Below are 57,671 nucleotides of genomic sequence, written 5' to 3'. Positions count from 1 at the left end.
TTTTTTATACCCTTTTTTAAGAACAGAGAAGGGCCAGTTTAGAATTCTGTTGGCTTATACATGAGCAGAGCAGCGGATACAGTTAAAAATAGAAATGGTTAATCTGAAATAAAAGGAACAGAAGCATAGAAACGGATGATCTGAAATAAAAGAAATAGAAGGACAAAATCATAATCTGAAATAGGAAATTAATTAGAAGTAAATACTAGGAAAGAAAAGGAGTAATATTTATGATGGAAAAGGAAAAAAGCAGGCCGGAATTTCCAAAAAGAGCGATCATAACGGCTGGAATGCCCTATGGTAATAAGGAACTGCATTTTGGACATATTGGAGGTGTATTCGTTCATGCGGACACCTTTGCAAGATTTTTACGGGATCGGATTGGAGAAGAAAATGTTATCTTTGTATCCGGCACAGACTGCTACGGTTCACCTATCTTAGAAAGCTACCGGAAACTAAAGGAAGAAAAGGGAGCCGGTTATGAGGAGACAATTAGGGATTATGTAAGGAAAAACCATAACCACCAGAAGGATACCCTGGCTGCTTATGAAATCAGCCTGAACCTTTATGCAGCTTCAGCCCTGGACAGAGCCGGAGAGATTCATAAAGAGGTATCAAGGGAAATCTTCGATACCCTCTATCAGAATGGTTTTTTGGAGAAATTGTCCACGCCTCAGTTTTTTGACCCGGACTTTGGTGTATTCTTAAACGGAAGACAGGTCGTGGGAAACTGTCCCATTGAAGGCTGTGCCTCGGAAAAGGCCTATGCAGATGAATGCTCTCTTGGACATCAGTATATGCCAAGTGAACTCCTGAACCCCAAGAGCACCTTGTCCGGCAAAACACCGGAAGTAAGAGAGGTCGCCAACTGGTATTTTAAGCTGGAGGAATGTACAGAGTGGCTGATTCACTATGTGGCAAAGGAAAGAACGGGAAATACGAGAAAATATATTCTAAAGACCATTGAAGAATTCCTAAAGTCCCCCTGCATTTATGTAAAGAAGAGCGAATTGGAGAGAACAGGAACCACAGAAGAGGAATTAAACAGGCTTTTTCCCGAACATGAGCTTTTAAAAGAGGAGAACAAGGCTTCTGTAACCTATGTGATGAAGGATTTAACGGACAGGGATAAGGCAAGAGAGGTTCTAAATGTAAAGGGAATACGCTTTCGTACCGGAAAAACCTTAGTACCATTCCGCCTGTCCGGCAATATTGAATGGGGCGTGCCGGTACCGGATAAGGAAGATATGAAGGATTTGACCTTCTGGGTATGGCCGGAATCCTTATGGGCACCTATTTCCTTTACAAGAACTTACCTTGAAATGCAGGGAAAGGATCAGGAGGAATGGAGGAACTGGTGGGAGAAGGAAGAGGCTAAGGTATATCAGTTTATCGGTGAGGACAATATCTATTTCTATGGAAATGCAGAAATGGCATTGTTTTCAGCTCTTAAGCTGCAATATGGGGAAAAAGCCGACATGGATAAATTCGTTGCTCCTCAGCTTATTGCTAACAGGCACATCCTGTTTATGGATAAAAAGGCCGGCAGCAGCAGTGCCATAAAGCCTCCTATGGCCAGGGAGCTTCTTGATTATTATACACCCGAGCAGCTTCGTATCCACTTCCTGAGCTTGGGCCTGGCATCCAAAAGTGTGAGCTTTAAGCCCCAGGTATATCTGCCCCAGGAGGAAAGGGAGGGAGTTGACCCGGTGTTAAAGGAAGGAAACCTCTTAACCAACGTATTTAACAGGCTGGTTCGCTCCTGCTTCTACACCGCCCAGAAATATTATGAATCCAAGCTTCCGGATAATGAAATCAGTGAAGAGGTGAGAAAGGAATCGGAGGAGGCAATCCTTACCTATGAAAGGCATATGTACAACCATGAATTCCACAGCCTTACCTATGTACTGGATTCCTATATCCGCTTTATGAATAAATACTGGGTAAACAACATGAGAACGGCGGAAACAACGGATAACGACACCCTGAGAAAGCAGGTACTTGCTGATTCCCTTCATGGGGTACGTACCGGAGTACTGCTGCTGCATCCCATTGCTCCAACTGGCTGCGAGAAAATCAGGGAATACCTTGCTGTTGGCAATAAGCTTTGGAATTGGGAATACGCCTTTCTTCCCCTGAATGAACTGGTTTCAGAAAAAGAAAGCCACAGGCTTAAATTCCTGGAGCCCAAGGAGGATTTCTTTGAAAAGCACAGCAGACAGCTGGAAGCTTTTACAGAAGGGGAATGATTCGCTATAGAAGTACGAATGAATAAATAATAAGACATTAAAACCGTAAGCCCCCTTGCCTTTTTCCCTGCTGAATGTCAGCTGGAAAGGCAAGGGGGCTTTTCATTATACCTTATAAATATTGATCAATGGCTGTGATATTTGTAATCTGTGCCTCACCATTAAGAGGTTTATAGATTTCTATCAGAGAAAAAAAGGGAGTACCGTTGGTATCCTTTGGCTCTGCGATTGCTAAAAAGCGGTAGTTCGTACCGTTTACAACCTGAGTGGCCACGGCCAGAGGAATGTAAAAATAATTGTCTTCACTATTCATTGCACGGTAAAAAATGTAGGCATCATAAGGTGTCAGATAGGCTTGGTAATTCCAACCGCCCGGCATAACATACCTCCTGGAAGTTTATTTTAATATATGTGGGAGAGGCTGGAATTGGGATGATTTTTTTGATATTAGTATTTAGTGCAATCAAACAAAAATAATTAACAAACAAAGATAACTTATGAATCAGAGATAACATGCCAATCAAAGTTAATGAATATTGCCATATACAATAAAATACTGTATAATTATGGAGTGTTACATAAGACATAAGATGAGCAAAATTGGAGAACATTTTTCGGTATTTATAAATGTTCCTTCCCATATAACAGGTGATAGGATGAGATGGAAAATTGCAACAGGGATAACCTTGACAGCAGCTATTATACTTACGGTATTATATTATAGAGAAATAAACTGCAGAAATAGCTTTATCTTCTATGGGGAAAATGAAAAATGGCGGGCGACCTATACGGAAGTGAAAAAGGGAAATATGTATTACGACTCCTTTTCTTTGGAATACAAAAATGCAAGAGATAAAAACGGGAACCTGACAGAAGAGGTAAAGAAGGTCAGACTTAAAAGCTATACTCTGGATGGACAAGTGCTTCTCGGAGGTGGTTATCCGAAAGACTTTACCGGAAATTATGACGTCCATCTCTTCCAGGAAGGTACAAAGGATTCACCCGGGAAGGATTTGAATAAGGTATATTCACTTGATTTACAAATAATAGCGGATTCCGGTTGGGATACTCTGACTCTTGAAAGAGCAGATATAAAGGTGTATAGCAGTGAATAGCGGAATTCTGAGGGCTCCTCTTATTAATAAAATACTAAGCTGCTGTAATTATTAAAAATAACTTGAAAATAGAATTAATTTATGATATATTTAAAATAATCAGTAACTTCCTATTATGAAAGTTTCAACAAATATTCTTTAAATATATGGGGGTATAGCTCAGCTGGGAGAGCGCTTGCATGGCATGCAAGAGGTCATGGGTTCGAATCCCACTATCTCCACTAAAACGGTAAGCCGCAGGCATGATTGCTTGTGGCTTAAATTATAACTTATAGGGACGGGACACTTGGTAAATCAAGGGCAAAAAAGGTACATTTTCATTTGTACCGACCCCCAAAAGTTAGACCAAAATCTAACGATTGGGAGATCGGTACAGATTGAGAATGTGCTTTTTTATAGTTACTTTACAGATCTAAATTAAGTTTCCATTCGCGTGGTCTAAACCCACCGTCTTTAGACGGTATACGCTTTTAGTCTTTTATTGTATGGGCATACTAAAGCCGAGAGGTGATAATTTTCCATCGTCTTTATGCAAAGGCTTGTGTCAAGTAAACGTGAGACTTCTTTTTGTTGCAATAGTATTTTTAATTCGTTATAATATAATTTAAAGATTTTTCTTGTTATTGATGCATTGATTCACTCATTATATCCTCAATGCAGACTTAATTCTACAGAGAGATATACTGAAGCGTCATAAAAGATCTGAATACTACAGGATACTAGTAAAAAATAAATAGGAGACAAACAGGAAAAATGAGAGGCTATTTTAAGAAAATAATATGTATAACTATTATTATAGGGTGTTATATTTTTTTTATTGGTTGTAGTGGTAACAAAAACACTGTTAACAAAGAAGTTATTACATCAACTTATATTGAAGATGCCATGAAGAACATTGAAGAAGGTGATGTAACTATTCCAATATCGTTTATAAAAGTTAATAACGATTCTAATTTATATCCAGAAAATAAAATAAAATTAGATCAAAAAAATATAACAAATATTTTTTATATGAAACAGTATGATGATTATAAATTTCTTGTTTGCTTGGATAAATATGATACATTGAATATTGCTTATGAATATAAGGGAACTATTACCTCATTGTCACAAATTGAAGATTGGTCTGATGTAGTAGATTCTAACTTATTTACATCGAAAAATTCTACCATTAATAAAATTGAAGCATTTAATAGTATTTGTGGACATAAAGGTGTACGAGTAGACGGAATTCTTGGCGCAACCAGTAAATTTGTATTTTATATTAGTATGGATGGGTTAGAACCAAGCATATTATTATCAACAGTTGTTTCTTCTGATTTAAACGAGTATGATATCAATAATGACGGTTATAATGAATTGATTTCACAGTTAGACAATTATATGTATATTTATGATGAAAATACTTTATATTATGCGACTATTGAAAAAGTAGATTCTATCAAACAAATTTATTTTAATGATAAATCACATTTATTTGAAGTAATAAAATCAAACGGTAAAGTAAAATATTATACCTATGATAGTAATTTAAAGTCTCTCATGTTAGATTATAATAAATAATATTTAATTGAGGAAGATAAATTTTGGAGTTGAACTATTATAATTTTGTTGCGACTATAATTATATGGTCAATGGTCTATGGCATTAAAAAACAATATCTTTATAAAAATGTTTTACTATTTTTGATTTTATATAGTATTCTTTTCATAAAAAAGAAAAAGCTTTTGCTTCAAAGCCAGTTCTGACTTGTTTAGCAAAAGCTTTTCTAGTTTAAGAATTATGAATTTTTTATAATTGTAAAATCAGTCGTAATTAGCTCATTAACTCAATTTTAACTGTACTCGGTTTCTCAAGTGCTTGATATGCCTGCCATGTTAATTCAATACCTTTATTAGCAGGTGCAGTATCGGTAATGCGAACAATAAGTGATTTTGTTCCATTTGTAACTTTAACGTATTTATTTTTGTATGTAGTATTCCAACTGTTAGTAGAGGTTAGTGCAGCTGTTATATCTGCAGGATGCAGAACATCGGCATTTCCTGTTACGGGAGAAGCAATGTTCTCTACATACATACCTAAACTGCTTGAATATGACTGTGTACCTGATTGAGTCCCCTGATCAGGGTGGCCATAAAACTGTACCGAGCAAGATGAACTTATTGTTTTTGTTACTGACGTTGATGTATTAGTGGGTACTGCTAATTTGGCAAGTGTACTTGGGCTAGTTTCTCTTAAGCAATTGTAATTTAAAGTTGCAGCATAGCGAATTGCATTGGCTAATTTTAAAGCTTCATGCCAAGGATTGGTTATTGTGCTATCAATAGTATACAATAAGGTAACAGACGTGCTTGATCCTGATGAAGTATTGTAATCAGCGTTATGGAGTTTTCTGCTAACTGCAGGATATGCATTTTTGTAGAAATATGTTACTTCACCTTGATTTGCCCTAACTTTTGGGCAACATACAGCATAGGAACTTGATAAGTATGTAGGTGTAATAAAATCAAGGTCTCTATCTGCATCATTAAATAATGCATTTAAATTGGTTTTGAAGCTAGTTGCTTTAGATGCGCTTGAACATGTATATACGGAAACATCTTTAGCTAGCTTTCAGTAGCTGGAATCCTTAAAAGTGCCGGCAATCTCAATATATTCGAGGAATTGGGTATGATCACCAGACCTAGGGCCAATTTTATGAATGTTATTTTCCTGAAGTAGTACGCTATATAGAAGTTATATATTTTAATGTAGAGAGCTCAACTGGGAGCGCGAGATGTCCAGTAAACGACCCCTCAAAGAAGAAGTGGATTTAAAAAAGTAAAATGCTGGAAACCCAGATAAATAAAGGGTTTTCGACCATATGGGGTATAGCTCAGCTGGGAGAGCGCTTGCATGGCATGCAAGAGGTCATGGGTTTGAATCCCACTATCTCCACTACAAAAGTCTTGTAAATACAAGGCTTTTTATTTTTTATGTTATATTTCATGTTGCATAGATTCAAAATGTTTAATGGTTACATCGAGGTATTTTTGCTCGTAATCATTTATGGTACCACGATAGACTTCTTTTAGAGTTTTGTCCGAAGACCATCCGCCACGCTGCATAATGTATTGGTCAGGCACATTTAATGCGTGCATGATTACCTCTCTTGTACTTGAAATAGTTTTGGTTGTTTTGATTATCCACTCTTTATTTGAAAATCGGGCCATTGCCTTACTTATCGATATGGTATTCCCGCGTACATCATCTGTGGTCAGCGCACATATTTCTGAGCGCCTTAGGGTACCGAATGCTGCAAGGCAGACAGCCCTTAACATATTTTCATCTTTAGAAAAGTGTTTCATCAAAACCTCAATATCTCCATCAGATGGCGTATTGAATGTAATCCTGAAAAACCAATCCTACTAAAACCCCTTATTAATGATTTTATAGATACTTTCCGAAGCGTCGAACTATATGTTGAATCAGAGAGTGTAAAAAAGTTTTGGGATTTAATTCAAAAATTAGAACAGGTTGATTATTACATTAGGAGGGGAGAACCAAAGAAAACGGATATAAGCTTAATAGAGGCTAAGAAAACCATTGAATTATATATATTACATATAAAAGAAGTAATCGGGGTTGAGAAATTAAGTATTAAATAAATACATCCAACTATCAATATTCGTATTGGTAGTTTTTTTGTACCCAAAACAGAGGAGAGGCCAGCAGGTTATCCTACTGGCCGATTTATGAAAAAAATTGTTAAGGTTGAGGTGTGATTTACCTTACAAACATAGTATACCGTTCATATGTGTACCTGGTATGACTTAGGATTTAACTATTTTGACAGAGAGGCATATATTGTTATAAAGATTTACTAATGGTGGATTATGGAAACAAAAAGTTATACAATTTCATTTTTTGGACTTGATCCTCAATATTATACAAATGCTAAAATTGGAGATATCTGGAACATAGAAGCAATTAAAGTTTATCAGGAAACTGGTATTAGCATACAGGGGAGGTACATGAAAGATATTTTGTTAGTCCAGATATTGGAGAACTTAACGGCAGCATTATTTTTTTGATTGAAAGTAAAAAAGTTCCTGATGAAGAAGCAACTGACCAGGATTACTGGAATGCATATAGGACGGTTGCTGAAAAAGTTAGAGTTAGCTTGGGAAATCCTAGCATGAATCTGACAGAAGAGACAATTAATATTACCTATTTCGAAAAAATCTGATGTAAGCGGCGAGTGGTAGAAATACCACTTGATTAAAAAATGTACAAGCAATATAAAAGCATCCGGCTACTGGCCGGAAAAGAGAAATATTATGCTGAATATAAATGAATTTGTAAAAGAAGTCGGTGAAAATGCAATAGACCACGGCTGGTGGGATGAAGAAAAAAGCTTCGGTGAATTGATTGCTTTGTGTCATTCTGAGCTGTCAGAAGCCCTGGAAGAGTACCGTGAGGGGAAAAAACCGGATGAAACAGGTAAGATTATTGGTCAAATATACATAAGGGTTAGGCAGTAAACAGGGCCCTATTAATTATTTATACTCCCCGAGAAAGGGCACGTCTGAAATATAGGGCGTGTCTTTTTATATTGAAAAATATGGTGAAATGGGTTATAATGGCAAAATAATATTCAGGGAGTAAATATATGAAAAAATGGGAATACAGTATATTAAAGATATCAATGGATTTAAATGACAATGATGAAATTGAAGTAAATAATTTTGGTAAAGAAGGATGGGAAATAGTAAGCGTGACACCTATAACAAATAGCATTGTAGGAGGAGGTTCCTATACTTCATCGGTCATATTTACATTTAAAAGAGAATTAGAATAGATATCAAGCATCCTCTGGGTGCTTTTTTCTATGCCTTGACAAAGTGGTAGTTAAATGAGAATATTGCAATACAAATAAATTTGTTGGAGAGTGCAATATGATCAAGTTAATATTAAGGCAAATTGCAGAGCTGTTATTTAAAATATCCCTATTTTTTGTATTGATATATTATTTTGTGGAAGATAGGAATCTTGCTGATTCAGCATATATAACCTTTCTATTTTTAATTATAAATGGCTTTTTTTCATTGATTAGCTATATGATAAAGAGGATAAGAAAGAAGAGACAATAAATGAAAGAAAGGTGATCATGGGATGGAAATAACATAAATTACCCAGGCTTACCCCTATAAAATAGCAAGAGAGTAGCAATAAAAAACCCGGTCATTACGACCGGGTAACCCCTCAGAGCAAGATAAGCTGTACTATTGGGACCTTGGCGGAAGAATATGCTTCTAAGATCCAGGTGTACTTTATCGTCTGGTATCAAAGCAGGAAGATGCTCATCCTGTCAATGGTATTCAACTGAAACATTGTCATATTTCTGCATTCCGTCGTCCAGAAGCGGTTCATTTGTACCTTTCAGATACTTGTTAAAGAAGGCGATGATGTAATCGTTCATTATTGCCTCCTGCCTGTAGCCACCAACATTTCCCAGCATCCCCACGAGTCTGAAGGTAGGTAAAAGAACAGTAAAATCCATAAAGTCTGAGTGCTTGGCACCATTAATCGTTACATCATAATAATTTGTCTGTTCTGAGGAATAGCCTGCCGGAATCAAACTCTTGTCATCATTGCCGTTCATAATCATAAATGGTCTCTCAATCACACGATTCATAGAGTCTCCGAATACAGTTCCGTCCATGTTGATAAAGGCTTTAAACCTGCTGTCATCAAGACAAACCTGACTTGCTGTCGCTCCGCCGAATGAGTGACCGAAAACTCCCATATTGGCAGTATCAAGCTTATTTTTAAATATGCTCTTAATTTCACCGCTGTTCAATTCCTCGATTATATCCGCAATAAAAATCGTGTCGTCACTCCATATATGGACACTCTCACTGGCAATTTGACACTCTTTGATCGAGTATTTTTCAAATTCAGCAGATGACTTATCTCCCGAATAGCTTTTGCTGACCGTAGCCAGTTCATTTTGAAAGCGATTGACCTGAGCGGTATTATAGCGCAATATCTTTCCAGACGGATATATCGTGGCAAAGTCTTCGTAGGGATGCGATATGCTGAATACAATGTATCCATTACTTGCAAGCGCCTCCATTTGGACTGTGTTTTGCCCCACAAAGCTCCCAAATCCGCCTGAGAATAATATCACGGGGTAACTGCGCTCATGGGTGGACAGGTCGGAGTTTTTATTACTATGCGTTTTAACAAGCGCAAGATAACCGAAAATATCCGGTAGACCCAATCGCTCAGCCATATATGTACTGGCAACACTGTTGGGGAAAAAGTTCGTTGCTTCTTTATTCGCTGTATCGTCTGTTGGATACCATATCTGAACAGCGATTTCCCTGCTGCTGTTTTTCTCGGTAAAAATCCCTTTCCTTGATTCGTCTGTGAAAGACATCGTCGCTGTCCCCACAGAATAGGGGCCCTCCGTCTTTGGTAGTTGTACAACAGGGAACAGTATAGGAAAAGCAATTGAAATGATTAATGACAATACAAGTATCAATACCGACAAAATTTTAAATGACTTTTTCATTTTAAACGATATTTTGAATTTTATAAATACGTCAATTACCAGAAAAATGAGTGCCAGTATATATGCCGGCACCATCTGAATTCGATATCCGATAAAAACCAGATTTGCGATACAGAGTATAACTGAGCATGCGGGTAGTACAATATCTAACATGTTTATTCTGAAAACAAGTCTGTTTAACGCTGAGACAACCAGAAAAATAAGAATGAATACTTCAAATATGTTCATAAAATCTCCTTTGTAGTAGTTCGAAATAATAATAGGCGTCAATTTATTTATGAGCTATTTCCAACAAACTGGATATGTATCGGCTATAATTTTGGAAGAGGTAAAATTATGCAGCATTGAACGAAAATTATTAAATGTCTGCTAGGGCTTTTGATAGAGCTTTTGAATATTGTTTACTCTCCGCAGTAATTCACGCCGGATTGTTTCAGGTTCTAAACATTCACATTTATCACCAAATTTCAGTAAAAGGCCATATACATAATCACTTTCCATAAATGGAAAGTGAACAATTACCCTGGTATCATCATAGATATCAATGTTTTCTTTTCCACAAAAATCTGCCATCCAGCCTCGGAGTGAATTATCAACCAAAAGCTTAATGGTAATCTTTTGAATTGCTGGCAAAACCGATGGTTTTATTTCGAATTCTCTAGGTATAAAAGTCTCATCTAACACTTGAAGAGATGACATTCGGGATAAGCGAAAGGTACGAAAATCCTGCCTTGATAAGCAGTAAGCGTGTATATACCAGTTAGAGTCCTTAAAAATTAATCGGTAAGGCTCGATTTTTCTTGCTGTTTCTCTCCCTCCACGATCATAATATTGGAAGTACAAAAAGTGGTTTTTGTCAAGAGCTGCTCTGATTTCTTTAATATTAACTGGAAGGGATTTAATCCCTTTCCATGAAGTATAATCTGTAGTAATTTTATTGGATTTTAATTCAATCTCATGAATATGCTCTTTAGGCAGTAAACCTTTAATTTTTGCCATTGTAGTAAATATTTCTTCACTGGACAAGGGAATACTGCCAAGCCCACTTAGTAAAGAGATAATGTCAGGGACGGTAAAAAGTCCTTTTTCAATCTTATATTCTTCCATTATACCTATCCCGCCTTTTACACCCGGATAAGCAATAATGGGTATTCCAGCTTCGTTGATTGTGTCTATATCACGAAAGATTGTACGAGGGGATACTTCAAACATCATTGCTAATTTAGTTGCACTTATTATTCTATGCTCAAGGAGTAACATAATGATAGATATCATTCTTGCTAGTTTCATTTTAATCACCTCGTAGATAATTTTACAACCATGACATACTGCTGTCAAGGTTTTACATGTATAATATAACTATGATCATCAAAGATGATTAATTAAGACTCGAAAGGAGAAAAAACAAATGAAATTTTTAAATTACTATATAATTGCATTATTTAGTAAAAAGTAATGGATTTATTTATGCGCTCAAATTCATACAGAGTTGTACAGATATTCATTTTAAAAAATATTAACAAAACAAGAAAAGGGAGAGTAAATAATGAAAAAATTTATTTTTAACGCAATGATTCCGTTTATTTTTGTAGTAGTAATTACTTGCGCTATTTTGGGGAATCCTGTCTTAACTAGAGCAGAAAGCCAAGTCTCAGATGTTGTATTGATACCAGATGCAAATTTGGAAAAAGCCATCAGAGCAATGATTTCAAAGCCAGTTGGGGATATATTGAAATCGGATTTATTGAGTATAAAAGACTGTAATTTAAAAACATTAGATATAAAATCACTTGAAGGCCTCCAATATGCCAGGAACATTAAAAGTCTTACTCTTACCGAAAATAAAATTGAAGATATATCACAGATTAGCGAGCTGAAAAATCTGACTTCATTAAGTTTGAATAGTAATTTTATTAAGGATATATCTCCTCTTGCAGAGCTATTAAACCTTAATTCTATTAATTTATGTGATAATAAGGTATCTGACTTAAAGTCTCTTAGAAATCTTAACAAATTAGAAGCATTAGACATAACAAGAAATCCAATTTCAGATTTAAGCCAAATATCAGCTTTAAAGAATAGTCTGAAATCTTTAACTGCAAATCAATGTAACATAGAAAATTTAAGCTTTCTATCAGATTTTGAATTGTTAGAGAGTGTAAGTTTAGCAGATAATAAAATTATGGATTTACCATCTATGAATAAGCTAAAAATGCTAAAGGAGATTAGTCTTTCTAATAACTTAATTGAGGACTTTTCAGAATTATTACAGATTAGCAGCCTAAATGAAGTTGGGCTTAATGGGAATCCTATTGCAGATTATAGTAGATGCAATGAGTTTGGCGATAATACCAAGTGTAATTTCTGGGGATTTTATATGTCAAAAAGTGAGATTGAAGACTTTCTTGCTAAGGCTGATAAGATCCTGGCAGATATTATAAAGCCGGAAATGACATTATTAGAGAAGGAAAAAGCAGTACATGATTACATCTGTTTGAATACGGAGTATAAGCTTGGGGTATCAGATAAAGGTGCCTATGGCGTAATTGTGGATCATAAAGGTGCCTGTGATGCGATATCCGATGCAACATCCTTATTGCTAAAAAGGGCTGGAGTTGAGGTTATTAAAGTATCACATGGCTGGGCAGGACAAGCTCATGCCTGGAATATGGTGAAAATTGGTGGTCGGTACTATCATCTCGATTGTACATGGGATATTGTTGATTCCAGAAATGGAAATATATCTTATGAATATTTCAATGTAGATGATGTATTTTTGTTAAAAGAAGGCAGGACATGGGATAGAAGTAAATATCCGATTGCAACAGATAAAAAAGAGGGAATTGTTGCTTATAAAGACGATATCATAAAAGAATACTGGTTAAAAAATAGTAGTAAGGGTTTACCTAAAAACGTTCAGGTTTATATGGCAGACGGCACAATTGCAGAGGTTCCGGTGACATGGTCAAAATCTACCATTGATTCAAGTGTGCCTGGTCAATATACTCTCTTAGGAACAGTTGAAGGCTATGATGAAAAAATAACACTAAATCTTTACATTTCGCAATCTGATCAGTTGGAAATAATTGGATTGGATTACACCTACATGTACAAAAATTTGCCGCAGTATTCAAAGGTAGATTTTCCAGAAAAAATTAAAGCTAACATGAATGATGGAAGTACAATAGAGGTTCCAATAATATGGAATTCAACAGAAATAGACACAACAATTCCTGGTGTATACGAGTTTGTAGGTAGTATAGCTAATTGTAAATTTACTATTAATTACATAGTGACGGTCTTTAAAATTCAAACGCAAATAGTAAGCATCGAACCAGCAGAAATCAATACCACAGTAGGGCAAGGTTCAACTTATGAATTACCTAAAACCGCAAAGGCCAAAATGTCAGATGGAACAACAAAGGAAGTTGCATTAACCTGGACACCGGCAACGGTAGATACAGCAATTGCAGGAAACTATGAGTACACAGCAGCAGTACAAGGTTATAACGGCACTGTGAAGCTATATTTGGAAGTAAAAGCTCAGCCGGTTATAATAGTAAGCATAGAACCGGCAGAAATCAATGCCTCGGTAGAACAAGGTTTCAATTACGAATTACCCAAAACGGTAACTGCCAAAATGTCAGATGGAACAACAAAGGAAGTTGCATTAACCTGGACACCAGCTACGGTAGATACAGCAATTGCAGGAACCTATGAGTACACAGCAACAGTACCGGGCTATAGTGGTAATGTAAAGCTACATTTGGAAGTAAAAGCAAAGTCAGTTACAATAGTAAGCATAGAGCCAACAGAAATCGATGCTACAGTAGAACAAGGTTTCAATTACGAATTACCCAAAACGGTAACTGCCAGAATGTCAGATGGAACAACAAAGGAAGCTGCATTAACCTGGACACCGGCAACAGTAGATACAGCAATTGCAGGAACCTATGAGTACACAGCAGCAGTACAAGGTTATAATGGCAGTGTAAAGCTACATTTGGTAGTAAAATCAAAACAAGTTCAAATTGTAAAATTAGAATATACGAATCTCTACTATACCGCTGATAAGGGTGAAAATTATACCTTACCAAAGTCAATCACTGCTAAAATGTCAGATGGTACAACGAAGGAAGTTGTATTAACCTGGACACCAGCATTAGTAGATACATCTGTACCAGGAGATTACATATATAGAGCTTTTGTGGAAGGATATGATGGCAGCGTAAAAGCATATATAAAGGTAATTGAAAAGTAGGTTACTATTGTGAACTTATAGTATCCAAATACTTACTATTAGTGAAAATGAGAAATGGTTACCACCACAAAAAATAAAAGCAAAAATGGCAGTATCAAAAAAGCAACACTGATATGGACACCAGCTTCAATTGATCCTTCTGCAACTGGTAATTTCATGTAAACAGGGTCAGTTGAAGATTCTAGTTGTGCTGTCAGACTGTATTCAACTATAAAATAATAATTTCGAAGCTACCTCAAAATTGGATAAACCTATTAGAGGTAGCTTTTCTTTAACATAAACATACGGATTTCCGGATGGCTGCCGGCAAAATGGGTGACTAAAGCAAAAACATCTATGAGAGGTTTGAAATAAAGAAATCTCTTAAGGACATTATAATACTGAATACATAAATCAGTTAAAAAATAATTCGGGCACTAAAAAGCCAATGATTTGCTATAGGCAAATTGCGGACTTTTTTGATTTTCTAACAAGACGTTTTACCCTCCGCTTTATTGATGAAGAATGTGTAGACGATGTGGCTATAAAGGCAGTACTAATTGAAAAAATACTGTTCTGCACAAAATTACTTACTCCGGAAGACCAGGAATTGATCACTGAGTTGTATTACGAAGGTAAAAGCGAGCGAGAGTACGGAAATCAAATCGGTATTTCTCAGAAAGGTGTCAGTAAACGAAAGTATAAAATCTTAAACAAATGACATCGAAGGTGATGAGCGAGAACGCCCGAACATAAAACAATCTATGGTAGATCGTATCGTAATGAAATGTACAGTGATAATGCTACTTTCGCCCAGTCACAGACATCGCAATGGGGGCGGTGTTTATGCTGTTGCCCTAGCTTCGGGAAGCAGTGCCGAATAGAAGCTTTTAAATGAAGAACACTGTTACAAAGATTTTCTAACACTTGTTTTGATTTAAGCTAACAACCCTTTCGGAATTTAAGAGTTGCGTCATTTGAAAGGTATATTACTAAACATCATTACTTTCTAAAAACAAATATGCTTCTCCCGGTTTTCGCATTTTGTATAATCCTTTTAATTCTGCGATAACCTTCGCTTTAGGTTGCATAAAGGCGGCATCATGGCTGATTAAGAATTGTTGCGCCTTTACTTTCTCTAAAGTAGTGATCATTTCTTTCAATATATTAATGTTATATACCACTTTTCCATTTTTTCTTGCCCCATATACAGCATCGCCCAAAAAAGCATATTCATCATTTACTTCAAGTCCAATAGTTCCTTTTGAATGAATTGACGGAATGGGAAATAATGTTAGCTTGACTCCGTCCTCATAAGTTATAGGGGCTTGTACTTCAGTTCCTTTTTGCAATTTGAACTTTGTGTAATCACCGCAATACATACCTTTATATGAAATTCGTTCAAGATTTCTGATATGGTCTTCGTGAAAATGGGATAATATAATATTTTTTTCTCTATCAATTCCTTGTATTATATCTACAGCTTCATCATTGCTCCCTACATCAAAAATCCAAACAAATTTATCTCCCCGGATTATTCCTACATCCGCAGATAAAGGCTGACTGGTTGCCGGAAGATATAAAATCTGCTTTGATAATGTGCGCAATTCCATGAGTTCTCCATTTCCTGTAATTTAAATTCAAATTCGTTTATGCCTACATCATACTTAAATTTCTTTAAATGTTATATATTCAAAGAGCAGATGGCACTCATAAATTGTTTCCATCTGCACTAACAATTATCAAAGAATATCATTTTTACAAATAAATTTTATAGTATGAAATATTCTTTGGCAGCAAGAAAAAACATCGGTAATACTATTCCTTATTTCTTTATTATTAATATTCATGCCAAGTGTTGCTAATTTTGATTATCTGTTTGGTGGCTTTCAGCATCCAAGTCTGTATAAGCCAGATGATTTTTTCCCCAAAGGTACATATCCTCCAAAATGGGAATAAAGCTCTGGCCCAGTTCAGATAGCGAATATTCTACTTTCGGCGGTACTTCCTGAAAAACATGGCGAATTAAGAATCCGTCATGCTCCAATTCGCGTAGAGCCTTTGTTAACTGCGATTGGGTAATAGGAGTTAATGATCTGCTGAGTTCACCAAATCTTTTTTTACCACCACGTAAAAGCCACATAATGAACATCTTCCACTTGCCCCCTGTAGCCTTCTGCAACAGTTTAATTGGGCAACCATATTTTTTATTCTCTTCCGGGGTGAATTCAACCATTCTGCGCCCCCTTTTTTAGTAGTCAAATCATAGGTATTCATAAATAATTATGGTACTTTTATTATAGGCCCTAACCTGATGGAGGTCAATTAGTATCAAAAAATGTACTGGGTACTAAAAATAATCGTACTTGTGTGAGAACTTTTCGTAAAATATAATAATATTATTGAATTAAATCAATGTTATGCGTGTAAATACCTTAGAGAATTTAAAACTGGAGGCATAGTTTAATGTGGAGGATATAAGGTTAAAATCATTAAACCATATAATGAGACAAGGGAAAATGAGCCTGACCGCAAGTGGTATTTGTTCAATGTTCTAGGAGTTGAGAGTGACCCTGAAAGAATGATGGATTTACCTTGCAATACTCTTTGCTATCTAAGTCCAGAAGGTAATAAAAAAATATATGCAAACCCAGGGATATGCAGCGATTGCCACAAAAAGGTAAGCTTATTTTATCCTGAAACTATGGGAATACATGGACATTGGATATGTCCATAGTGCGGTTTGAAATATCCATTTATGTTTTATGATATAAAGAATGATTCTGACTACAAACCTGATAAAGAATAATTATAAATAAAACTTGTGCTAGTTGCCTAAAAATCCCTTTAATATGTGTTATGGTGATAAACAAACGCATATTAGGGAGGAATTTCAAGGAATATATTAAATCTACTTAAAAATTAATTACTGATTCCAGTTAAATTGGCCTTTTCTATTGTTTTCGGCTGTGTTCCCATATTGTATGGGCTCAACTTTATTATGATTCCTTAAAAATCCCCAACCGCTATTGTTCATCGCCGTACAATCCGTCACGGTAACCAGCCCACCGGAATTATCCTTGTAGGAACATGGGCCAAGCTTGAATCCGTTTCCATCACCGTTAGTGCCGCTGCCGTTTCCAACCGCTGTACAGCCTCTAAAGATTATATTTTCTCCCGAGCTGTAGCAGTCAAATCCATCGTCACTGTTCCCGGTAGCGGAACAATTAATGAGTGTGATATTATAAGCTCCATTCTTGATACCGAAGCCATCTGCATTTTCACCTTCTCCAGCATAGTCGTAATTGTCATTGGAAATACAGTTCCGCAATGTAATATCTGATACATTATTTTTTACTTCTATACCCGCAAACTGTGCGTGTGTCACAGTGCAGTTTTCCAATGTCTTTCCCGAGCATGACTGGACGCTGATTCCTTGTCTTTGAGGGTAATTGATGGTTATACCCGTAATGTTTGCTTTAGCCACAATTGCGATGGTATTTTTGGGACAGCCCGACGCATCAATTACCACGCCATCGGCGTAAACGTCATTCGTGACCTTGACCCCACGGGTCAGTTGGTAATAACCGGCAGGAATCGTGCCTCCAGCTTCCAGCAAGGATGCAATATCGTAACTTTCTTCGGGTTTAGCCGCCATGGCTGTAGTTGGGATAGATAGCAAGATGCTCAACGCTATACTTGCTAGACAAGAAACTATTTTCTTCATTCAAAGACCACCTTTCTTTATTCTAATTATAATATGCCCGTTATTCTAAATTATGAAAATGATGTAACTTAATTCCTTAATGGACTTGATAGTGCTGCAGAGCATGCCGCATCATAAGATAATTTAAAGACACATTAAACGCTCTACAGCTGAGATATATCCTTACATATAATAATCATTTTGTGGAGGTGCACATATAATGGGAGCGCGAGCATACTAGCCTGTCCCCCGAATGACTGGCATTCACGGAAAGAAGCAAAAGTGCTGCGATTTCAATAGTCGTAGAGCTTAAGAAAAAGTGAAAATGGAAAAAATATGAGGGTATAGCTCAGCTGGGGGAGCGTTTAAATGGCATTCAAGTTCAACAATAAGAAAGGATAATCACTTGTTTGGAGTTTTTTAACATATTAATGATTTTAAATGAAAATAGCGGCAAAAGAATTGTTGAAAAGTTAAACTCAGCTTTTTATATTATAATTAATTCGACATTAAATATTTACACCTGTTTTTATATATTGGAGTTTTAAAGACTGTCTTTATGTCTTATTATTTAGTTATTGAGACGCTTCAAAAATATAAATAATCTTTTTTAGAATGAAAGGATGGAAACATATGAAAAGAGTAATTGCTTTTCTAATGGCTTGTTTATTATCTGTGAGTGTTTTTGCAGGGTGTGGTTCGAAAAATAGCGCAAACGAAACATCACAGGAATCTGCTGCAACATCTACAGAAATTAAGAATACGTCCACTGAGACAGGAAAAACTGAAAAAGCTAAATTAGTATTGTGGCACTACTATGAAAAAGATATTCAAGATCATTGTAAAACTTTCAATAATTCTCAGAATGAGGTTGAAGTTGAACCGAAGTTCGTTCCATCTAGTGATTTTAAAAAACAGTTAATTATAGGTTTGTCAGCGGGTAATCTTCCGGACATGGTTTTGATTGATAACCCTGATGTAGCTGCGTTTGCAGCTATGGGCCTTTTCGAAGATATTACCGATAAAGTTTCGGCATGGTCCGACAAAGACCAGTTCTTTGAAGGTCCGATGAAATCGGGTATTTACGATGGTAAAAATTATGCGCTCCCTTTTATTAGCAACTGTCTAGCAATGTTTTACAATACTGAACTATTGGATAAAGCAGGTGTTAAGCCTCCGCAAACCTGGGATGAATTAAAGACCACTGCAAAACAACTTACAAAAAATGGTGTATATGGTTTTGCTACTTCACTTATAAAGGGTGAAGAAGGTACGTTTAATTTCTATCCTTGGTTGATAGCTGCGGGAGGAGATCCAAACAAACTGGATAGTCCGGAAGTAGCAAGTGCGGTTGATTTCCTCTCCGGCCTTATGAAAGACGGATCAATGAGTAAAGAAGTTATCAATGTTGGAATGTCCGATATTGAAAAACAATTTGCAGCAGGTAAGGTTGCAATGATGATAAATGGTCCGTGGCAGGCGCCGTCTATCCAAAAGGATAACCCGAATTTAAAGTATGGCATAGCTTTAATACCTAAAGGTCAAAAATTTGGATCCGTTCTTGGTGGAGAAGCTCTTGGTATCGTAAAAGGTAAAAACAAGGAAGCTGCCTGGAAGTTCATTTCATGGGCAGGCAGCGCAGATTCCATAAGAGCTTATGCTAAGGTTTCTGGTGCTTTCCCTCCTAGAAAAGATGTTGCTGCAGATAAGAACTATTCTGACGATGCTGCGCTAAAGGTCTGGATGGAACAGATGCAGTATGCTATGCCGAGAGGACCTCATCCAAAGTGGCCTGAACTATCTACAGTCTTATCATCATCTGTGCAGGCAGCAGTAACAGGCACAAAATCTACTGAAGATGCGTTGAAAGAAACACAGGCAACAGTTGACAAGCTAATGAAGTAATTCTATAAAAATTCAGCAATATTATGGGAGCTATATGGAGTCAGTGAAAGAACTTCAAGACTACCTAAGCCTCTTGTTGATAACGGTAAGATGACAGCAGAAATGATTGTAAATGAAGAAAGAGACACGGCAGCTTATGTTGTAGGTCCGCTTGACAAATTCCCGAGGTCGCTTTCCAAAAAGGCTATTGATGAAAGGATTTATGCACTTGAGCCTTGTAAAACCAGACCAAACTCATTAAGGCAGAAGACCATAGATGGAGAAACCTATAATATTTTAAAATTGTATACTTATCAACAAAAAACTTGCTTAAAATTTTACACCTGTATTAAAATATTTGAGTAGTATAAAGAAATGCTTATATTTATAATGTAAATATGAGTTAAATGCTTGGTATTGCTATTCAGAAGTAACTCAATCGATAATTCAAATGTATAATTGTCGTCTTTCGTCTTCTTAGTATTTACATTAATCAAAAAAATATCAATTTGGGAGAGAAGTTTGTGAAAAATGTAAAAAGAATTGCTATATTGTCATTTGTTTCAATTTTTCTAATCTCATGTTTTGTTACCAGTACATATGCTTTTGGTCCGGTTACGGTATGGTCGAGTACATCTACAAAAAGTGCAAGTTACGCTCGTGCTTTAATGCTTCATTACAGCGGCGATAATAATGGAAAGATGTATGCAACACATGAGTCATGGACGGATAATCAAACTCCGCATCCGGCCGGTCCGAATTTCCCGATCTATGAAAGTACAAATGGAGGACAATCGTGGAATAAGATTTCTGAGGTTGCAGATGTACACCCGGATGAGGGGTTAAGGGAACAAGGCTTTTTGTATGAACTTCCACAACAGATAGGAAATATGCCGGCAGGAACTATGCTCCTGGCTGTCAATGCATTTCCTGCCGGTGAGCTGGTTCACAATATTGAGCTATACAAAAGTAATGATCTGGGTAGAAATTGGTCTTATGTATCTACAATAGCAACAGGGGGGGCATACGGGGGAGGTATGAACTGGCAAAGTCAGGGGATATGGGAACCGTTCCTTCTAGCTGCCAATAATAAATTGATTTGCTACTATGCGGATGAACAGGATCCGAACAATAACCAGATGGTAGTACATAGATCTTCTTCAAATGGAATTGATTGGAGCAGCACAAAGGCAGATGTTGCGCTGGGTGAATTAAGACCGGGCATGCCTACGGTCACTAAAATGGGTAATGGAAAGTATATGCTGGTATATGAAATGGTAAATATGCAAGAGGATCAAATTCATTATAAAATTTCCTCAGACCCTGAAAACTGGGGAAATGCTTCTGACCCTGGCAGCAAGGTGAATTATTATCAGGGACAAACACCGGGATCACAGCCGTATGTTACATGGGTTCCCGGCGGAGGTCCAAATGGAACAGTTGTAATTTCAGGAGGACGGTCGGATAAATTGTTCTTAAATTATAATTATGGGCAGGGCCATTGGACGGTCCAGGACTGCGTCATACCGACAGGATACAGTAGATGCCTGGTTCCAACCGGTAATTCTACAGTTTTTATCATTGCTGCAGTTAAGAATTCTACAACTGGTAAAAGTGATGTCAAATGTGGAACCACTGACATTCTTCCCAGTAACAATTTGTATAACAGTAATCTTTTCATGCTAGTTAATAATGGGACAGGAAAAACGCTGGATCTGATTGGCGGAAGTACTTCAAACGGTTCTGTGGTGAATCAGTGGACATATGATGCGAACTCCAACAATCAAAAATGGTCTTTGGTCCCAAACGGCAATGAATCCTTCCGAATCGCATCTTTCGTGAGCGGAGATGATGTCTGCGTTGCGAATGATTCAACTGCCAATGAAGCACAGATCCACAATTGGGACTATACTGAAGGGAATACTGCGCATCAATGGAATTTTGTTGATGTGGGCAATGGATTATTTAAAATCATTAATGTGAATAGCGGTAAATGCCTTGAAGTTCAAAACGGAAACACTTCAAATGGGGCGAAAGTACAGCAATATGATTACACAGGTCAAGCCTGGCAGCAGTGGCGGTTACAGCCTATAGGAGACTACTATATACAAGCGCGACACAGTGGTAAATATATTAACGGCGGGGGCGGGGCTACCAGTAATGATACACCGGTAATTCAATGGTCATTTCAAACCAATAATTGGTTTAAATGGAGGTTCGAAAGTGCTGAAAACGGCTGGTACAAAGTAGTCTATTTAAATGCCCCTTCAAAGGTAATAGATTTGGCGGATGTCTCAATGGAAGCAGGTCACGGAACCCATCTGTGGGACTATGTGAGCGGAGACAATCAATTGGTGAGACTTGTTCCGCAGCAGGACGGAAGCTTCAAGATTTACTTCAAACATTCAGGAATGGCATGGGATATTGAAGGAGTTTCCAGGGAGGATTCGGCGAAATTGACTCAGTATACCGAGGCGAATGGTGATAACCAAAAGTTTTATCTTGAAAGGTTCAACTAGAGTTTGCAGGGATTAATTAGAAGGGCTATGTGCGTAACATCGTTATGTACATAGCCCTATATTGAAATTACATAGTAAATTTACAGGATTGTTATTTGGATTGTTATGGAGTAAAATATGAAATGTCTATTATATATATTGATAAAAGTAATATATTACACGGGTGCTATTTATGAATGCAAAATTTAAAAAAGCAGCTGAATTATCCAGAGTATTTATTAATAAAGTTTCGTACAAATCAGATAACTGTAAAATGAGCTTAAAAGTTAGACTCATTTTTTCTTTTCTTTTTGCGGCAATAATTCCTTTAATATCAGTGCAGTTTATTTTTTATTTAAACACAACAAAATCAATGCAAAATAAAGTTAATGAGCTTTTAGAGATTAATCTGTTTCAGACTGCCAAAAATGTAAATTTGAAAATCGAATCATACAACGAATTACTATTTCAAATATTTTCGGATAATGAAATTGTTGAACTTACCAAAAAATTAGGAAACGATTCGGTAGATGAGCAAATATCTGCTTTCGGAAAACTCAGAGAAAAGCTTGGTATTCTGGCAAATTCAAAAGAAGGAATCTCATGCATCTCGATTCTATGTCCTAATGGACTGGTAGTGTGTTATGACAAAGTTACGGGGTTGGCAACTCAGCACTTTTGGACTAAATACAAGGATATTGTCAAAACAGATTTTTATGTGCAGGCAGAAAAAACAGACCACACTGTACTTATACCGACATCATTTGCCGATCAATACGGAGATAAGGGATGTTATCTGTTTCATATTGCCAAAAGGATGTTTGATATAGAGAAATTTGATAAAACTACGTTGGGAGTAATTGTAATAAGCTTAAATGAACAGATGATATCTGATATATGTAACGGAGCATATGGAAACGTAGAAAATGATAATCAAAAGAAAGGCTTTAACTTTATAGTCGATAAAGAACAAAGGATTATCTCATTCCCTGAAAAATACTACATTGGTAAGAAAGAAGAAAGAATCCTTAAGGAGAATTCTATAGAATTGTCAGGAGATATGAGGAATTCAAACAGCAGGATTAAGGATCTAAGTCAAAAGCCTGTTTTGGTAAACCGGTATACAGATAACAATCTGGGGTGGAACTATATAAATATTACAGATAAAGAAAGTATGTTTTCAGAAATTTATTCACTTCAAAGGCTTTATACATTAATTGGTCTGGCAGCAGTGCTTCTTTCAATAATCCTTGTTATCTATTTTTCTGGAAGATTTTCCAATTCTGTAAGAAAAATCATTCAAGCTATGACAACTGCCAAAAGCGGAGAACTGAATGTACGTGTTAACTTTGATACAAAGGATGAAATATCAATCATTGCTACAACTTTTAATAGTATGATGGTGCAGATAAAAAGGCTGATTGAAGACGTCAAATCTGCAGCCAGACAACAAAAGGATGCCGAAATCAAAGCACTTGAAGCTCAAATAAACCCTCATTTTCTATATAATACATTAGATACAATAAATTGGGTAGCAATAGAAAATGAACAGTATAAAATAAGTAATATGCTTAAGAATCTTGCGCAGATTTTGAGGTATAGTGTAAACCAGAGTAATGAAATTGTCACTTTTAAACAGGAAATCGAATGGCTTAGACAATATATGTATCTGCAGCAGATACGCTTTGAGTATTCCTTCCATTGTGAAACAGAAATCGATGAAAATGTACTTGATTGCAGGATCCATAAGCTATTGATGCAGCCGCTTATTGAAAATGCCATAATTCACGGATTTGACGGATACGCTTCAGGAGGCTTGATTACTGTGAATATACATATATTTGAAGATGAAAATATAGTAATATCTATAAAAGATAATGGCAGAGGGATGGATGAGTCGAAACTCGGAGAACTGTTAAAAGAGGATGGGAGTGATATAATAAGCAGCAGAAGAGGATTAGGTGTAAAAAATGTGTTTAACCGCCTAAAACTATATTATGGTGAAAACTGCAAATGGAATATTAAAAGTGAACTGGGTAAGGGAACTGAAATATTGTTTGAAATCCCCAGACAGCTGGAATAAATTATCAATGGATGGTATGAAAGAAATCTATAAGCAATTTAGAATATACCTTATTATTTAAAGCTGGAGGAGATCTTTATGAAAATTGTTGTGGTTGAGGATGAAATGAGAACCCGTAAAGGAATTGTTCAATTAATAAACCAAATAAGCAGCAATTATCAGATTGTTGGGGAGGCTGGCAATGGGATTGAAGGAGAAAAAATAGTTGCGGAGAAAAAACCTGACCTTATCATAACTGACATTAAAATGCCTGATATGAGCGGATTGGAAATGTTGGATAAATTAAAAAAGTATAATTTAAAGCATAAGTCTATTATATTAAGTGGGTATTCGGAATTTGAGTATGCCCAAAAAGCTATAAAGGTTGGAGTTTATGAATATTTACTTAAGCCGTTTACTGTAGAGGATCTTCAAAGAGTATTAATAGATATAGAAAAAATGATTAAACTGGAAAAGTCGCTTGAAGAAAGTAAGACATCTGAATCTGTTTCCATAGATTATATTTTAAACAGCCTTTTTCTGGGAAATGATATTGGCACAAAAGGGATGGCTGAAAAAATGAAAACTGAATATGGTTTGGATGTAACAAAAAACTTTCATATTGGAATAGTTTATTTAGATAGTGTTGTCGAGAATATTTCAAAAAAAGTATTGGAACTGCTGGAAGAGAATTTGAATATGTATCTCGCAAATCAGTATTACTTATATAAAATCAGCGCTGAAAATACATATGTTATTATTTTACCTGAAAATAAAAAAACATATGATTTTAAAAGGGCTATACAGAATAAACTGCGTATAGAAATCTATCAACCACAGTATGGAAATACAATCTTTGGATTTATTGAATGTGAGAATATTAATACCTTTACAAACAGTCTTTCTACTATAATGAAAGAGCTGCAATGGTCAATTGTACTTGGAGAAGATGTACTGATTGACCATGCTAAAATTCAGCATATCGTTACTAAATTGGTTAAATATCCTATTGAATTAGAACGCAGTATGATTCTGGCTGTTCACTCTATGGATTTGGATAATATAGAAATCTATTGCAGTGAGTTTTTGAAATGCTGGAGAAAAGACTTACATCAGCCGGATGATGTTATCAATGCATTTGTACAATTTTCGTCTGCTATGATAAACTCTGCAAAAAAAGTGTGCGTTGAATGGGAAAATAGCCTAAGCCTGAAGGAAACATATCAAATAATGATAAATTCATATACGTGGAAGGAATTAAGCGGTTCACTTTCGGATTTGGCAACAAAAATGTCTTTATCCGTCAAAAAGCGGAACAATGACTACAGTCTGGTTATAAAGAAAGCCTTAAGCTATATTACTGTGCATTTGCATGAAAAAATAACACAAGTGGAGGTAGCAGATAAACTTAATGTGACTCCGGAATATTTGAGTTTACTTTTTGCAAAAGAAGTAGGACAAAATTTCAATACTTATATCAAAGAGATAAAGATCAATAAAGCAGAAGAGTTATTATTAAAAGGAGATGTGAATACATTTGAAATTTCAGAAAAATTGGGTTTCACAGACTCTAAATATTTCTATAAGGTGTTTAAAGAAGTTACGGGTATATCTACAAGTGAATTTGTTAAAATATATAAAAATTAGTTTTATAATAGTGATGGGATAAGGGAACTTAAGGATATTATTACCAGATTGGACTATCTGGAGGTGACACCCCAAAAACATAAATTTCATAGAGATAAATCCAAAGGCATCGGTGCAAGAAAACCCCGATGCTTTTGTCTATATTTATAAAAAAATCAAAGCGGAGTTGAGATGCTGATTATAAAAGAGGGGCGCTGAATTGCCGCAATTGTATACCAGATTGTCATATGAAGTGATATTGCATACAGTATTGCCGCTGCATATACTAAAGCTATAAAACTATAAAGCATGATCTTTTCTATTTGTGTATTTTTATAGTACTTTATAACTATGGCTTGCATATTGCAACAAGATTTAACAATAAATGCCAATATTGTCTATATCATTATGGATAAATCGAAATATAATTAAAATATTAGAAGTAATTGGAAATAAAGACGAATAATGGAAGGAGGAGTAAAAAGTATGAAAAAAGATTAAGAAAATTACTGCCCTTGGCTCTTATGTTGGCTAAAAAACTTTTGAACAAATATAATAAGGGGGATATACCATGAATGCTTTAAAGAAAAAATCTTTAACAAAATCACTGACATTAATAGTAATGCTTGTATTATTATGCAACCTGTTCACGGCGATACCGGTAAGCGCAGCCGACAGAGGAGCATGGGCTCCCAATACTGCATATGCAGTAAGTGATACGGTAACATATAGCGGAAGTACTTATACCTGTCGTCAGGCACATACTTCCCTTGTAGGCTGGGAACCGTCCAATGTTCCTGCTTTATGGGAGCAAGGCGGCAGCGGAACTACACCAACGCCAACACCAACACCACCAACACCACCAACACCAACAGCACCAACAACAAACGGAGTAACATTCTATGCAGATAAAAGTTACGGCGGAACAGCAGTAACACTGGATGTAGGTACATATACAATGACGCAGCTGAATGCGGCAGGAATTCCGAATGACTGGATGTCTTCGTTAAGGGTTCCCAGCGGGTATATGGTAGAAGTATATCAGAATGATAGCTTTACAGGAACCAAATGGACATATACTGCAGATTCGTCCTGGGTTGGCACAGATGTCAATGACCAGATGACATCTGTTAAAATTTTAGCGGCTGTATTCTATGCAGACATAGATTATGGAGGAACAGCAGCAGCATTGCAACCGGGAAGCTATACAATGGCACAGTTGAACGCAAAAGGAATTCCGAATGACTGGATGTCCTCCCTTAAGATACCAAGCGGTTGGACTGTGGAAGTATATCAGAATGATAATTTCACAGGAACCAAATGGACATTTAATGCAAGTTCTTCCTGGGTTGGCACAGATGTCAATGACCAGATGTCATCGGTTAAGATTTATACTGGTTCACCAGCTCGTCTGTCCTTTGGTGTCATTAGCGATATTCATTTGAATGGATCCACAACTATACAGCAAGAGGAGACGAATCTTACAAAAGCACTGATAAAATTTAAGGCGGATAATATTAAAGTTCTTATGATCGCAGGTGATATGGCTAATGCAGGGGAGACCGCGGCATACCAGAAGTTTAACACAATCTTTAATTCCGTATTTACAGATCCCTTAACCGCTCCTCAAAAAGTATTTGTAATGGGCAACCATGACTACTGGAACGGTATGTCGGTAAGGGACGCCCAGAGTAACTTCACCAACACACTCGGCTGCACAATGAATACAAACATTTCAGTTGACGGTTACCACTTCATTGGCCTTAGCACAGAAGCGGGAGATACCAACGGTGTCTTCACCTCAAAATCAACGGAATGGCTGAAAACCCAGCTTGATGCTGCTGTCGCCGAAAATCCCAGCAATCCCATTTTTGTTACCTTCCATCAGCCAGTATTAAACACCGTTTATTTAAGTGACGAATGGGGCAATGCAACCCTCGATTCCATACTCAAAAATTATCCGCAGGTTGTTACTTTTGCTGGACATTCTCATGCTGTTCTGGAAGATGAACGCTCGATTTATCAATTAAATTATACCTGCGTCGGAACATCGACATTGACTTATACCGAATTGGAATCCGGCAAAGCGAATGGCACCATTCCGCCGAGAGCCAGCGAAGTGGCGCAGGGCATCATCGGCACTATTTCAAATACAGCGGTTACTCTTCAGCGTTATGACTTCCATAACGACTGTCAAATAAAGAGCAACTGGGTTCTTAACCGGCCGTTAAGCAAAAATACATTTGTATATACAAGCGCCAGAGCAGATACAAGTGCAGCGCCTTATTTTGAAGCCGGCAGTAAGGTTACCACTTCGAATATAACCAATGTTTCGGCGACACTCACCTTTACGCAGGCAAAAGATGTGGATTTTGTACATTCATATAGAATTCAAGTTTATGATACCGCCACGAACGCTATTGTAAAAGATTTTCCGATTTTCTCTGATTTTTATTTGGGTCTGCAAAGAATGGCTTCAACGCTTTCCTACAGCGTCGGGGGACTTAACGCTGATACAAACTATGGCGTCCATATTTATGGTATCGAATCTTTTGGCAAACAAAGCCAGCCAATTACCACGACATTTACAACATTACCTGAGCAGCCTCCTGTTGATGTATTGAATGTCAATTTCACGGATGGTACAGCAAAGGACAATTCTTCCTATAATACATCGTATAAACTCAAAAATAATGCTCAAGTTCAGCTAGACAGTACCCTCAAAAAGAATGTGCTGGTTCTTGACGGCACCAATTACGCCAATTACTATGTGTCCGATGCACAATTGAATCTGATTTCGAACCAATTCACACTCGAAACTGTTTTCAAAATGAACACAATTCAAAATCAGGCAATCGTTGAGAACTGCCAAAACAGCGGTATTGGATTTGAAAGCACATCTACCGGATTAGTCGAGCTTTGGGCGTATATAGGCGGCAGCTATAAACACGTTGGCGTTCAGCTGCAGTCAGGTATATATTATCACCTTGTCGCAACTTATGACGGATCAAATCTGAATTTGTATCTCAATGGACAGCTTGTGGATTCCAGCGCTGCCAGCGGTACCATCAGCCATACATCAGGTGTTGCTATGTGCCTTGGCGGAGATCCGGATACGACAGGCAATGCAACATTGCTTTTGAATGGAAATATAGCTTTAACTCGTATTATGAACAAAGCCATCAGCGCTGCGGATGTTCAAAGCCTCTATACGAAATTTTTAAATTAAGAAATTTTTTATTATAAGTTGCAATAAGCGCCTCATGAGCTACAGCCCGTGAGGCGCTTATTATTTTTCTGCACATTAACTTGAATATCTCTACTACCGTCACAGTAAATACCATCTGCACTTCTTTCATTACCGTAGGAAGGATTACCATTTGAGGGCTTGAAATTACATATCTCTAGTCCAATTATCTTTATGTAGTTCCTGCTGTTTACGACTATCATTCCGCCTGAAGCATTTGTTATGCTTGTAACATCAAGCTTCGCTGTTTCTCCAGGATAGCTTTGCAAGGGTATGTATCCGGCCGAGAATCCGGATTATGTAAACTCAATAGTCTGACTGTATGTGCCTCCGGAGCTGATAATTAAGTAGTAAAACATTGCTGTGAAATTATTTCGATATAGGAATTTTTTGCTATTTAGGAAAATAGTCCCTTTTTGTTAAATTATATTACTTAAAGTGCTAATATATGGATTATAGGCTTATGTAAAATATTAACAGGAAATAAATAGTATGTTACGAGAAAAGATAAAAAGGATATTTTCTGACCATTAGGATGAGTTTTTAAGCAGGTATGGACGCAGGATAAGAATTGTAGTAATGATTCTCCAAAAGTTTAAGACTTTAAAGCTGTAAAGATATAAAGCTATAAAGCATGACCTCTTTTATTTGTGTATTTTTATAGTACTTTATAACTATGGCTTGCATATTACAACAAGATTCAACAATAAATGCCAATATTGTCTATATCATTATGGATAAATCGAAATATAATTAAAATATTAGGAGGAATTGGAAACAAAGACAAAGAATGGAAGAAGGAGGAAGTTTGAAAAAAAGATTAAGAAAATTCCTGTCCTTGGCTCTTATGTTGGCTATATTATTTACCATGTTTCCTATGGGAGCTTCTGTGTCTTCAGCTGCCAGCGGACAAAACTTTAATCTCTAAATCCCAAAATGACATATGGCTGTGTTTATAACCCAGCCATTAATTAAATTAAGGAGGTTCAAACTATGTACATATCAAAAAGAAAACCCAAGCATTTTAAGGCATTATTCTTAGTACTCAGTATTATATTAACTTTCTTTTTTTGTATGAACTTAAATATCTCAAGTGTAAATGCAGCAGCTTCAGGCACACCGGGAACTCCTATCTTAGCCCATGATAATAATGATAATGACGGCAATTACACCATAACCATGAACATGTGGTGGGGTAATAACGGAAAGTCCTGGAAGCTCTATGAGAATGACAATTTGGTATATACCGGTGCTTTAACTGACGGTTCACCAAATCCACAAACTGCTTCCAAAACATTCAGTAATATGCCTGCAGGTACATACACATATAAGTGTGATCTCATAAATTCATTTGGTACTACATCCAGTGCTACGATTTCCGTCAATGTAAATGGAGGCGGAGGTGTTGTCGTAAGCGGAATAAAAATCAGCGGAGTTGACGCAGCAGCAGAGGCTTTACAGCTGACAGTCCCCCAAGGAACCTCCGATTACACTTTAAGCGTGACAGGAGTTAACAATCCGAGCTTTACTCTGTCAACAAACAATAGCACGGTAGCAAGCTGCCAAATAATTAATGGGTCCACTTTAAGGATAAACGGCCTGAAAGCAGGACGCGCATCCCTCAAGATTAAGGAAGCTACAAGCAATAAAGTACGCTATGTAGGAATACGTGTAAAGACCGCTGATGGAAAACTCCCCGGGCTTCCCGATTATCTTTCCATGGGCTCTGTAAGTGAAGATTCACCAGCAGACCTGGATTTTTGGAAGGATTATGGTTCCGGACTTACAAACAAACGGATGGATATGCGCTACATATACCTGAACGGAGGACCGGTAAATGGCTGGAAAACCTGGAGTGATGTCGAAGGCGGACGTGCTACTACTTTCATACGTGAAAGTAAAAAACTGGGAATGATACCTTTCTTTGTGTATTATAACATCCCAGACGGCAGTGAAAGCTACGACCTTGATAAGCAGCACATAGAAAGCGCTTCCTATATGCAATCCTATTTCTCAGATTTGAAATTTGCCCTTGATATAATAAATCATGAAGGCGGAGATGAAATTGTCGGTCTTGTTATGGAACCTGATTTCTTAGGTTATATGATGCAAAACTCCGGCAAACAGCCTAATGAATTAATGGCTAGGACAAGTGCTGCATACCAGGCGGGAGTTCTAAGTTCTTCTGATCCTGTATTCCCTGATACTCTCGAGGGCCTGGTAAAAGCAACAAACTATATCATAAATAAATATGCACCAAATGCATATTTTGGATGGCAGTTCAATCTTTGGGCATCTCCCGGAATAACAGTCGGTGTACCTTCAACAGGAATAATGAGACTCACAGATACCATGGGGATTGATAACGGTCGTAAGGCTATTGCATCTGAGGCAAAGGAAATATGCAAGTATTACATGAATGCAGGTGTTACAAGCTACGGTGCAGACTTTGTCTCAATTGATAAATATGGCCTGGATGCAGGTATCAGTTCACCTTCCGACCCTTCCAAGTCCACTTGGTTTTGGAACCTTGACCACTGGAACAACTATCTTCTGTTTAACAAGACATTACACCAGGAATCTCAACTTCCTGTTATACTATGGCAGATTCCCGTAGGACATATTAATTCAAGTTTGAGTGCAAATCCCTACAATGATGGCACATTCCCGGATTTAAAAAATACAAACCAGAATTATGAGGATTCTGCACCTGACTTTTTCCTTGGTGACACCTTCACCGCATCAGGTCCGAGGTTTGATTACTTTGCTACAAATAAAGGTAATGACTCAAAGCTCACAGTATCAGGCAATAACATCACATGGGGTTCCCATGCTAAGGAAGCTGCGGACGCGGGAATTATTTCCGTTCTCTTTGGTGCCGGAGTGGGGAACAGTACCGATGGTGTCGGATCACCTCCTACAGATAGCTATTGGTGGATAACAAGAACTCAGGCATATTTCAATGATCCTGCACCGCTGACAGGCAGCCAGCCGATAGAAATAGTGGCAGCACCGACCTTCAGTCCTGCAGGTGGTACATATGCCTCGGCACAGACAGTTAGTATAGCCTGTGCTACAAATGGTGCTGCCATAAGATATACTACCGATGGAAGCGAGCCTACAGCTGCTTCTACCCAGTACACAGCTCCTATCCGCGTATCAAGCACTACTACAATAAAGGCTAAGGCTTTCAAGTCAGGTATGAATGACTCAGCTACAGCAAGTGCTGCTTATACCATAAATAGTACCTCACAGGTGGCAGCACCCACCTTCAGCCCTGCAGAGGGAGTATATTCGTCAGCACAGAACGTAACCATTTCATGTGCTACGGCTGGTGCTGCCATAAGATATACTACCGATGGTTCCACACCTACTTCATCCTCTGCACAATATACAGGTGTAATATCTGTCACGAGTACTAAAACAATAAAGGCAATTGCTATGTTATCAGGCATGAACAATTCAGCTGTTACAACTGCTACTTACACTATCAGCAGCAGCGATTATCCTGCTTGGGCTCCGAATACGGCATATAGCGTGGGAACAATAGTGTCTTACAACGGAAGCAACTATAGGTGCTTGCAGGCACATACTTCCCTCGTAGGTTGGGAACCATCCAATGTTCCTGCATTGTGGAAATTAGATTAGTGAACTAAAAAATTATTCAATTTTTAAAGAACTTTTAAGCAAATATGATAAGGGGGATATACCATGAATGCTTTAAAGAAAAAATCTTTAACAAAATCACTGACATTAATAGTAATGCTTGTTTTATTATGCAACCTGTTCACGGCGATACCGGTAAGCGCAGCCGACAGAGGGGCATGGGCTCCCAATACTGCATATGCAGTAAGTGATACGGTAACATATAGCGGGAGTACTTATACCTGTCGTCAGGCACATACTTCCCTCGTAGGCTGGGAACCATCCAATGTTCCTGCTTTATGGGAGCAAGGCGGCAGCGGAACTACACCAACACCAACGCCAACACCACCAACAACAAACGGAGTGACATTCTATGCAGATATAAACTATGGTGGAACAGCAATAACGCTTGGGGTAGGTAATTATACACTATCTCAGCTGAATGAAAAAGGAATTCCGAATGACTGGATGTCTTCTCTCAAGGTTCCTGACGGCTGGACTGTTGAAGTATATGAGAATGATAATTTTGGAGGAACAAAATGGACCTATACTTCAAGTTCTTCCTGGGTTGGTACAGATGTAAATGACCAGATGTCATCAGTTAAGATTATCAGCGGAACACCAGCACAGACTGTTGCAACACCTATCTTCAGTCCTGCAGAAGGAACATATACATCTTCAGTTTCAGTAACTTTATCCTGTACTACTTCAGGTGCTACTATCAGGTATACTACCGATGGTTCAATACCTACAGCATCCTCTGCCCAGTATACAGGAGCAATATCTGTTACTGGTACTAAGACAATAAAAGCTATTGCTATAAAATCAGGAATGACTAATTCAGCAGTAGCATCAGCTGCTTATACAATTAATACATCAAGCAGTACCTCTTTGATCCCGCTGAACTCCGGTAAACAGATGACCATTCAATTCAATAACAATACCAATGGAGCTTACAGCAGCAGCCAGATTTATGTTAATATCATTGGCAAGAACAGAAACGGCCAATTTTGCGCCATTTCACCCGATGGAACCATGACTCCATGTGTTTCCGGACAGAATGCATCCCCTTACTTCTATTCATTGAGTTCTTTCAACGGATTCCAGATTCCGACTTATGTGAGTTCCGGAAGACTGTATATTTCAATGGGTTCACCCCTGAATATTCCGTTTAATACGGCAGCGGATGGTACTGTAGGTATTGCTTACCCAAATATTGAGAACCCATCAGATTCAAGCTATAATAAGTATTTTGACTGGGCGGAGTTTGCTGTGGTCAACGGTGAAGTTTGGATTAATACCACCCAGGTGGATATGTTCGGTGTGCCGTATACTATCGAATTGTTTACCGGCAGCAGCACCAATTATTCTTCCTTTGCAAAGGTTGGAATCACCGAATCCAGAGCATCCATTTTCAGTGCATTCCAAAATGAAGTGCCTGCTGAATTCAAGAGTCTGGCTACTGTACAAGCGCCATACCGCATTGTTGCTCCTATCCATGGTGGTTTCAGAACCGGCCAGGCCAACGGTACTTACTTTAACAGTTACATTAACAGCATCTGGTCCCAATATTCCACCAGTGACTTTGTGTTAGCTGTTCCTCAAGGCACATTTACCGGCAGAGTATCCGGGACACAAATGAATTTTACAAGGCCTGGTGATGCTGCGATTTACCGTGTGAATAAACCTACCAGTGAAGAGGTATGGGGAGGTGCAGGCGCACTGGCAACCGGAAATGAAATTGAAAAGGTGCTTCAAGCACAGATTTGCGCTGCTTTCCATCGTCATGTTATGGGGAATGCTGCTAACTTGAATAATCCTTCTACTTACTATCAGACTGGGCCTGCTGACTATTTCTCCAAATTCTTTCATGCACACAGTTTGAACGCCAAAGCATATGGCTTCTGCTATGACGATGTGAACGACCAGAGTTCTACTATTCACGGTATCAGTCCTAGAGGCGCCATTATCAACATTGGCTGGTAATAACTTTTAACAAGTACGGGGATATAGTAAGGAGGTTATCTAAATGCATACTTTAAGGAAGAAATCATTTGGCAAAATTCTGGCACTGGTAATGGTGTTTACATTATTGTGTGGTATTTATACTACAATCCAGGTAAGTGCAGCCGCCAGAGGAGCATGGGCTCCCAATACTGCATATGCAGTAAATGATACGGTAACATATAGTGGAAGTACTTATACCTGTCTTCAGGCACATACTTCCCTCGTAGGCTGGGAACCATCCAATGTTCCTGCTTTATGGGAGAAAGGTGGCAGCGGAAGCACACCACCACCAACGACACCACCAGCAACAAACGGAGTGACATTCTATGCAGATATAAACTATGGTGGAACAGCAATAACACTTGGAGTAGGTAATTATACACTGTCCCAGTTGAACGCAAAAGGAATCCCGAATGACTGGATGTCCTCTCTCAAGGTTCCTGACGGCTGGACTGTAGAAGTATATCAGAATGACAATTTCGGTGGAACAAAATGGACCTATACTTCAAGTTCTTCCTGGGTTGGCACAGATGTTAATGACCAGATGTCATCAGTTAAAATTTTAAATACTGCAGGGAGCGGCAATCTTGTATGGAGCGACGAATTTAACGGTAATTCACTGGATAGTTCAAACTGGGTATATGATATAGGTACAAACGGCAACGGATGGGGAAATAATGAGCTTCAATATTACACAGACCGCTCACAGAACGTTCAGGTAACAGACGGAAACCTGGTAATAACAGCCCGGAAAGAGTCCTATGGCGGCATGAGCTACACTTCTGCACGTATAAAGACAAAAGACTTGCGCCAGTTCACATATGGAAAAATCGAAGCAAGAATAAAGCTGCCGTCAGGTGAAACCCAGGGAATTTGGCCTGCATTCTGGATGCTGGGTTCAAATATAGATTCCGTTGGTTGGCCTAACTGCGGAGAAATCGATATCATGGAGCGTGTAAATTTTGATACGTTTGCAAATGCAACGGTACATTGGGACAGTTATGGACACGCATCTTATGGAAATATGTCAGGATATATTGATTTTTCACAATACCATGTATACAGCATTGAATGGGATTCAGAATATATCAGGTGGTTTGTGGACGGAATAAAGTATAATGAAATACTGATTAAAAACGGCACGGGCAATACTGAGGAATTCCAGAAGCCTTTCTTCCTGCTGTTTAACCTTGCCGTAGGCGGAAATTGGCCCGGAAGCCCTAATGGAGCCACCACATTTCCTGCAAAGATGTATGTAGATTATGTCCGCGTATATAGATAGTACGGAGCATCTGAAAAATGGGCATAAAATGGATATATAATGTCATTATATGCAAATTGCCTAAATTTTGGCTTACCAATCAGCTTAAAAATACGGCATTTAATGCATATGCCGTATTTTTAATACCTTCCAGAAGCAAATAGACAGCAGCATGAAGTTGAAATGCTCTCATCGTCTGACGAAAAATTAACAAATAGCATTTAGGAGGTGTTAAAGATTTATTAAAAATCGCGGAAAATTTTCTGTTAATCCGTGGAAGGAGTCGATGGACATCAACTGTATAAGAAAGCTGATTACTGCATGGAAGAATAGTTAACAAATAACATTCAGGAGGTGCTGAAAATTTATTATTGGAAGAATTCAGAGAAAAAATCTTTATCAATTTGTGAGGGGAGTCGATATGTTTTGAAGCATGTAAAAGTAAGAAAGCTGCTTGCTTTTCTCATTGTCTTTGTACTTGTTATGTCACAAATGGCAATTGCACCGGCAGCACCGGTAGCAGCGGCGGCAAGAACAGCAACAACAAGCAAGAATATTGTAGTATATTTCCCGAATTGGGGTACTTATAATGCGGCTCATAGCAGCATCACCGTAGGGCAAATTCCCTGGGACAAGGTAACAGTGGTCAACCATGCGTTTTTTGAAGTGGATTCGAGCTTCAAGCTGGCATCTACGGATAAGTTTGCGGATTTCGATAAATCTTTTACGCATTCTGAAGGCTGGGATACGAATCAGCTCAGAGGCCACATGGGTGAATACAAGTATTATAAATCCAAATATCCTAATGTAAAGGTACTTATATCGGTAGGAGGATGGACAAGAGGAAATAATTTCCACGCAATGGCTGGTTCTTCTTCCACCCGTGCGGTGTTTATAAAAAGTGTTGTGGACTTTTTAAAGCAATATCCCTTTATCGATGGAATAGACCTTGACTGGGAATTTCCTGGTATTGACAGAAAACCGGATACTAATGACCAGTATGACAAAGGGTGCCCGGGAGGACCGGAGGATAAGCAGAATTTTACAGCATTACTCCGTGAAATCCGCGAGGCGTACAAAAATAATGGATTGTCCGACAAGATGCTGACAATCGCAGCGCCGGCAGGATATGATAAGGCACAATATCAGGAACCGGATGTTTATGCCCAATACCTGGATTTTCTGAATGTTATGACCTATGATATTCATGGGGCATGGGAAACTACAACAAACCATCAGGCTGCAATATATCCGAATCCGAATGATCCATCGGACACAAGCCCTATAGATATTAAAAACAGATACAATACCGATTCTGCAATGAAGCTGTACAGAGATACCTATAATATACCTGCAAGCAAGCTCAACGTGGGTACTCCCTTCTATTCCAGAGGCTGGAAGAATGTAGTAAACAACGGCGGCAGTCTTCCGGGGTTATTTGCCAATGCTAACGGAGCGCCGATAGGTAACTGGGATAACCCGCAATCTCCGGGAGGTCAAAATTCCTACTTCAAAATGAAACAACTTGAGCAGACACCTGGTTACATAAAATACAGAGATCCTATTGCAAAGGTACCCTATCTGTATAATGCATCAGAAGGTATTATGTATACATATGAGGATGAGGAATCCCTTACTGAACGGTGTAATTATGTTTTAAACAACGGTTTTGGGGGAATGATTGTTTGGGAAATATCAGGTGATGACCCCAATGGCTTCCCTATGACGACCTTGTTAGCAGACAAACTTGCAAAGGGAGGCGGTACGCCGACAACTACGCCGACAACTACGCCGACATCTACGCCAACTATAACACCAACTGCTACACCTACACCAACCGATAGCTCATATCCTGCATGGGATAGAAGCAAGATCTATGTTGGCGGAAATATGGTTTCCTACAACGGCAAAGTATATAAAGCCAAATGGTGGACACAGGGGGAAGAACCTGGTGTTGCAGAAGTTTGGGAGTTGGTAACTGCAGCTCCAACTCCGACAACTACACCTGGACCGACGCCTACAACGACACCTAAGCCAACACAAACACCTGACCCTTCAGACGGTAAAATGGTGATCGGCTATGTCTATGGTTATCCCAGCAATGTGGATGCAACAAAGCTTACTCATGTCAACTATGCTTTCGGTTCCATCGTCAACGGACAGGTTTCTGTCAGTAACACAGGCGATTTATCTTCACTGGTGGCATTAAAATCAAGTAATCCCAATCTGAAGGTCATCCTATCCGTTGGAGGATGGGGCGGCGAAGGCTTTTCCGATGCTGCCTTAAGTGATGCTTCCCGTAATACCTTTGCAGAAAGCTGTCTTAAGGTAATTAACGACAACAGGCTGGATGGAATTGACCTTGACTGGGAGTACCCGGTAAACGGCGGATGGGGTATGATTAAGTGCCGTCCGGAGGATAAACAGAACTTTACTCTTTTACTGCAGGCAATCCGTAACAAGATCGGTTCGGAAAAAATTCTTTCCATCGCATCAGGTGCCAGCCAGGAATATGCTAATAATACTGAATTGGGTAAAATTGCCGGCATATGCGATTATATCAATATTATGACCTATGACTTTGGTGCTAATACGCATAATGCCAACCTGTACGCATCTTCAAGCTACGATTCAGGGCTAAGCTGCGACTCGGCTGTAAAAATTCATATTTCAAACGGAGTTCCTGCAAGTAAAATCAATTTAGGAGTTCCGTTCTACGGCCGTACCGGAAGTAGCTGGCCTACTTATTCAGAACTGGTTCAAAATTATATTAATAAAAACGGTTGGGTTCGCCAGTGGGATGCTCAGGCAAAAGCCTGCTATTTGACAAATCAGGGCCAGTTCCTGACCTATGAGGACGAAGAATCTATTGGATATAAGACTGCATATATCAAGTCGCAGGGTCTTGGTGGAGCTATGTTCTGGCAGTACAACCAGGATTACCAGGGAAGCCTGCTAAACAAGCTGTGGTCGGATTTGAAAGGAAGTAGTACACCAACAGCTACACCAACACCAACAGCTGCACCAACACCAACAGCTACACCAACGCCAACAGCTACACCAACAGCTACACCTACACCATCCCTTACACCAACACCAACACCAATCAATAGCTCATATCCTGCATGGGATAGAGGCAAGGTTTATTTAGGTGGAGATATGGTTTCCTATAACAGCAAAGTATATAAAGCCAAATGGTGGACACAGGGGGAAGAACCTGGTGTTGCAGAAGTTTGGGAGTTGGTAACTGCAGCTCCGACTCCGACAACTACACCTGGACCGACGCCTTCAACGACACCTAAGCCAACACAAACACCGGGAACAGGTGAGCGTATGTATGTAGGTTATACGAGTACCTGGAATACGAGTATCAATGATCTTGCACCAGCAAATATACCGAACTACTTCACCCACGTTAACCTTGCCTTTGCCAAGCCGAACACGGCGTATCAAAAAGGTTCCTATGAGTTCGACCAAGCAGTTACAGGATTTGAGTTTGCTGAAGGTGCAACAACCAACAACGGACAAAAGAAATTTACAGACCAGCAGGCACAAGAGCTCCGCAATAACATAGCAGCTTTGAAAGCTCGTGGAACTCAAGTTTGGGTTTCAATTGGAGGTTGGGCATACAGCCAGGGTAGTTCATGGTCCAATTTCAACGCAACCCGCGTGGTAGACCTTGCACTTGATTTGGGTGCTTCCGGAATTGATGTTGATTGGGAAGCAGAAGGAGCAAGTTGTAATAAACAGACAGCCGACACATTTGGTTGCTCAACAGATTCCGAAATCATAGGTATCATCACCAGCCTCTATAATGAGATTCATTCCCGTGGCGCTAATCTTGGCATATCTGTTGCAGGATGGTCAACAGGTGCATACTATGTAAAAGGATCACCGTTTGAAGAGGGTAAAGTTCAATGGGGTTCACCCTTCGGTGGTGTTATGTACCGTGTTGTAAAGGATCATGGAGACAAAATCGACCATATTAACTTGATGTCTTATGATGGTGGCGAATACTACGATCCACGCGAAGGCTACGAGTCATATCGTGCCATCTACAACGGTCCTATCAACATGGGTATGGAAATCGCACCTGAAGGTGCAGGCGGTGCTGTGTTAAAACTGAATGCAGAGCCGGGTACTGTATACGACGCAGAAATGTTGACAGGCCAAAACAACATGGCAACGAAGTATTACAATGTTGAAACTATGGTGAACTACATCAAGAACAAGGGGCGTTCGTATGACGGATTTATGATCTGGCAGATTTGGAAAGAGCGTGTTAATGCGCCGGCACCGCAAGGAGCAGCAACAGTAAACAGCGCTAGTCAATACGTTTGTAGAAACTTGCCACTCTCAGGAGATGCAAGCCAGACCGTTCCAAATCTTCCGAAATATTAAAATAAATCGGTGAACGATTCTGCAAACCGGAACAATACAAATTCGTTATATAGATCTTCAATGATAAAAAGTAATAAATGCAGGTGATATAGCTCCTTCGTTAATGGATGTGGTTGGTTGAACATTCTACTGACATTAACGAAGGGGCTTTTACTTGAATTTAATGTAAAAGTAGGCGCCAGATTGTAATATTATTTTAGGGATTAATAAACTGATATTTATAGAATATCTTACCCAAAGGATATTTGGGATATATAACTAATAACTGAAAAAAGGGAGGCTGATTATGCCAGAATACATTCCAAAACCTACTGGGGAATATCAGGTGGGTATTTATAAAATGGATATGGTTGACAATAATAGAAAAAATACCTACGATATACCTTCTGGAAACCGAAAACTTGCCATGTGGTTTTTCTATCCGGCTGTTGCTGAACCTGGTGAGAAGATGCACTATGGTATAAAAGAAGATCTAAAGAAATTAAATATACCATGGTCGAACAATTTCATAGAATGTTATGAAAACATAGCACCAGCCAGGGGCAGCTTTTCAGCTATTATTTACAGTCATGGATATGGTAGTAATTTATATATAAATACTGCATTTTGTGCTGACATGGCATCTCATGGCTTTATTGTTGTCTCTATAAGTCATCCATACGAAGCGGATACGGTTTATTATCAGGATGGAAGCGTAATTAATTTTCATAAACCCTTTGCAAAAATTGTAGACAATCTGAGCATAGTTGAAGGTATAAGGTATATAGGCTTGTTTTTAGACTTTATCTCATCGTATAAAGTCTTAGCAATGCGGCAGCAGCGTATTTTCAAGAATCATATAAGGGAAGCAAAAGACCACATCGCAACATGGGCACAGGATAATAGTTTTGTTTTGGATAAACTAATAGAGTTAAACCAAGAAAGTGATTTCTTATTAAATAAACGGTTTGACTTTACTAAAGGAGTTGGTTTAGCAGGGCATTCTTTTGGTGGATGTGCTGCGGTGGACAGTTGTTATAACGATAAGAGATTTTGTTGTGTATTGAATTTTGATGGTCAGGTTTTTGGTGCATGCAGTTTGCAGGATATAGAACGGCCATATATGAGAATAGGACAAGCTTTATCAAAATATACGGCATTAACTCCAATTGCTTACAGTACAGCGCCTGTTTATGATATAGCCTTAAAGAAGGTGACTCATATGGGTTACACTGATTGGATGTATCTGCCTCGTGACAATAAAGGGATGGTCGGCAAATTACCGAATGATATTCTATTTGAAATAACCACACAGCTTACGCAATTTTTCTTCAATAAACACTTGTGCGGAAAAGAGAATGCTGTTTTCCCTGAAATTAGCAGAAAATATGGTAATGTTGAAGTATTGAATTGCTATAAATAATGGATAATTGATATAGGTTTAAAGTGCACTCATTTGTTAATGGGTGTATTTATGCTTGGCGGAAGAGTGATGCCTATAGTACTATTCAATAAAAACTATATTTAACCATTTTCGACAACTTTCTTGACTTTAAATGGAACAAAATGTATAATGAATCCGAAATTTAATAGAAGGTAATCAAGTGGATAATAAAAATTTTGGAGGTTAAATGCTGAAACAACTATTTGATGCTTTATATAATGATAAAACTGAAGCGGAGAAAAAATATTTCTTATGCACTAGGGCAGAGTAATTTCATCACACTGATAGACTGCGAAATCGTGTGGCGGGTTCTATAGAAAGGCGTTTAAGGCTATGAACATAGAAGGAATTATAAGTATTAGTGACGATATGGAATTTATTAATCAATTGGTGGACTATATATTGAACAAAACTGATAACAATGAAGGTTTATCAAAAGGTGAAAGATTTATAGACTTATATATTCGCTTTTTAGCTGCAAAGGATATGGATGGGTTTGGTGACTTGTTCTATCAAGAGTATTCTTTAAAAGAATGTGAAGACATAATTTATTGGTTTAATGAATTGGGTTTAGTGGAAGCATCAAAAAACTTTAAAAGAGCATTAGAAATATATTGCCATGGGAAAAAAGATATATCAGATGAAGAATTCAAAGAATTGGATCCGTTTGCCCTTGAGGAATGCCAGGGTAAAGAATTTGATGCGATAGGGGAATTTTTTGAAGATGAGGTATGTGGATTGTATGGATGTGAAGATGTAATAAGAAAATGGATAATTGACAATAGAAATCTATTTTAATATAGAAGAAAACTTAAGGGGCTGAAATCGTGTCAGCTTTCGAGCATGCAGGTGGGTGCGATTTTCAACTTGGATGATGATAATGACCCGATATTTGTTCTACTGTAAAGTTCTCACTGTTCCATACTAACGGCAAAGGAAATGTATGATAGGGCCGATGGGGATTATATGCTTTACGAGGTAAGAAGTCAAATATGAGGATGAACAGAAATACGTTACTATTAGGGAGGACTGTTGCTATGGAAATATTAAATTACACTCAATTACCAAATCCAGAAAAACTGAAGGAAATCTTAATTTCTCAGGCGGCACTAGATTCAATTATGGTTGATAAAGAAGAATCGTGGTTACGTGTAATCAACTTTTACAAAAACTATTCAGAAGATATTGACATGGTTAAAATAGATAATGGTGCAGGCGATCATATGTTTTTCTTATTTTCGAATTATGGTACAATTATTAAGGGATTTGACCATGAGTCTATATTATCGCCATATGCTAATGATGATGAAGAAATCGCAAAGGGTATCTATGACTTTGTACCAAAAGAGTTAATGAATTTGTTAGATGAGAGTATAGAACGAGATGATGTTACATTTTGCATTTGGAGAAGTAAAACGGATTTGCTTTGGAAAAAAAGTGAAGTTATAATTCCTGCAGATTATCAAGATGGAGATGATGGAGAAGGGTTTTTACTAGGACTAATACTTACTAGTGCAGATTCATGGGTTGCCTGGGCAAGAGACTATTATGAAGAACAAGGTGAAAGAATCCAATTGGATTATGTGAAAAAAGTATATAAGCACGAAGGTATTACGAAAGACTTAATCGAAAAGATTAATCCAGACAGAGATACGGAGGCTGTAATAAAAGAATTAGAAGAGATTGGATTTATAAAAGAAATATAATTATTAATGAGCTTTCCGGTTGTATTTTGTGCTGCAGCAGCATAAAAAACAGATAAAGATAGAAACGGTTCTTTAATGGATAATTTATAAAGAGGTCATTGAATGGAAAATATAGATTTACATATGGGAGAGTTTGTCGTTTGGCATGAATGTACATATCGTGTACAAACATATTTGAATACGAACGAATATGAATTATATGATGTGGGCGATATACATTGTACAAAGCCGATTCAACGAATTTCAACAGATAATGTAAGTGATTCTTTCTCGCGAGTAGCTTTTTGTCAATATAGAAGCATTGAATATCCAGCATTCTATATTAAAGATGATAAATGTTATTATAAGAGGAACATTAATCATTCTAATGATAAAATGTGTTGTGTATCTATTTACGATATGGATGAAATATGGGTAAGAATAAATAGAAGAAAGAAATCAACGATAGATACAGTTTATATAAATTCAAAATATAAAAATAATAAGCCAAGTTGCAAAAAGTATTCGGTAGAAGAAATGGCAAACGGAAATTATATGACCTCACATTTAGAAGAAGTGAAAGACCTAAATCAAACAATTGAAGACCTAAATAAATTATATGGAGATCGTATCAAGTTTCAAACGCCAGTCCTGGAGATGTTGATTATGGATTATTATATCTGTACGTTTTTCATTGATGATACTTCATTTTGTTTAGACTGTGACTATGGTATCAATACTATTTCTGTAGATAATGAAGAAGGAAATCCTTATATTTTTGAGATGGTGGATCATTTTAATAGAACCGGCGGGGTCTAATTGAAAGAGCAAAAAAGGAAGATTATGTTCGGATTTTAAAAACTGAGTCTTCCGCCAATAAGTTATAATTTATATTGACATAAAATACTGCAACGCATATAATACAGAGTAATCTCTTTGCACTGCATTACATTCTATAATAAGGAATGCAAGATCAACAGTACAAACTGAGCAGGCGATAGACCTTATAATTAAGGGTTTGTGGGGCCGGGCCATGAAACGTGTGGCAACAGATTGCATTTAAATACGCATCTGTGGGACAGTAGTATGTTCCATAGGTGTTTTTTTTATATCATGGAACAGCGAAAAGACCTTGAATGGAGTGCCATAGGAGAAATCAAACGCCGCCAAAAGGCGAAAACGGAGGTTCTTTTATGACAGACGAAAAGAAAAATATGGCGGGATTAACTACCGCCGAGGCAAAGCAATTGCAGCAGCAATTTGGAAAAAATGAACTGATACCGCAGAAAACGGAGAGTTTTTTTAATAAAGCACTTCATATTATCTGTGAGCCAATGTTTCTTTTACTGATTGTAGCTGCAATCATTTATTTTATCCTCGGTGAACCACGGGATGGTGCAATCATGCTGATATTTGTTATCAGCATTATCAGTATCGATGTTATTCAGGAGTGGAAAACAGATAAGACCTTAAGTGCACTCAAAGATTTGTCCGCCCCTAACATTACAGTTATCCGCAACGGAAAAGAAATGGTAATTGCCAGTGTAGATCTTGTACCTGGCGATTTAATGATGGTTTATGAGGGAGTGAAAATCCCTGCTGATGGTGCTGTAGTCAAGTGCAATGATCTTTGCGTAGATGAATCATCGCTTACCGGTGAGGCTGAGGGAGTCTGGAAAGTAGCGACGGATAATGTAGAGTTATCCGACGATTACTGGCGAAAGGATTATTGTTATGCTGGTACACTGGTAACACAAGGTATCGGTATAATTAACGTTGATAAGATCGGAGCGGCAACCGAGTATGGGAAAATCGGAGTAAACGTAGCGGCTGCGTTGGATGAGCCGACACCTTTGCAGAAACAAACCGGCAGGCTGGTAAAAACCTGTGCTGGGATTGCAGGAGTATTGTTTGTACTGGTGGGGGTGGTTACCTATTTTAACCTGCCTGACCATACGCTCGGAGCCCGCTTGATTGAAAGCATTCTCTCAGGTATTACTCTTGCAATGGCAATGATTCCGGAAGAATTTCCTGTTATCATGACCGTGTTTCTTTCTATGGGGGCATGGCGGCTTGCTAAGGAGCAATCACTTGTCCGCAAGCTGCCATCTGTTGAAACACTTGGCTCGGTGTCGATATTATGTGTCGATAAAACAGGTACGATCACGATGAACCAAATGACGGTACAGTATACTTGGGCATTCGATGGTGATGAACATGCGCTGCTGGAAACAATGGGATTTGGTTGTGAAACAGATGCATATGACCCGATGGAAAAGGCGATGCTGGCTTGCTGCGATAGTCATGGAATCTCAAAAGCACATCTATTCAGCGGTGAGTTAGTTATGGAATATGCGTTTACCAATGAATTAAAAATGATGGGGCATGTATGGCGCAAGAATGGAAAGCTCGTAATTGCTGCTAAAGGTTCACCGGAGCAGATTTTAACAATATGCAGTCTGTCAGATCAGGAAAAAGAAATCGCAATGCGTAAAGTTACTGAAATGTCCAAAGAAGGACTACGTGTGATTGCAGTGGCTACAGCTGTGCCTGCGACAGAGCTGGAAATTCCTGCAACTATAACTGAGTGTAGTCTAAGTCTGTGCGGCCTAATCGGTCTTGCCGACCCTCCACGCGAGAGTGTCAAAGCAGATATTGCAATATGCCGCAAAGCTGGCATCCGTGTCGTTATGATTACAGGCGATAATGGGATAACTGCATCTTCCATTGCAAAAAAAATCGGTATGGAGCATAGTGATAATATAATCACCGGCGATATGCTCAATGAAATGTCGGATAAAGAATTGAAAAAGGCGGTAAAAGATGTATCTATCTTCTCTCGAGTGATTCCCGAACATAAGATGCGAATAGTCAAAGCATTCAAGGAAAACAGCGAAATTGTAGCCATGACTGGCGATGGTGTGAATGATGCACCGGCTCTAAAGTATGCCGACATTGGTATCGCTATGGGTAAGCGTGGCAGTGAGGTATCCCGAGAGGCTGCCGACCTCATCCTAATGGATGATAACTTTACTACAATAGTTGAAACGGTTAAAGACGGAAGAAGGATTTATGATAATATTCGCAAGGCTTTCGGATATGTCTTTACAATCCATATCCCCATAGCCTTTGCATCACTAATAGCCCCTATTCTCGGTGTTGCGCCGTCAGCCCTGATGCTGTTACCGTTGCACGTCGTTTTACTGGAACTGCTGATTGACCCGACCTGTTCCATCATATTGGAGCGTCAGCCGGCTGAAACCGACATAATGGAACGCAAACCTCGAGATCCAAAAGAAAAGCTTCTGAGCATGCGTACCATGCTAAAAAGCATTCTCCAGGGGATTACAATTTTTACCGCGTCTTTTGGTACCTATTTCACCGTTCTCGCCAGCAATCCGGTTAATGCTCCTGTTGCTCGTGCAATGGGGCTCACTATAGTCATGCTATCTAACCTGCTTTTAGTTCAGGTTAACAGCTCTGATAAGGATTTTGCTTACCAGTCGTTTTCCCGCCTATCAAAAGATCCGGTCATGTGGATTTCCAATATCGGAACAATGCTAATGCTTGTTATAATACTCTATACCCCTCTCTCAGGTCTACTGAAACTGGCACCACTTTCAGCAGGGCAGTTTTTCTGCTCGATGGGTATTGCAGCGTTGGCAGTGCTTTGGTATGAACTTGTAAAATTATTCAATAGGCTCAGCAAAAGGTAATTTGTATATATCTTTTTACACCAATATTTAGAAGAAAGGCAGCATATTGAGAGTAACTTTTAAAGACGGACACTAGGTAAGGCAAGGACAAAAAAGGTACATTTTAGTTTTGAAAATGTGCCTTTTTTGAGATTTGATTTTAGGACAGATAAAATCGAAAAAAGACAGGAAAATCATTAGATAGTTCACTATAATTGTACTGTGAGTAAAGGTTTACCTGTTTTAACATTTGGCATTGTTGGCCCCCTATTTGTTCAATAATCTGCGGTTATGATGAAAACGTTGAGGTATTAATTGGGTGGTCGCAATTCACAGATGAGCCCAAAGAAGATATTCCTACGGATTTGGTAACTTCGGAAAATTATTTTTCGAAGAAAAACGGTCTTGATCGTTCGGAAGCATTAATTTTTTTGAAAAGAAAAGATACCAGATATCGCAGAAAGTATACGATTATCAATTCTAAATATACCTGTTTGGGCCTCATTGACACCCAATAATAATGTATATTTTGGAAAAAATGCTTTTGAACAATTGGCTGATTCATTATTGTGTGACGAGTATTTTAAAAATGAAGATATGTTGGCTGGCCCTTTAGATACCTATGGTAGTTGTGTGGTTTCTGTTGGTACCAATATATATTATATTCAAGAATATCTTAACCATGCTTTAGGGTATTGCCCTGATATGCAAATTATGATTGAAAGCCTTAAACAGGCTTATAAAAAAGAAGATGAGGCACTTCAAAGACTTGTTGAATTTCAGGGGGGTTATTTCTTTGATGCAAACCGTAAAGCACTTTTAAACAAAGATTTCCGTGTTGAACTGGCCGGACTTGTTAGAAAAGTTGGGCAATGTTATAATGATGCTGTGTTCTTAGCTTCACATTTTGAAATAAAAACTTCCGACAAGGCCTATTTGACCGCTCAAGGCACGTTGAGACGATAATAATGATGACGAAATGTGGTCAAGGCAAGAAATAGAGGGGTGACAACAAGATATTGTAGTTTTGGGGCTGAAAATAGGCAAAAATTGAGGTGAAAAGTGCAGGGTTGTTGAAGGGATATGATACCCAAATAACAAATTCATAAATGAAAATTCAAAGGCATTAGGACACTAAATCTTGATGTCTTTGTTTTTATATAGACCAAAATCAAGTGTCTTTCGGTCAAAAATTAAATACTCAAGCTATGTCAATGTTTAAAATGACAAATTTACTTAGGATAAACGTATCAATTAAAAACAAAATAAGAGGCCTCTAAAATCAATAAAAAGGTCTCCCATTTTTTGATTTTATTTAGGCATTTACGAAACGCCAGAACCCGCATAAATACGGCCTTTTTTCTGTTGCAAAAAGTATAACTCATCACCGATTTATGGACTTTCTCCCGGACTTACAATCGCTATTTGATTCTCTGGTTGATATCACCGAACCGATATGCCAAGACATTGATAAAGAACTCGCTTCCATGACCATTTTTGATACCTCAGGCATCGAAGCCTTTGTTACTGAAAACAGCCCCAAGTTTGCCAACTGCATCATATATATGTTAGCTGAAAGCCTATGTCATGGCCATGGGATTTAATAAATCCTATTTTTAATACGTTCTGAATGAGCGGCGTAGAGATAGTATTTATCGCCAATCTTGTTGATGTAAGTCCCTTTTTCTTTAAATTTCATAACCCAATCCGGATAACTGTTCAACCCAATCCCTCCATGATTAAGTATTACATACTAGGTAATACAATTATGCCATAAAGAAGATTCAAAAGCAGCTGATTATTGAAAGTGAATATATTGGCTGGAAATTGATTTGTTTATTCTACAAATTCACTAAACATATATTGACAAAATATGAAAATAATGTAATAATTAGTCATGAAAGCGATTTCATATATGCGCTGATATATTTATTTTAACAATACGTACAGTTCCGTAACGGTATGTTAGAAACCCTTGGGTTGTTTTTCAATTGGGTATGTACTGTACTAGACTTAGAAATTCCTAGAACTTATATATTATTAAAAGAGGAGATTTATATGATGAAAGTGTCAGCTTCTGTTATTATTCCGACTTATAACAAGTCACAATATTTAGATTATACACTTGCGGGATATTTGAATCAAAGCGTTAAAGATTATGAATTAATTATTATTAATGATGGATCAGATGATATTACAGATGAAATAGTTAAAAAATATATTAATAAATTACCTATACAATATTGTGTAAAAAAGAATGGAGGAATTTCAGAATCTAGAAATAAAGGATTAAGTTTGGCACAAAGCGATATCATTATTTTCACAGATGATGATAGGATACCGTCACCTGATTTTATAGAAAATATTATCACCACAATATGTAATTCTCCGAAAACAGTTGTAGTTGGTCAAAAAGAAGAGATATATACCATATATTCTGAAAAAATTGTTGTAAGTGGTACTAATATAAATGAAAGTATTCGAGGACAAGAGATAATTCAAAACTGGAAAATGGTAAATAAAGGGATAGGACTGATGGTAAGTATGCCATTTACTACTACAAAAGACATAACATCTGATTTTAATAAAACGATAAATAGATTATATTTTAGAACAGCTAAAGATAATTATCGGTATGTAATAGATCGGTATGGAAATAAATTACTTGATTTTAATTTTGGGTGGGTTATGGCTACAGGAGGGAACACTTCATTTAATAGAAAATATGTTCCTGAAATACAATTTGATACTTCTTTTGTAAAATGGGGAGTTGAAGATATTGAGTTTGCTTATCGTCTTAATATAAATGGGTATAAATTTATACATAGTGATGAGGTCATTAATTATCATCAACGGCATGCAAATGGAGGGGATAGGCATCAGACATTAACAAATAATTTAGCCATTTTTGCTACAAAGTATCCGAATTTGGATGTATATCTTTACTGGCAAAGATTTCAAGGAAGAAAATGGAAAGCTGATTTTAATTACATACGCTGTAACGAAACGTATCAATATTTGAATGGTTTGTCTTTTGAACATCCACTTTGGATTTATCAAAATCATCTATTAAAGCAATGGGAAGAATCACAAAAAGCGATTATCAATAGTAGATAGCATTTATTATGAGGAGGATTATTTTCATGAAATCGATACAATCATTTATTGAAGATTCACTCATTGATTTATCTAAATATGTGTTAAAAATTGGAATTGAATATAATATTGATGATCCTGTGATAGTTTATGGTTTTAGTGATGGTATTAATTTAGTGCATAGAATTGCAGAATCATTATATGAATACTTAATAAATCAAAAAGTTAGATTTGATTTTCTTAAAAAATATATACTATCACTTCGAAGAAGATACAATGAAGTTATTATTATTGGAATGTTATCAGCAGCATATTCTAGTGAATCAAAGCGTTTAATTAATAATATTAAAGATAAAACAAGTATAGGTATAATTGTTCCGGCGCATAAAGAGCAGGAAAGAATGCATGAGTTTGGTAAAAATAATCCAAATGGTCAAAATGCTTTTTTAGCTAAAGTTATGCAATATTATTGGATTTTTTCGGATAATCCGTTTATAAAATCCGAATTACTATTTATAGATGATGCTGATAGAACAAATATTGGAGATGAATTAGAAAAGTATTGGGTAAAAGTTAAAGATAAAGTTAATTTACAAAAGAATATGAATTTAAATATTATAAAACTATTGGATTATAAAGATAATAATCTGAAAGCAGATAATTATATTTTGGAAAAATTGAGAAAAAGGTCATTTACAACAAAAAAGGGAGGAAGTATTTTATTTGGACTAAATTATTTTTTGAATTTGAAATATGACTATGCAGCATATTTTGATTTTGATTTAACACACCCAATAGAACATATAGGTATAATGCTAAATATCATAAAGGAATCAAGTGATATAGGAATGGTTATTAATTCACGTAGAAAAAAAGATTCATTTGGGTATTTACCTAAAAATGGTCAAAATTTAACTTCATCATTGTTCCAGATGGTTTATAGGGATATGTTAAACACTAATCTTACAGATATAAATGTTGGTTGTAAACTACTAAGTTTACTAGCATTTAGTAGTTATTATAAAGAATTAGATGATTTTGAATTATCCTTTGATGCAGAATTATTTATGCTATGTAAGAAATATAATTACTCTATTATAGAAATTGGAGGGTGTTTTTATCATAAATACATAGATGGTAAACAAGGGGTTGCGAGAGATTATGGAGATATGTTGGATAATATTTATAATAATATTTTAAAACATAACATTGTAACACATGATAAGAATTTTACATTATACAACATGATAAAAAAAGAACAAGGATTTTATTATATGGTAGATTTTTTGGAAAAATCAAGAAGGACTAAAGAAAATGATGAGAAACTAATACTGAGGTTGAAAAAGGAGAGTGAAGTAGATGGATGAACAACGCAATGATATAGAGAATTTTATTAATGAATGGATATCAGATTATGAGTGCAATTGTTCTTTAGTAAACCATGGATCTGAAAAATATGTTACATTATTAAATAATATGATGATTGATTTACGTGATTTTAAGTCCTGTGATGGGTTTATTGATATGCACATACATTCAAAATATAGTGACGGAGAATTTAATACAGATAATTTAGTTTTTGGAGCGTACTTCTTAGGATTAAGAGCTATAAGTATAACAGATCATTTATCATTTAAGGCATATCAAAATATTGAAAAATATAATAATTTAGATTTATTAATTTATCCGGGAACAGAAATAATAACAGAGTTATGTGGACAAAAGTATCATGTTTTAGCCTATGGAGAATCTTTATTAAGCGAAGAGTTTAATAGAGAATTACAAAAGCTACAGTATAACTGGAATTTAAGATTTTATCATATGATAGATAAATTAAATCAGATGTTCGGTTTTAAAATTGACTCGTCAAAATTAGAAAAATATATTAGAAATGAAACATTTGACGTAGATGATTTATTAAATATGCTAATTCAAGAAGGTTATTGTAATGAAGATAAAAATACTATTTTGGATAGTTATTTTGATAATAAAACCGAATCTAAATCTAGCGTTTATATAAATTCAGCAAATAACAATAAGTATTTGCCAAATACTTTAGATTTAATTAGCTTAATAAAAAAATATCAAGGATATCCAGTGCTTGCTCATTGTAAGATTAATAATAGAAATGTTAATGATATTAAAAGTATGATTACGAATGGATTATATGGTATAGAATTGTATCATCCATATTTAACCATCAATGATAGAAAAAAAATATTTACATTTGGTATAAAACACGGTCTTAAGTTTTGGGGTGGTAGTGATTATCATGGAAATAAAAAAGAAAATAAGTTAGGTATCGGTAGCTGTGAGAATAGATTAAATATTCCATTTGCATTATATGCAAAATCAGTTTTAAAAATAGAGCAAGTTATTATTTCTCTTGGGAAAATAAAGATAAAGAATTTATCATTAATAGAAAAAATTGCTTTGATAATGAAACCAGGTTATGATTTGATTTCCTTTGATAGTTATTCGATAAAAGCAATGAAAGAAAAAAATACATATTATAGTAAAATTAATAAAGACATTGTATCAAACGAAGAGGAATTAATCAATTATACGAAATGTTGTATCAATGCAAATTGTCATCCTATTGTTATCAATATTAATCAAGAGGGTGGTAGATTAAATACCATTGATTGGAAGGCAGATTATTTATTTAATGGAAATTATGTATGGGGAAAGATTTATAAATCTGAACAGGTAAAAGTAGCATTCAAGCTTTTGGCACAGGAATTGGCAGCATTAGGAATAACATGGAACTTTGCTCCTGTTTGTGATGTTTTAATGACTGATAATAGCTCATTAGGGGTTAGATGTTTTAGTGATAGTGAAGAAGCTGTGGAGGCAAGTATTATAAATTTTATTATGATATCACAAAAAAATGGAGTGGCTGCTACGGCAAAGCATTTTCCTGGTATAGGTTGCACAAGTGTTGATGTACATACAGGGATACCGATTATAAAGAATATTGATAAAAGTCATCTTAATGTTTTTATGGCAGCTATAAATGCAGGTGTAGAATCTATAATGATAGCCAATCTAATTGTTTCTGATCTTGATAAAAATACGCCTGCATTTATGTCATATAATATTGTTACGAATTTACTTCGCAATGAATTAAAATATAAAGGCATTATTGTAACGGATAATATTACGATGCCAATTATAAAAGAGCATTATCCTAAAATTCAAGAAGTAGCAGTTAATAGTTTCTTGGCAGGAGCTGATATCATCTTATATGATCCTGATTTTTCGCAAGAAAGTTATGGAAAGAAATCACCTGAAGAAAAAATAGAGGATTTCGTTAATATTCGAGAAAGAGTTTTTAATGCTTTATATCAGGCTGTTATATCAGGAAGAATAAGTGAAGAGAGATTAAATGAATCTGTTGAGAGAATTATCAATTTTTATAACAAATATGGAATATATAATAGCGATGATTTAAATGTTGAGAAGCTAGAAAAAATACGTGAAAAATCAAAAAAAAACATATCTGTAATAGCAAAATCAGCAACAAATGTAACGTATAATCATAATATTATTCCAATAAATAAAAAGTTTCTAAATCATGATGTATTGTTTGTGGTTTATGATATTCCATTTGGTTATCGTGCAGATAGTGAATGGAAACAGAAAATAGATTTTCATAATTTAATAGGTAATCACTACGGAACGATAAACGAAGTGCACGTTAGTAGTAAAGAACAGTTGAATGAAAAGATATTAACTGAATATCAAATAGTAGTTTTTGTTACATATTATTCTAATTTTTATGTTGAACAGATAAATATCTTAAAAAAGATTATAAATAATAAAAGTAAAATAATAATTATTGGCACAGGAGATGAAAGTGAACTGTCAATGATAAAAGATTTGGGTGTAGATGCTTATATAAGCGCCAATAATAGGCATCCTTCCACTATGTTAGAAGCTTTTCGCCTAATATGTAGAGTATAAAATTTTTAATTAAGATTAAGTAATCATTTAGGAGCAATGGAAGAATTCATTAGTGGTCAAATATTCTAAAGAATATAAATTGGAGGGATTTACAATGCTTGATGTGACAGAAGAGGAAATAAAAAGATTAATATTATCAATGGATTATAATATTAATCATGAGCAGGAGAGGGATTTAAGAATTTCATATCTAGAACTTAAAAAATTACAATATCAACATTTTCCATTTGAAGAAATTAATGAAATCTATAATCTAAACCTAAAGAAATATTACAATCCATATTTGTCATTGGCTTTTATATATTTATGTATGAATCAGGAAGATTGTAATATATGTCTGCTCCTAAAATACTTTATTAAAAATAAAATCTTAAATTTTAAAAGCGGAAAGCGTATTCCTTATTTAAATACTAAATATGAAATTTATTTAAAATATAAACAGAAATTCCATCTATCTAATACAGAATTAAGAATAGTAGATTTTGCTATAAGGTTAGGGTTGAATTACCCTGGAATTATAGGCTCTCCCATGAATGAATATGCATTTAAAGAGAATGTACTTTCCAATCCTAATCTTGTTAATAATCTAAAAGAGATTGTGGCAAATCAAATTATTACAGATCGTGGGAGTATAAATTCGAACTATATGATTTCGCAAATGAAAGGCGGTATGTCAATTGATTTAGTAATTGGATGCCCGATGGGATGTATATATTGCTATAGGCGAGACGATTTTGGAGATATATATGATAAAAGATGGCAGCCAAACTTTATTATTAGTCCAAGTGAAGGGATTCATAGATTATTGAATCATCCTTGGTTTACACCGCATATTACTCCATTAGGAATACATATGTCTACGACAGAAGCATTTTTACCTTCAATTTGGCCAAGCACATATAAAATACTTAAATCGTTAGATGAGTTAAAGTTGACCAATAGAGTTACTATTATAACGAAATACGTTTTAGAAGAAGAAAAATTGGCATTGCTTAATGAGTTTCAATATTTAGATATTGATATATGTGTTTGTTACTCAGGATTGCCACAGGTTATTGAACCAACCAGCAGTAAGGAAAGATTACGCTTGCTGGCAAATATATCTCATTATAGTAATTTAACTGGAATTGGTTATTACCGGCCAATTATTGAAGGATACAATACTTCCGAAGATATTATTTATCAAACATTTCAGTTATTTAAAGAAACTGGTGTACGTGTTATAGTCATAGGTGGACTTAAGTTCTCTGATGAGCATAAAAAGTATTTTTGTAATAAAAATATAGAATTGCCTACAAATGAATTTGTTGAAGGGCGTAAATATTTGAGTGAATCAACAATAGATAAAATGCGGCGAATATTTAATGAAGTATTTGATAAAGAGGACAATTGTAAATTGTTAAAACATTCTTCATGTGCTCGTGTAGTTGCTAGAGAGGGGTGCATTACAGATTATAATGGACAATTTTATATTAATCATAATTTTGGCTGTACGGATGACTGTAAGAATCAAAAAAGTTGTAAAAGTCCAATTATTCCTAATGAAGAACAAATAAATAGTATATTAATTAGATTATTTAGGGGAAAGATAGAATATGAAATTAAAGATAATATGCTGCTTATCCATAAAGAATTATCAAGATATGAAAAGACCTTTTTAACCCATAATCTATTAATACCAGTACAATCAGATATATAAAATAATGCAGGAGGATATGTTGTATTTTAAACAATATAACAGGTAAAATGAAAAATCTCTTAAGTGTTATAATAACTGCATATAATTGCGAAAATACACTTATTAAATGTCTAGATTCGATTATTCTACAGACATTAAAGGAAATAGAAATTGTTATTATTGATGATGGTTCAATAGATAATACGAGTAAAATTTGTGATTCTTATGCAACTAAGGATAAAAGAATTTTAGTTTACCATCAGCAGAACATGGGTCTCCCATTAGCAAGAGAAAAAGGTGTTAGATTAGCCAGTGGTAAATATTTAAGTTTTGTTGATTGCGATGATTGGTGTGAAGAGAGAATGTTCGAATTAATGACTTGTTATGCAGAAAGAGAAAAAGCAGATGCCGTTTTTTGTACTGCATTTCAACATAAAGCAAATGGTATCTCAAAAATAAATAATTTTAATATGAAAAAAGGATTATATAAAAAAGATAGTATTTATGATTGCTATTATCTACGTCTTTTTGGAAAGCTTCATTCTGATCCGTTTAAAATAGCAGGGTACTTGTGGGGGGCAATATTTAAAAAAGAACTTTTTGATCAGGTTGCTTTTTATAGAGATATATATTTACATGAAGATGAAGTTACAATGCTTCAGATTTTACAATATGTAAATAGTATATTTATAATAGAAGATGCTTTGTATCATTATAATCGACTTAATGAAAATACATTAAGTAATAAAAAAGGATATTGGGTGAGATACTGGGATGATATGTTAGTCGAATTTAATTATAAATTACAAATAGCTACAAAATTTAAGCTGTCTGAAGAAGATTATTTAAAGAGATTAACTACATATTTATATAAAAATTATTTGCGTTCTATTAAAAATGAAACATATTATGATAATTCAGCAGGTTTTTTTGGAGGAATAATTAATACGTACAATTTGAAATCGATTTATATTCTAAAAAAGTATAAAAAGTTTCTTATTATAACTGATTTCCTTTTATATGAAAGAATATTACTGTGTCTTTGCAATATAAAATTGAATTTTATAGTATATGTTTATTATTCTATAAAATATAAAAGGATGAGACATTATTATAATGATAGAAAGTCAAGATAATGGGGAACCTAGTACAATGTTTTTAAAATAACTGGTATAAAATGGCTTTTTGTGCTATACTTGTACCATAAACATTGGAGGTGCAAGTTATGGCAAGACCATCAAAATATTCCTGTATCAATCTCAATGCCGATGAAGTCAGCAGATTGACTAATATAACAAGCTCAAGAACAGAAATGGTGCGCACTGTTCAAAGGGCAAAGATTATACTACTTACAGCAGAAGGTATTTCAGTTACTGCCATAGCAGATAAGCTTGACCTCAACCGTAAGTCGGTTGAACTATGCCTCGACAAATATCTTGAATCAGGCTTGGAGACTGCGCTTAGTGACAATCCGGGTCGCGGCAGAAAGTCTGTCATAATGGACGATGACAAGTCATATGTTCAGGATATTGCATGCCAAAGCCCAAAAGAGCTCGGATATGCCCAGGAACTCTGGACACAGCGCAAGCTGGTCGAGCATATACAAAAGCACTGTGAAGAGGCAGGTC

38 protein-coding genes, 2 tRNA genes, 1 pseudogene and 1 riboswitch are annotated in these 57,671 nt (G+C 36.6%); of the genes and pseudogenes, 33 read left to right on the top strand and 8 right to left on the bottom strand.

Going from position 1 to position 57,671, the window contains the following annotated elements; all coding sequences use genetic code 11:
• Positions 1-230 precede the first annotated feature (230 nt).
• The gene (locus BUB77_RS21875) at positions 231-2,249 is read left to right on the top strand and encodes a class I tRNA ligase family protein (RefSeq protein ID WP_073279143.1); all 2,019 of its coding nucleotides are present in this window, start codon (positions 231-233) and stop codon (positions 2,247-2,249) included.
• Positions 2,250-2,361: 112 nt separating this feature from the next.
• Here the strand turns inward: BUB77_RS21875 and BUB77_RS21870 are convergent, their stop codons facing one another.
• The gene (locus BUB77_RS21870) at positions 2,362-2,628 is read right to left on the bottom strand and encodes a hypothetical protein (RefSeq protein WP_073279142.1); all 267 of its coding nucleotides are present in this window, start codon (positions 2,626-2,628) and stop codon (positions 2,362-2,364) included.
• Positions 2,629-2,905: 277 nt separating this feature from the next.
• Between BUB77_RS21870 and BUB77_RS21865 the strand changes: the two genes are divergently transcribed.
• From BUB77_RS21865 to BUB77_RS21855, 3 genes are all read left to right on the top strand, one after another.
• Positions 2,906-3,364, top strand: a complete 459-nt coding sequence (locus BUB77_RS21865) for a hypothetical protein (protein ID WP_139241280.1) — start codon at positions 2,906-2,908, stop codon at positions 3,362-3,364.
• A 148-nt stretch (positions 3,365-3,512) separates the two neighbouring features.
• A tRNA-Ala gene (locus tag BUB77_RS21860) sits at positions 3,513-3,585 on the top strand.
• A 532-nt stretch (positions 3,586-4,117) separates the two neighbouring features.
• Entirely contained in the window at positions 4,118-4,927 is an 810-nt protein-coding gene (locus BUB77_RS21855; protein ID WP_073279140.1) for a hypothetical protein, read from the top strand.
• 252 nt (positions 4,928-5,179) lie between these two features.
• Here the strand turns inward: BUB77_RS21855 and BUB77_RS29570 are convergent, their stop codons facing one another.
• Positions 5,180-5,698 (bottom strand): RlpA-like double-psi beta-barrel domain-containing protein, encoded by a 519-nt coding sequence (locus BUB77_RS29570; RefSeq protein ID WP_139241279.1) that lies wholly within the window; start codon positions 5,696-5,698, stop codon positions 5,180-5,182.
• A 531-nt stretch (positions 5,699-6,229) separates the two neighbouring features.
• Between BUB77_RS29570 and BUB77_RS21845 the strand changes: the two genes are divergently transcribed.
• Positions 6,230-6,301: transfer RNA gene (locus BUB77_RS21845), tRNA-Ala, on the top strand.
• A 41-nt stretch (positions 6,302-6,342) separates the two neighbouring features.
• On the opposite strand, the gene BUB77_RS21840 is transcribed toward BUB77_RS21845, so the two are convergent.
• Positions 6,343-6,714, bottom strand: a complete 372-nt coding sequence (locus BUB77_RS21840; RefSeq protein ID WP_207650854.1) for a site-specific integrase — start codon at positions 6,712-6,714, stop codon at positions 6,343-6,345.
• A gap of 525 nt (positions 6,715-7,239) precedes the next feature.
• Here BUB77_RS21840 and BUB77_RS21830 point away from each other — a divergent pair.
• The 4 genes from BUB77_RS21830 to BUB77_RS21820 all read left to right on the top strand — a co-directional run bounded on the left by BUB77_RS21830 (position 7,240) and on the right by BUB77_RS21820 (position 8,204).
• Positions 7,240-7,437 carry a hypothetical protein gene (locus BUB77_RS21830; RefSeq protein WP_073279136.1) on the top strand — a complete coding sequence of 66 codons (198 nt, stop codon included), beginning with the start codon at positions 7,240-7,242 and terminating at the stop codon, positions 7,435-7,437.
• Positions 7,434-7,592, top strand: coding sequence for a hypothetical protein (locus tag BUB77_RS30070; protein WP_170866714.1), 159 nt, complete (start codon positions 7,434-7,436; stop codon positions 7,590-7,592). The genes BUB77_RS21830 and BUB77_RS30070 overlap by 4 nt, the downstream gene beginning before the upstream one ends.
• Positions 7,593-7,683: 91 nt before the next feature.
• On the top strand, positions 7,684-7,887 hold the full coding sequence (locus BUB77_RS21825; protein ID WP_139241278.1) for a nucleoside triphosphate pyrophosphohydrolase family protein: 204 nt from the start codon (positions 7,684-7,686) through the stop codon (positions 7,885-7,887).
• Between the two features lie 128 nt (positions 7,888-8,015).
• The gene (locus tag BUB77_RS21820; protein WP_073279134.1) at positions 8,016-8,204 is read left to right on the top strand and encodes a DUF4177 domain-containing protein; all 189 of its coding nucleotides are present in this window, start codon (positions 8,016-8,018) and stop codon (positions 8,202-8,204) included.
• Between the two features lie 510 nt (positions 8,205-8,714).
• On the opposite strand, the gene BUB77_RS21810 is transcribed toward BUB77_RS21820, so the two are convergent.
• Positions 8,715-10,151 carry an alpha/beta hydrolase family protein gene (locus BUB77_RS21810; RefSeq protein ID WP_073279132.1) on the bottom strand — a complete coding sequence of 479 codons (1,437 nt, stop codon included), beginning with the start codon at positions 10,149-10,151 and terminating at the stop codon, positions 8,715-8,717.
• Between the two features lie 141 nt (positions 10,152-10,292).
• Positions 10,293-11,213 carry a helix-turn-helix transcriptional regulator gene (locus BUB77_RS21805; protein WP_073279131.1) on the bottom strand — a complete coding sequence of 307 codons (921 nt, stop codon included), beginning with the start codon at positions 11,211-11,213 and terminating at the stop codon, positions 10,293-10,295.
• A 256-nt stretch (positions 11,214-11,469) separates the two neighbouring features.
• Here BUB77_RS21805 and BUB77_RS21800 point away from each other — a divergent pair, with 256 nt between their 5' ends.
• The gene (locus tag BUB77_RS21800) at positions 11,470-14,184 is read left to right on the top strand and encodes an Ig-like domain-containing protein (protein ID WP_073279130.1); all 2,715 of its coding nucleotides are present in this window, start codon (positions 11,470-11,472) and stop codon (positions 14,182-14,184) included.
• A gap of 971 nt (positions 14,185-15,155) precedes the next feature.
• On the opposite strand, the gene BUB77_RS21790 is transcribed toward BUB77_RS21800, so the two are convergent.
• The 3 genes from BUB77_RS21790 to BUB77_RS21780 all read right to left on the bottom strand — a co-directional run bounded on the left by BUB77_RS21790 (position 15,156) and on the right by BUB77_RS21780 (position 17,854).
• A complete protein-coding gene (locus BUB77_RS21790) occupies positions 15,156-15,776 on the bottom strand; it encodes an MBL fold metallo-hydrolase (protein WP_073279127.1) in 621 nt (206 codons plus the stop codon).
• A gap of 248 nt (positions 15,777-16,024) precedes the next feature.
• On the bottom strand, positions 16,025-16,399 hold the full coding sequence (locus BUB77_RS21785) for a winged helix-turn-helix transcriptional regulator (protein WP_073279125.1): 375 nt from the start codon (positions 16,397-16,399) through the stop codon (positions 16,025-16,027).
• Positions 16,400-17,089: 690 nt separating this feature from the next.
• Complete coding sequence (locus BUB77_RS21780) at positions 17,090-17,854, bottom strand: right-handed parallel beta-helix repeat-containing protein (RefSeq protein ID WP_242962565.1); 765 nt, start codon at positions 17,852-17,854, stop codon at positions 17,090-17,092.
• A 648-nt stretch (positions 17,855-18,502) separates the two neighbouring features.
• Here BUB77_RS21780 and BUB77_RS21775 point away from each other — a divergent pair.
• The 23 genes and pseudogenes from BUB77_RS21775 to BUB77_RS21625 form a co-directional block, all read left to right on the top strand.
• Positions 18,503-19,774 (top strand): sugar ABC transporter substrate-binding protein, encoded by a 1,272-nt coding sequence (locus BUB77_RS21775; RefSeq protein ID WP_073279121.1) that lies wholly within the window; start codon positions 18,503-18,505, stop codon positions 19,772-19,774.
• A 102-nt stretch (positions 19,775-19,876) separates the two neighbouring features.
• Positions 19,877-20,119, top strand: a complete 243-nt coding sequence (locus BUB77_RS21770) for a hypothetical protein (protein ID WP_073279119.1) — start codon at positions 19,877-19,879, stop codon at positions 20,117-20,119.
• 158 nt (positions 20,120-20,277) lie between these two features.
• Positions 20,278-22,272: an RICIN domain-containing protein gene (locus BUB77_RS21765; protein WP_073279117.1), complete on the top strand. Its 1,995-nt coding sequence runs from the start codon at positions 20,278-20,280 to the stop codon at positions 22,270-22,272.
• Between the two features lie 172 nt (positions 22,273-22,444).
• Entirely contained in the window at positions 22,445-24,334 is a 1,890-nt protein-coding gene (locus BUB77_RS21760) for a cache domain-containing sensor histidine kinase (protein ID WP_073279116.1), read from the top strand.
• Positions 24,335-24,412: 78 nt separating this feature from the next.
• Positions 24,413-25,960, top strand: a complete 1,548-nt coding sequence (locus tag BUB77_RS21755) for a response regulator (RefSeq protein WP_073279114.1) — start codon at positions 24,413-24,415, stop codon at positions 25,958-25,960.
• Between the two features lie 550 nt (positions 25,961-26,510).
• Positions 26,511-29,168, top strand: a complete 2,658-nt coding sequence (locus BUB77_RS21750) for a carbohydrate-binding protein (protein WP_073279112.1) — start codon at positions 26,511-26,513, stop codon at positions 29,166-29,168.
• Positions 29,169-30,179: 1,011 nt separating this feature from the next.
• A complete protein-coding gene (locus BUB77_RS21740; protein ID WP_073279109.1) occupies positions 30,180-32,834 on the top strand; it encodes a chitobiase/beta-hexosaminidase C-terminal domain-containing protein in 2,655 nt (884 codons plus the stop codon).
• A gap of 63 nt (positions 32,835-32,897) precedes the next feature.
• Positions 32,898-34,817: a beta-1,3-glucanase family protein gene (locus BUB77_RS29250; RefSeq protein ID WP_084124575.1), complete on the top strand. Its 1,920-nt coding sequence runs from the start codon at positions 32,898-32,900 to the stop codon at positions 34,815-34,817.
• A gap of 43 nt (positions 34,818-34,860) precedes the next feature.
• Positions 34,861-36,120, top strand: a complete 1,260-nt coding sequence (locus tag BUB77_RS30550) for a family 16 glycosylhydrolase (RefSeq protein WP_084124573.1) — start codon at positions 34,861-34,863, stop codon at positions 36,118-36,120.
• A 405-nt stretch (positions 36,121-36,525) separates the two neighbouring features.
• Positions 36,526-40,500 carry a glycosyl hydrolase family 18 protein gene (locus BUB77_RS30545; RefSeq protein ID WP_242962564.1) on the top strand — a complete coding sequence of 1,325 codons (3,975 nt, stop codon included), beginning with the start codon at positions 36,526-36,528 and terminating at the stop codon, positions 40,498-40,500.
• 286 nt (positions 40,501-40,786) lie between these two features.
• Positions 40,787-41,902, top strand: coding sequence for an alpha/beta hydrolase (locus tag BUB77_RS21685; protein WP_073279107.1), 1,116 nt, complete (start codon positions 40,787-40,789; stop codon positions 41,900-41,902).
• A gap of 354 nt (positions 41,903-42,256) precedes the next feature.
• Positions 42,257-42,721, top strand: a complete 465-nt coding sequence (locus BUB77_RS21680; protein ID WP_073279105.1) for a DMP19 family protein — start codon at positions 42,257-42,259, stop codon at positions 42,719-42,721.
• Between the two features lie 239 nt (positions 42,722-42,960).
• Positions 42,961-43,629 (top strand): hypothetical protein, encoded by a 669-nt coding sequence (locus tag BUB77_RS21675; RefSeq protein WP_073279103.1) that lies wholly within the window; start codon positions 42,961-42,963, stop codon positions 43,627-43,629.
• Positions 43,630-43,731: 102 nt separating this feature from the next.
• Complete coding sequence (locus tag BUB77_RS21670) at positions 43,732-44,427, top strand: hypothetical protein (RefSeq protein WP_073279101.1); 696 nt, start codon at positions 43,732-43,734, stop codon at positions 44,425-44,427.
• A 157-nt stretch (positions 44,428-44,584) separates the two neighbouring features.
• A riboswitch (NiCo riboswitch) is annotated at positions 44,585-44,692 on the top strand.
• Between the two features lie 109 nt (positions 44,693-44,801).
• Positions 44,802-47,324: a cation-translocating P-type ATPase gene (locus tag BUB77_RS21665; RefSeq protein WP_073279099.1), complete on the top strand. Its 2,523-nt coding sequence runs from the start codon at positions 44,802-44,804 to the stop codon at positions 47,322-47,324.
• Between the two features lie 483 nt (positions 47,325-47,807).
• A complete protein-coding gene (locus BUB77_RS21660) occupies positions 47,808-48,269 on the top strand; it encodes a hypothetical protein (RefSeq protein WP_139241277.1) in 462 nt (153 codons plus the stop codon).
• 422 nt (positions 48,270-48,691) lie between these two features.
• Positions 48,692-48,874: pseudogene (locus tag BUB77_RS21655) on the top strand (ISNCY family transposase); the annotation flags it as partial.
• 487 nt (positions 48,875-49,361) lie between these two features.
• Entirely contained in the window at positions 49,362-50,420 is a 1,059-nt protein-coding gene (locus tag BUB77_RS21650; protein WP_073279096.1) for a glycosyltransferase family 2 protein, read from the top strand.
• Between the two features lie 26 nt (positions 50,421-50,446).
• Positions 50,447-51,766, top strand: coding sequence for a glycosyltransferase family protein (locus BUB77_RS21645; protein WP_073279094.1), 1,320 nt, complete (start codon positions 50,447-50,449; stop codon positions 51,764-51,766).
• Entirely contained in the window at positions 51,759-54,365 is a 2,607-nt protein-coding gene (locus tag BUB77_RS21640; RefSeq protein ID WP_073279092.1) for a glycoside hydrolase family 3 N-terminal domain-containing protein, read from the top strand. Before BUB77_RS21645 ends, BUB77_RS21640 begins: the two co-directional genes overlap by 8 nt.
• A 94-nt stretch (positions 54,366-54,459) precedes the next feature.
• Positions 54,460-56,064: a radical SAM family protein gene (locus tag BUB77_RS21635; protein WP_073279091.1), complete on the top strand. Its 1,605-nt coding sequence runs from the start codon at positions 54,460-54,462 to the stop codon at positions 56,062-56,064.
• A 47-nt stretch (positions 56,065-56,111) separates the two neighbouring features.
• Positions 56,112-57,179 carry a glycosyltransferase family 2 protein gene (locus tag BUB77_RS21630; protein WP_073279088.1) on the top strand — a complete coding sequence of 356 codons (1,068 nt, stop codon included), beginning with the start codon at positions 56,112-56,114 and terminating at the stop codon, positions 57,177-57,179.
• An 89-nt stretch (positions 57,180-57,268) separates the two neighbouring features.
• On the top strand, positions 57,269-57,671 hold a 403-nt coding region (locus BUB77_RS21625), incomplete at its 3' end, for a helix-turn-helix domain-containing protein (RefSeq protein ID WP_139241276.1).

Source organism: Anaerocolumna jejuensis DSM 15929 (assembly GCF_900142215.1).
GTDB classification, from domain to species: Bacteria; Bacillota; Clostridia; order Lachnospirales; family Lachnospiraceae; genus Anaerocolumna; species Anaerocolumna jejuensis.
The sequence above is the reverse complement of the archived record's forward strand: the minus strand, read 5'-3'. Positions and strand labels throughout refer to the sequence as shown.

Bases quoted from the DNA above. Each gene is read 5' to 3' on its own strand.
- BUB77_RS21875 (WP_073279143.1), top strand. From the start codon at position 231: ATGATGGAAAAGGAAAAAAGCAGGCCGGAATTTCCAAAAAGAGCGATC.
- BUB77_RS21870 (WP_073279142.1), bottom strand. From the start codon at position 2,628: ATGCCGGGCGGTTGGAATTACCAAGCCTATCTGACACCTTATGATGCC.
- BUB77_RS21865 (WP_139241280.1), top strand. From the start codon at position 2,906: ATGAGATGGAAAATTGCAACAGGGATAACCTTGACAGCAGCTATTATA.
- BUB77_RS21855 (WP_073279140.1), top strand. From the start codon at position 4,118: ATGAGAGGCTATTTTAAGAAAATAATATGTATAACTATTATTATAGGG.
- BUB77_RS21830 (WP_073279136.1), top strand. From the start codon at position 7,240: ATGGAAACAAAAAGTTATACAATTTCATTTTTTGGACTTGATCCTCAA.
- BUB77_RS21825 (WP_139241278.1), top strand. From the start codon at position 7,684: ATGCTGAATATAAATGAATTTGTAAAAGAAGTCGGTGAAAATGCAATA.
- BUB77_RS21820 (WP_073279134.1), top strand. From the start codon at position 8,016: ATGAAAAAATGGGAATACAGTATATTAAAGATATCAATGGATTTAAAT.
- BUB77_RS21810 (WP_073279132.1), bottom strand. From the start codon at position 10,151: ATGAACATATTTGAAGTATTCATTCTTATTTTTCTGGTTGTCTCAGCG.
- BUB77_RS21805 (WP_073279131.1), bottom strand. From the start codon at position 11,213: ATGAAACTAGCAAGAATGATATCTATCATTATGTTACTCCTTGAGCAT.
- BUB77_RS21800 (WP_073279130.1), top strand. From the start codon at position 11,470: ATGAAAAAATTTATTTTTAACGCAATGATTCCGTTTATTTTTGTAGTA.
- BUB77_RS21790 (WP_073279127.1), bottom strand. From the start codon at position 15,776: ATGGAATTGCGCACATTATCAAAGCAGATTTTATATCTTCCGGCAACC.
- BUB77_RS21785 (WP_073279125.1), bottom strand. From the start codon at position 16,399: ATGGTTGAATTCACCCCGGAAGAGAATAAAAAATATGGTTGCCCAATT.
- BUB77_RS21775 (WP_073279121.1), top strand. From the start codon at position 18,503: ATGAAAAGAGTAATTGCTTTTCTAATGGCTTGTTTATTATCTGTGAGT.
- BUB77_RS21770 (WP_073279119.1), top strand. From the start codon at position 19,877: ATGATTGTAAATGAAGAAAGAGACACGGCAGCTTATGTTGTAGGTCCG.
- BUB77_RS21760 (WP_073279116.1), top strand. From the start codon at position 22,445: ATGAATGCAAAATTTAAAAAAGCAGCTGAATTATCCAGAGTATTTATT.
- BUB77_RS21755 (WP_073279114.1), top strand. From the start codon at position 24,413: ATGAAAATTGTTGTGGTTGAGGATGAAATGAGAACCCGTAAAGGAATT.
- BUB77_RS21750 (WP_073279112.1), top strand. From the start codon at position 26,511: ATGAATGCTTTAAAGAAAAAATCTTTAACAAAATCACTGACATTAATA.
- BUB77_RS21740 (WP_073279109.1), top strand. From the start codon at position 30,180: ATGTACATATCAAAAAGAAAACCCAAGCATTTTAAGGCATTATTCTTA.
- BUB77_RS29250 (WP_084124575.1), top strand. From the start codon at position 32,898: ATGAATGCTTTAAAGAAAAAATCTTTAACAAAATCACTGACATTAATA.
- BUB77_RS30550 (WP_084124573.1), top strand. From the start codon at position 34,861: ATGCATACTTTAAGGAAGAAATCATTTGGCAAAATTCTGGCACTGGTA.
- BUB77_RS21685 (WP_073279107.1), top strand. From the start codon at position 40,787: ATGCCAGAATACATTCCAAAACCTACTGGGGAATATCAGGTGGGTATT.
- BUB77_RS21680 (WP_073279105.1), top strand. From the start codon at position 42,257: ATGAACATAGAAGGAATTATAAGTATTAGTGACGATATGGAATTTATT.
- BUB77_RS21675 (WP_073279103.1), top strand. From the start codon at position 42,961: ATGGAAATATTAAATTACACTCAATTACCAAATCCAGAAAAACTGAAG.
- BUB77_RS21670 (WP_073279101.1), top strand. From the start codon at position 43,732: ATGGAAAATATAGATTTACATATGGGAGAGTTTGTCGTTTGGCATGAA.
- BUB77_RS21665 (WP_073279099.1), top strand. From the start codon at position 44,802: ATGACAGACGAAAAGAAAAATATGGCGGGATTAACTACCGCCGAGGCA.
- BUB77_RS21650 (WP_073279096.1), top strand. From the start codon at position 49,362: ATGATGAAAGTGTCAGCTTCTGTTATTATTCCGACTTATAACAAGTCA.
- BUB77_RS21645 (WP_073279094.1), top strand. From the start codon at position 50,447: ATGAAATCGATACAATCATTTATTGAAGATTCACTCATTGATTTATCT.
- BUB77_RS21640 (WP_073279092.1), top strand. From the start codon at position 51,759: ATGGATGAACAACGCAATGATATAGAGAATTTTATTAATGAATGGATA.
- BUB77_RS21635 (WP_073279091.1), top strand. From the start codon at position 54,460: ATGCTTGATGTGACAGAAGAGGAAATAAAAAGATTAATATTATCAATG.
- BUB77_RS21630 (WP_073279088.1), top strand. From the start codon at position 56,112: ATGAAAAATCTCTTAAGTGTTATAATAACTGCATATAATTGCGAAAAT.